Origin of the sequence: Micrococcus sp. 116, from assembly GCF_902506395.1 — a bacterium.
In the GTDB taxonomy this organism is placed as follows: Bacteria; Actinomycetota; Actinomycetes; order Actinomycetales; family Micrococcaceae; genus Micrococcus; species Micrococcus luteus.
Genome location: NZ_LR732370.1, coordinates 1,594,730 through 1,650,740, shown reverse-complemented (window position 1 = coordinate 1,650,740; position 56,011 = coordinate 1,594,730). Strand labels below are relative to the sequence as shown.

General features: G+C 74.6%; 50 protein-coding genes and 2 pseudogenes (1 of these 52 only partly in view). 31 read left to right on the top strand and 21 right to left on the bottom strand.

The window, feature by feature from the left end; translation table 11 throughout:
- Positions 1-94: the 5' portion of an NAD(P)-binding domain-containing protein gene (locus CITRIK5_RS07680; RefSeq protein WP_041103996.1), read on the bottom strand. Its footprint begins 1,112 nt before the window's first position; 94 of the gene's 1,206 nt are visible here — the first part of the coding sequence; it begins with the start codon at positions 92-94; the stop codon falls past the left edge of the window.
- 36 nt (positions 95-130) lie between these two features.
- On the opposite strand from CITRIK5_RS07680, the gene CITRIK5_RS07675 reads away from it, so the two are divergent.
- The 6 genes from CITRIK5_RS07675 to CITRIK5_RS07650 all read left to right on the top strand — a co-directional run bounded on the left by CITRIK5_RS07675 (position 131) and on the right by CITRIK5_RS07650 (position 4,838).
- Complete coding sequence (locus CITRIK5_RS07675; protein WP_041103998.1) at positions 131-940, top strand: CoA pyrophosphatase; 810 nt, start codon at positions 131-133, stop codon at positions 938-940.
- Positions 941-1,132: 192 nt separating this feature from the next.
- Positions 1,133-2,422, top strand: a complete 1,290-nt coding sequence (locus tag CITRIK5_RS07670; RefSeq protein WP_060974227.1) for a CpaF family protein — start codon at positions 1,133-1,135, stop codon at positions 2,420-2,422.
- Positions 2,419-3,546, top strand: coding sequence for a type II secretion system F family protein (locus CITRIK5_RS07665; protein ID WP_230956258.1), 1,128 nt, complete (start codon positions 2,419-2,421; stop codon positions 3,544-3,546). Before CITRIK5_RS07670 ends, CITRIK5_RS07665 begins: the two co-directional genes overlap by 4 nt.
- Before the next feature lie 176 nt (positions 3,547-3,722).
- A complete protein-coding gene (locus CITRIK5_RS07660) occupies positions 3,723-3,956 on the top strand; it encodes a DUF4244 domain-containing protein (RefSeq protein ID WP_049161531.1) in 234 nt (77 codons plus the stop codon).
- The gene (locus CITRIK5_RS07655; RefSeq protein ID WP_060973650.1) at positions 3,949-4,401 is read left to right on the top strand and encodes a TadE family type IV pilus minor pilin; all 453 of its coding nucleotides are present in this window, start codon (positions 3,949-3,951) and stop codon (positions 4,399-4,401) included. The genes CITRIK5_RS07660 and CITRIK5_RS07655 overlap by 8 nt, the downstream gene beginning before the upstream one ends.
- On the top strand, positions 4,398-4,838 hold the full coding sequence (locus CITRIK5_RS07650) for an Rv3654c family TadE-like protein (protein WP_060973649.1): 441 nt from the start codon (positions 4,398-4,400) through the stop codon (positions 4,836-4,838). Before CITRIK5_RS07655 ends, CITRIK5_RS07650 begins: the two co-directional genes overlap by 4 nt.
- On the opposite strand, the gene CITRIK5_RS07645 is transcribed toward CITRIK5_RS07650, so the two are convergent.
- Complete coding sequence (locus CITRIK5_RS07645; RefSeq protein WP_060973648.1) at positions 4,757-7,354, bottom strand: DEAD/DEAH box helicase; 2,598 nt, start codon at positions 7,352-7,354, stop codon at positions 4,757-4,759. The genes CITRIK5_RS07650 and CITRIK5_RS07645 overlap by 82 nt on opposite strands.
- On the bottom strand, positions 7,351-8,124 hold the full coding sequence (locus CITRIK5_RS07640) for a GNAT family N-acetyltransferase (RefSeq protein WP_060973651.1): 774 nt from the start codon (positions 8,122-8,124) through the stop codon (positions 7,351-7,353). Before CITRIK5_RS07640 ends, CITRIK5_RS07645 begins: the two co-directional genes overlap by 4 nt.
- Before the next feature lie 93 nt (positions 8,125-8,217).
- Between CITRIK5_RS07640 and CITRIK5_RS07635 the strand changes: the two are divergent.
- Together CITRIK5_RS07635 and CITRIK5_RS07625 are read left to right on the top strand one after the other, a co-directional pair.
- A pseudogene (locus CITRIK5_RS07635) lies at positions 8,218-9,266 on the top strand (rhodanese-related sulfurtransferase); the annotation flags it as partial.
- A 2-nt stretch (positions 9,267-9,268) separates the two neighbouring features.
- Positions 9,269-10,945: a methyltransferase gene (locus CITRIK5_RS07625; RefSeq protein WP_060973652.1), complete on the top strand. Its 1,677-nt coding sequence runs from the start codon at positions 9,269-9,271 to the stop codon at positions 10,943-10,945.
- A gap of 21 nt (positions 10,946-10,966) precedes the next feature.
- Here the strand turns inward: CITRIK5_RS07625 and CITRIK5_RS07620 are convergent, their stop codons facing one another.
- Complete coding sequence (locus CITRIK5_RS07620; protein ID WP_230594486.1) at positions 10,967-11,614, bottom strand: hypothetical protein; 648 nt, start codon at positions 11,612-11,614, stop codon at positions 10,967-10,969.
- 401 nt (positions 11,615-12,015) lie between these two features.
- On the opposite strand from CITRIK5_RS07620, the gene topA reads away from it, so the two are divergent.
- From topA to proC, 4 genes are read left to right on the top strand one after another with little or no spacing between them, the layout of a single operon-like run.
- Positions 12,016-14,850 (top strand): type I DNA topoisomerase, encoded by a 2,835-nt coding sequence (gene topA / locus CITRIK5_RS07615; protein WP_123244262.1) that lies wholly within the window; start codon positions 12,016-12,018, stop codon positions 14,848-14,850.
- Positions 14,851-14,855: 5 nt separating this feature from the next.
- Complete coding sequence (locus tag CITRIK5_RS07610) at positions 14,856-15,878, top strand: exopolyphosphatase (protein WP_036341216.1); 1,023 nt, start codon at positions 14,856-14,858, stop codon at positions 15,876-15,878.
- A 2-nt stretch (positions 15,879-15,880) separates the two neighbouring features.
- Positions 15,881-16,768, top strand: a complete 888-nt coding sequence (locus tag CITRIK5_RS07605) for a sugar phosphate isomerase/epimerase (protein WP_060974114.1) — start codon at positions 15,881-15,883, stop codon at positions 16,766-16,768.
- Positions 16,765-17,595, top strand: a complete 831-nt coding sequence (gene proC / locus CITRIK5_RS07600; RefSeq protein ID WP_060974113.1) for a pyrroline-5-carboxylate reductase — start codon at positions 16,765-16,767, stop codon at positions 17,593-17,595. The genes CITRIK5_RS07605 and proC overlap by 4 nt, the downstream gene beginning before the upstream one ends.
- Before the next feature lie 15 nt (positions 17,596-17,610).
- On the opposite strand, the gene CITRIK5_RS07595 is transcribed toward proC, so the two are convergent.
- Together CITRIK5_RS07595 and CITRIK5_RS07590 are read right to left on the bottom strand one after the other, a co-directional pair.
- The gene (locus tag CITRIK5_RS07595; RefSeq protein WP_002856329.1) at positions 17,611-18,288 is read right to left on the bottom strand and encodes a TrkA family potassium uptake protein; all 678 of its coding nucleotides are present in this window, start codon (positions 18,286-18,288) and stop codon (positions 17,611-17,613) included.
- A complete protein-coding gene (locus tag CITRIK5_RS07590) occupies positions 18,281-19,756 on the bottom strand; it encodes a TrkH family potassium uptake protein (RefSeq protein ID WP_002856331.1) in 1,476 nt (491 codons plus the stop codon). Before CITRIK5_RS07590 ends, CITRIK5_RS07595 begins: the two co-directional genes overlap by 8 nt.
- 136 nt (positions 19,757-19,892) lie before the next feature.
- Between CITRIK5_RS07590 and CITRIK5_RS07585 the strand changes: the two genes are divergently transcribed.
- The 3 genes from CITRIK5_RS07585 to CITRIK5_RS07575 all read left to right on the top strand — a co-directional run bounded on the left by CITRIK5_RS07585 (position 19,893) and on the right by CITRIK5_RS07575 (position 21,772).
- Complete coding sequence (locus tag CITRIK5_RS07585) at positions 19,893-21,146, top strand: acetoin utilization protein AcuC (RefSeq protein WP_002856333.1); 1,254 nt, start codon at positions 19,893-19,895, stop codon at positions 21,144-21,146.
- A gap of 163 nt (positions 21,147-21,309) precedes the next feature.
- On the top strand, positions 21,310-21,408 hold the full coding sequence (locus CITRIK5_RS07580; RefSeq protein WP_005504750.1) for a 30S ribosomal protein bS22: 99 nt from the start codon (positions 21,310-21,312) through the stop codon (positions 21,406-21,408).
- 94 nt (positions 21,409-21,502) lie between these two features.
- Entirely contained in the window at positions 21,503-21,772 is a 270-nt protein-coding gene (locus CITRIK5_RS07575) for a glutaredoxin family protein (RefSeq protein WP_002856337.1), read from the top strand.
- 6 nt (positions 21,773-21,778) lie between these two features.
- Here the strand turns inward: CITRIK5_RS07575 and CITRIK5_RS07570 are convergent, their stop codons facing one another.
- Positions 21,779-22,519, bottom strand: coding sequence for a hypothetical protein (locus tag CITRIK5_RS07570; protein WP_002856339.1), 741 nt, complete (start codon positions 22,517-22,519; stop codon positions 21,779-21,781).
- A gap of 125 nt (positions 22,520-22,644) precedes the next feature.
- Between CITRIK5_RS07570 and CITRIK5_RS07565 the strand changes: the two genes are divergently transcribed.
- The 5 genes and pseudogenes from CITRIK5_RS07565 (at position 22,645) to ccsB (ending at position 27,646) form a co-directional block, all read left to right on the top strand.
- A complete protein-coding gene (locus CITRIK5_RS07565) occupies positions 22,645-23,319 on the top strand; it encodes a histidine phosphatase family protein (RefSeq protein WP_002856340.1) in 675 nt (224 codons plus the stop codon).
- Between the two features lie 153 nt (positions 23,320-23,472).
- Positions 23,473-24,084 carry a TlpA disulfide reductase family protein gene (locus CITRIK5_RS07560; RefSeq protein WP_060973677.1) on the top strand — a complete coding sequence of 204 codons (612 nt, stop codon included), beginning with the start codon at positions 23,473-23,475 and terminating at the stop codon, positions 24,082-24,084.
- 16 nt (positions 24,085-24,100) lie between these two features.
- Positions 24,101-24,856 carry a cytochrome c biogenesis CcdA family protein gene (locus tag CITRIK5_RS07555; RefSeq protein WP_036334702.1) on the top strand — a complete coding sequence of 252 codons (756 nt, stop codon included), beginning with the start codon at positions 24,101-24,103 and terminating at the stop codon, positions 24,854-24,856.
- Positions 24,853-26,547: pseudogene (locus CITRIK5_RS07550) on the top strand (cytochrome c biogenesis protein ResB); the annotation flags it as partial. The gene CITRIK5_RS07555 and the pseudogene CITRIK5_RS07550, both read left to right, overlap by 4 nt.
- Positions 26,546-27,646 carry a c-type cytochrome biogenesis protein CcsB gene (gene ccsB, locus CITRIK5_RS07545; protein ID WP_060973988.1) on the top strand — a complete coding sequence of 367 codons (1,101 nt, stop codon included), beginning with the start codon at positions 26,546-26,548 and terminating at the stop codon, positions 27,644-27,646. The pseudogene CITRIK5_RS07550 and the gene ccsB, both read left to right, overlap by 2 nt.
- A gap of 15 nt (positions 27,647-27,661) precedes the next feature.
- Here the strand turns inward: ccsB and CITRIK5_RS07540 are convergent, their stop codons facing one another.
- Positions 27,662-28,066: a PLDc N-terminal domain-containing protein gene (locus tag CITRIK5_RS07540; RefSeq protein WP_020627263.1), complete on the bottom strand. Its 405-nt coding sequence runs from the start codon at positions 28,064-28,066 to the stop codon at positions 27,662-27,664.
- A 65-nt stretch (positions 28,067-28,131) separates the two neighbouring features.
- Here CITRIK5_RS07540 and CITRIK5_RS07535 point away from each other — a divergent pair, with 65 nt between their 5' ends.
- Positions 28,132-28,407 (top strand): DUF4229 domain-containing protein, encoded by a 276-nt coding sequence (locus CITRIK5_RS07535; protein WP_010080315.1) that lies wholly within the window; start codon positions 28,132-28,134, stop codon positions 28,405-28,407.
- Between the two features lie 60 nt (positions 28,408-28,467).
- Here the strand turns inward: CITRIK5_RS07535 and CITRIK5_RS07530 are convergent, their stop codons facing one another.
- The 8 genes from CITRIK5_RS07530 to CITRIK5_RS07495 form a co-directional block, all read right to left on the bottom strand.
- Positions 28,468-29,340, bottom strand: a complete 873-nt coding sequence (locus CITRIK5_RS07530; RefSeq protein ID WP_020627262.1) for a 1,4-dihydroxy-2-naphthoate polyprenyltransferase — start codon at positions 29,338-29,340, stop codon at positions 28,468-28,470.
- Positions 29,341-29,467: 127 nt separating this feature from the next.
- Positions 29,468-30,649, bottom strand: a complete 1,182-nt coding sequence (locus CITRIK5_RS07525; protein WP_020627261.1) for an AMP-binding protein — start codon at positions 30,647-30,649, stop codon at positions 29,468-29,470.
- Positions 30,650-30,715: 66 nt separating this feature from the next.
- Positions 30,716-32,281, bottom strand: a complete 1,566-nt coding sequence (locus CITRIK5_RS07520; RefSeq protein ID WP_060973683.1) for an aspartate:alanine exchanger family transporter — start codon at positions 32,279-32,281, stop codon at positions 30,716-30,718.
- A 31-nt stretch (positions 32,282-32,312) separates the two neighbouring features.
- The gene (locus CITRIK5_RS07515; protein WP_049159047.1) at positions 32,313-33,290 is read right to left on the bottom strand and encodes a 1,4-dihydroxy-2-naphthoyl-CoA synthase; all 978 of its coding nucleotides are present in this window, start codon (positions 33,288-33,290) and stop codon (positions 32,313-32,315) included.
- Between the two features lie 409 nt (positions 33,291-33,699).
- On the bottom strand, positions 33,700-33,855 hold the full coding sequence (locus CITRIK5_RS07510) for a hypothetical protein (protein WP_159833435.1): 156 nt from the start codon (positions 33,853-33,855) through the stop codon (positions 33,700-33,702).
- Positions 33,842-34,321, bottom strand: coding sequence for a hypothetical protein (locus CITRIK5_RS07505; RefSeq protein ID WP_159833433.1), 480 nt, complete (start codon positions 34,319-34,321; stop codon positions 33,842-33,844). The genes CITRIK5_RS07510 and CITRIK5_RS07505 overlap by 14 nt, the downstream gene beginning before the upstream one ends.
- 255 nt (positions 34,322-34,576) lie before the next feature.
- Positions 34,577-36,823: a S9 family peptidase gene (locus CITRIK5_RS07500; RefSeq protein WP_159833431.1), complete on the bottom strand. Its 2,247-nt coding sequence runs from the start codon at positions 36,821-36,823 to the stop codon at positions 34,577-34,579.
- A 102-nt stretch (positions 36,824-36,925) separates the two neighbouring features.
- The gene (locus CITRIK5_RS07495; RefSeq protein ID WP_041104070.1) at positions 36,926-38,416 is read right to left on the bottom strand and encodes an NCS2 family permease; all 1,491 of its coding nucleotides are present in this window, start codon (positions 38,414-38,416) and stop codon (positions 36,926-36,928) included.
- 65 nt (positions 38,417-38,481) lie between these two features.
- On the opposite strand from CITRIK5_RS07495, the gene CITRIK5_RS07490 reads away from it, so the two are divergent.
- A complete protein-coding gene (locus CITRIK5_RS07490; RefSeq protein ID WP_044658902.1) occupies positions 38,482-39,780 on the top strand; it encodes an MFS transporter in 1,299 nt (432 codons plus the stop codon).
- Positions 39,781-39,801: 21 nt separating this feature from the next.
- Here CITRIK5_RS07490 and CITRIK5_RS07485 read toward each other — a convergent pair whose 3' ends face one another.
- Positions 39,802-40,275, bottom strand: a complete 474-nt coding sequence (locus CITRIK5_RS07485; protein ID WP_060974097.1) for an Lrp/AsnC family transcriptional regulator — start codon at positions 40,273-40,275, stop codon at positions 39,802-39,804.
- Between the two features lie 189 nt (positions 40,276-40,464).
- Between CITRIK5_RS07485 and CITRIK5_RS07480 the strand changes: the two genes are divergently transcribed.
- From CITRIK5_RS07480 to CITRIK5_RS07470, 3 genes are read left to right on the top strand one after another with little or no spacing between them, the layout of a single operon-like run.
- Positions 40,465-41,667, top strand: coding sequence for a thiamine pyrophosphate-dependent enzyme (locus tag CITRIK5_RS07480; RefSeq protein ID WP_144861952.1), 1,203 nt, complete (start codon positions 40,465-40,467; stop codon positions 41,665-41,667).
- A gap of 2 nt (positions 41,668-41,669) precedes the next feature.
- A complete protein-coding gene (locus tag CITRIK5_RS07475; protein ID WP_036316710.1) occupies positions 41,670-42,719 on the top strand; it encodes an alpha-ketoacid dehydrogenase subunit beta in 1,050 nt (349 codons plus the stop codon).
- A complete protein-coding gene (locus CITRIK5_RS07470) occupies positions 42,716-44,206 on the top strand; it encodes a dihydrolipoamide acetyltransferase family protein (protein ID WP_036316711.1) in 1,491 nt (496 codons plus the stop codon). The genes CITRIK5_RS07475 and CITRIK5_RS07470 overlap by 4 nt, the downstream gene beginning before the upstream one ends.
- 126 nt (positions 44,207-44,332) lie before the next feature.
- Here CITRIK5_RS07470 and CITRIK5_RS07465 read toward each other — a convergent pair whose 3' ends face one another.
- Positions 44,333-45,124 (bottom strand): phosphatase PAP2 family protein, encoded by a 792-nt coding sequence (locus CITRIK5_RS07465; RefSeq protein ID WP_236557163.1) that lies wholly within the window; start codon positions 45,122-45,124, stop codon positions 44,333-44,335.
- Positions 45,125-45,263: 139 nt separating this feature from the next.
- Between CITRIK5_RS07465 and CITRIK5_RS07460 the strand changes: the two genes are divergently transcribed.
- The 6 genes from CITRIK5_RS07460 (at position 45,264) to CITRIK5_RS07435 (ending at position 54,010) form a co-directional block, all read left to right on the top strand.
- Entirely contained in the window at positions 45,264-45,950 is a 687-nt protein-coding gene (locus CITRIK5_RS07460; protein WP_098094529.1) for a hypothetical protein, read from the top strand.
- A 79-nt stretch (positions 45,951-46,029) separates the two neighbouring features.
- Positions 46,030-47,103, top strand: a complete 1,074-nt coding sequence (locus CITRIK5_RS07455) for an o-succinylbenzoate synthase (protein WP_159833429.1) — start codon at positions 46,030-46,032, stop codon at positions 47,101-47,103.
- Between the two features lie 227 nt (positions 47,104-47,330).
- A complete protein-coding gene (locus CITRIK5_RS07450; RefSeq protein ID WP_186313156.1) occupies positions 47,331-49,487 on the top strand; it encodes a PhoX family phosphatase in 2,157 nt (718 codons plus the stop codon).
- A gap of 116 nt (positions 49,488-49,603) precedes the next feature.
- The gene (gene menD / locus CITRIK5_RS07445) at positions 49,604-51,715 is read left to right on the top strand and encodes a 2-succinyl-5-enolpyruvyl-6-hydroxy-3-cyclohexene-1-carboxylic-acid synthase (protein ID WP_236557162.1); all 2,112 of its coding nucleotides are present in this window, start codon (positions 49,604-49,606) and stop codon (positions 51,713-51,715) included.
- Positions 51,597-52,949 carry a geranylgeranyl reductase family protein gene (locus CITRIK5_RS07440; RefSeq protein ID WP_236557161.1) on the top strand — a complete coding sequence of 451 codons (1,353 nt, stop codon included), beginning with the start codon at positions 51,597-51,599 and terminating at the stop codon, positions 52,947-52,949. Before menD ends, CITRIK5_RS07440 begins: the two co-directional genes overlap by 119 nt.
- The gene (locus tag CITRIK5_RS07435) at positions 52,946-54,010 is read left to right on the top strand and encodes a polyprenyl synthetase family protein (RefSeq protein ID WP_144824435.1); all 1,065 of its coding nucleotides are present in this window, start codon (positions 52,946-52,948) and stop codon (positions 54,008-54,010) included. Before CITRIK5_RS07440 ends, CITRIK5_RS07435 begins: the two co-directional genes overlap by 4 nt.
- 51 nt (positions 54,011-54,061) lie before the next feature.
- Here the strand turns inward: CITRIK5_RS07435 and CITRIK5_RS07430 are convergent, their stop codons facing one another.
- The 3 genes from CITRIK5_RS07430 to rarD all read right to left on the bottom strand — a co-directional run.
- Positions 54,062-54,559 carry an HIT family protein gene (locus tag CITRIK5_RS07430; RefSeq protein WP_159833425.1) on the bottom strand — a complete coding sequence of 166 codons (498 nt, stop codon included), beginning with the start codon at positions 54,557-54,559 and terminating at the stop codon, positions 54,062-54,064.
- On the bottom strand, positions 54,556-55,050 hold the full coding sequence (locus tag CITRIK5_RS07425; RefSeq protein WP_041104945.1) for a hypothetical protein: 495 nt from the start codon (positions 55,048-55,050) through the stop codon (positions 54,556-54,558). Before CITRIK5_RS07425 ends, CITRIK5_RS07430 begins: the two co-directional genes overlap by 4 nt.
- 9 nt (positions 55,051-55,059) lie before the next feature.
- Positions 55,060-56,011: EamA family transporter RarD (gene rarD, locus CITRIK5_RS07420; RefSeq protein ID WP_236557160.1), on the bottom strand; the 952-nt coding region annotated here is incomplete at its 5' end.

Below are 56,011 nucleotides of genomic sequence, written 5' to 3'. Positions count from 1 at the left end.
CCGCCAGTCCGGCCTGTCCGGCGCCGATCACCGCGACGTCCACCGGATCCGGGGACGCGGCGTCCGCCGGGGGCGAGGTCAGGGGAGCCGTCATGCCCCGAGGCTACGACCGGCGGCTAGCGTGGGGGCCATGCCTGAGACCCCCGCGAGCCCCCGCCCGACCTCCCGCGACGCCGCCGGGACGTCCGAGGCGTCGCTGACGGGTGCGCGGGACCAGCTGGCGGACCTCGTGGCCCGGTGGGGCACGGCCCCTGCGGACGCGCCCGGTCACCACGACCCGGCCTCGCTCACCACCATCCCGCCCGAGGCCGTGCCGATGTGGGGCTTCGAGTGGCCCCGGTCCGGCGATCCGCGCCCCTCCGCCGTGCTGATCCTGTTCGGCGCCCTCGACGACGTCCCCGCCCGTCACGACGCCGAGCGCGTGCACCCGCACGTGGACGTGCTGCTGACCCAGCGCGCCGCCACCCTGCGCCAGCACGCCGGGCAGATCGCGTTCCCCGGCGGTCGCGTCGACCCCGAGGACGCCGACGTCGTGGCCACGGCCCTGCGCGAGGCGCAGGAGGAGACCGGCTTGGACCCGGCCGGCGTGGAGGTCCTGGGCGTGCTGCCGGCGGTGCCGGTGGTGGTCTCCGGGCACGTGGTGCACCCGGTGCTCGGGTGGTGGCGGGACCCCAGTCGCGTGGCGGTGGTCGACCAGGCCGAGGCCGCGGCCGTGTTCCGGATGCCGGTCGCGGACCTGGTGGACCCCGCGAACCGGTGCCGCGTGGCCCGGCCCGGCGGCCGCCGCGGCGAGACGCCGGGCTTCCTCGTGGGCGAGCGCCTGGTGTGGGGGTTCACGGCGGCGCTGCTGGACCGTGTGCTGGCGCTGCTGGGCTGGGACGTGCCGTGGGACGACTCCCGCGTGCGCGACGCGCGGACCCACGAGATCCTGCGCGGTTGACGGCTGCGCGGCGCCGTCCGCTCCTGAACAGGCGCCGGGGGGTGGGCACGTGTCCCCAGCCGGACGACCGGGGCAGGCGGGCGCGCGGGCGAGGCGGTGGACTGGACGGGCCGGCGGCCGCGGACCGCGGCGGCCGCCCCCCATCCCGCAGGAGGTCCGCCATGCGCCCGTTCGTCCGGCTCGGCCGGGTCAGTGCGGGGCCGACGGTCCCGCCTCGCCCCGCCCGAGGTCGGCCGACGGTTCCCGTGGCCCCGCACTGACCCGGCCGAGCCGGAACGCACGCAGGTCGCCGCGCCGCCGCTGGCCACACCCGCAGCGGGCCCCGGCGGGCTGGACGCCGCCGTCGTGCGCCGGCGCGTGGCCGAGGCCCGTGCGTCGGCCGCCGACGGGGCGGAGCCGCCGCTGGCCCCGCTGATCGCCGAGGCCCTCGATGCGCCGATCGACGACCCGCGCGTGGCGGCGCTGGTCGATGAGCTCGACGGCTTCGGCCCGCTCGCACCCTGGGTGCGCACCCCGGGCGTGACCGACGTGCTCGTGGACGGCGCGGGCGCGGTGTGGACCGACGGGGACGAAGGCCTCGTCCGCCGCCCCGGTCGGCTCGACCCCGAGACCGCCCGGGAGCTCGCGGTGCGGCTGCTGCACCGGGCCGGCCGCCGCCTCGACGCGGCGGTGCCGCTGGCCGACGCCCGCGTGGGCGGCGTGCGCGTCCACGCGGTCCTGCCCCCGGTCAGTGGCGGCGGCACCCTGCTGAGCCTGCGGATCCCGGCCGCGACGACGCCGTCGCTGGCCGCGCTGGCCGACGGCTGGCCGGACGGCGCCCTCTGGGCCGACGCCCTCGAGGCGCTCGTGCGCGACCGTGCCACCGTCCTGGTCAGCGGCGCGACCGGGGCAGGCAAGACCACGCTGCTCTCCGCAGCCCTCGGCCGGGTGCCGGGGGACGAACGGATCGTCGTCGTGGAGGACACGGCCGAGGCCGCGCCCGATCACCCGCACGTGGTCGCACTGCAGTGCCGCGCCGCCAACGCGGAGGGCGCCGGCGAGGTCGGACTGGCCGAGCTCGTCCGCCACGCGCTGCGGATGCGGCCGGACCGGCTCGTGGTCGGCGAGTGCCGCGGCGCCGAGGTGGCCGACGTCCTCACCGCCCTGAACACGGGACACCAGGGCGCGTGGGGCACCCTGCACGCCAACGCCGCCGCCGAGGTGCCCGCCCGGCTGACGGCCATGGCCTCCCTGGCCGGCTGGCGGCCCGAGACGGTGGCCGCGCAGGCCCGCGCCGGCGTGGACGCCGTGCTGCACGTCGCCCGGGACGGCCACGGGCGGCACCCCGTCGAGCTCGCCGTCCCGGACCCGCGCGCCGACGGGTTCGCCCTGCTGCCCGCCCTCACGTGGCGGCCCGGGACGGAGGCGACGGGCGGGCGGACCGTCGAGGGACCCGGCGTGCCCGCGCTCGCGGCGCGGCTGGCGGGGCGGGGCGGCCGGTGAGCCCGACGACGGCCACCGGGCCGGCGCGGCGGTCCCGCGCCGGGCGTGCCGTGGCGCTGCTGCCCTGGCGGGCCGGGCGGGCGAGGCCGGAGGAGGAGACGGAGGTGCTCGTCGGCGTGCTGCGCCGCTGGGCCGCCCTCGTCGCGGCCGGTCTGACCGAGGAGCAGGCCTGGCGGGAGACCGCGTGCACCCTGCCCGCCTGCGGGTCGGGCCCGGGCGAGGCGGGTGCCGCATGCTGCGCCCATCACCACGCCCGACGCCGGGCCGAGGCGCTGGCCTGGGATGTGCCGGCGTCGCCTGCGCCGACCGGGGAGGCGGCGCGCCGCGGTGGGACCCCGCCCTGGCGGACCCCCGCACGGGACCCGGGCTGGGCGTTGGTCGATGCGGCGCTCGCGGCCGGGGCCCGGGCGGGTGCCGCTCCCGCAGCCGTGGCCCGGCGGCTGGCCCACAGCCTCGAGGCGGACGTGGACGCGGCCCGGGCCCGCCGCTCGGCCGCGGCGGGGCCGGGCGCGACGTCCCGACTGCTGCAGTGGCTGCCCCTGGGCGGCCTCGGCCTCGCGTGGCTGCTCGGCACCTCCCCGTGGGACCTGGTCCGCTCGCCCTTCGGTGCCGTGGTCGCCGCGGTGGGGCTGCTGTTCTGGCTGGCCGGGCGGTCCTGGACGCGCCTGCTGCTGCGTGCGGCCGCGCGCGAGCCGGCGGCGGTGGGCGCCGCCGTCGTGCTGGACGTGCTGGCGGCGCTGCTCAGCGCCGGCCGATCCCTGCCCGCCGCGCTGGACGACCTCGGCCGGACCCTGCCGGGCGCCCGCGGCCTGCGGGCCACGGCGGCGCTGCTGCTCTGGGGCCGGGACTGGGACGAGGCGTGGGTGGGCCTCGACACGGACCCGGTGTGGGCCGAGACCGCCGCCCGACTGCGTCCGCTGCACCGGTCCGGGATGGCCGGCGCCCGCACGCTGGCCGAGACCGCCGCCGCCGTCCGTCAGCAGACCCGGCGGACCGATGAACGGGCGGCCGAGGAGCTGGCCGTGCGCCTGGTGATGCCGCTGGGGCTGTGCCTGCTGCCCGCCTTCGTGTGCTGGGGCGTTGTGCCCGTCGTCATGGCCCTGCTCGGGGCGGGACCGGGCTGAGGCGGCGGCGACACCGGGGCGTCCGGTCCTGCACAGGGCCCCGTTCGCCCCGCCCCATCCCCGGATCCGCACCGCCCCCGGCGCGCGGGGCCCGCACCGGGCCAGCCTGGGACCAGCGGCCCGGCCGGGCCGTCACCACCGCCCCGCACCGCGGGGCCCGCTCCAGGAGGACCACCATGACCCACCGCTCCCACTCCGCCCAGCCCGCCGTCACTCGCCCGAGCGAGCGCGACCGCCTCGCCCGCGTCGTCGACGCCGCGAGCGAGGAGACCGGCGCGATCACGGCCGAGTACGGCATCCTCACGCTCGCCGCCGTGGGCTTCGCGGGCGTGCTGGCCGTCGTGCTCACCAGCCCGGACGTGCAGTCGCTGCTCGTGGACCTCGTCTCCGGGGCGCTCCAGCGTGACTGAGCACCCGATCTCCGCCCCGCCGTCCGGGCGCCGCACGGGCGCCCGGACGGCGGGGTGGCCCCGGGCGCTCCGGGGCGGCGAGACCGGGGCCGTCACGGCCGAGTACGCGGTGCTGCTGCCCGTGATCGCGTTCGTGCTCGTGTCCGTCCTGCTGGCCGGCGCCGCCGCGGTGCAGCAGGTGCGGGGTCAGGACGCCGCGGCGTCGGCCGCCCGCATCCTCGCCCGGGGCGACGACGAGGCGGCGGCCCGGGACGCGGTGGCGCGCATGGCCGGCGACGACGCCTCGCTCTCGCACACCGTCGAGGGCGGGTGGGTGACCGTCGAGGTCGTCCAGCCCGGCCCCGGGCCGCTCGCCTGGGCCGAGGTGCTCACCCTCACCGCCCACGCCGCCGCCCCCGACCAGCGGCCCGGAACGCCCGCCGCCTCACCGGAGGACCGGTCATGACCCGCGGGAGGGCGCCCGCGCGGGGCGAACGCGGCTCGGGCACCGTGTCCGTCCTGGGCACGGCCGCCCTGGGGGCGGGTCTGCTGCTGGCGGTCGCGGCGCTCGGGCAGGCCTCGGTCACCGGCTCCCGGGCGGCCGGGGCCGCCGACCTGGCGGCGCTCGCCGCCTCCGACGCCCGGCGCGGGCTCTCCGACCACGAGCCGTGCGTGCTGGCCGGGCGGACCGCCGAACGCAACGGGGCCGTCGTCGTGGCGTGCGAGGTGCGCGAGGACGGGACCGTGCGCGTCGCGGTCGAGCTCGCCCGCGCCCCGCTGCCGGCGGCCACGGCCGACGCCGTCGCGGGTCCGCCGCGGTCTCAGGCCCCGGGCGCCGCGTCCGCGGCCCCGCCGGGGGCGCCGCCCGAGCCGTCGGCCGAGGCGTCCGCCGGGACGAGGTGATCGGCGTGGTCCATCAGGAACCGCAGGACGGTCAGCGCGCCGGCCTTGTCCAGGGGGCTGTTGCGGTTGCCGCACTTGGGGGACTGCACGCAGGACGGGCAGCCCTCCGCGCACTCGCAGGCCGCGATGGCCCCCGCCGTCGCCTCGACCCAGCGTCGCGCCTGCTCGAAGCCGCGTTCGGCGAAGCCCGCCCCGCCGGGCCGGCCGTCGTAGACGAACACGGCGGGGGAGCCCGTGTCCGGGTGCAGGACCATCGAGACGCCGCCGATGTCCCAGCGGTCGTTCGAGGCGACGAGCGGCATCATGCCGATCATCGCGTGTTCCGCCGCGTGGAGGGCGCCGGGCAGGCGATCCGTGGTCAGACCCGCGGCGATGAGCTCGTCCGAGGCCGCCTGGAACCACACCGCCGAGGTGAACAGGTCCCGCGCCGGCAGGTCGAGGGGCTCCTCGCCGAGCACCTCCCCGGAGGCCAGGGCCTTGCGCTGGAAGGACACCACCTGGGTGCGGACCTGCACCTCCCCGAGGCACCAGCGCAGGGTGCTCTCGCGCGCGTCCAGGCGACGGTGCACCGCGACGATCTCGATCTCCGTGACGTCCCGGGCCTGCGTGGTGAAGTCCGGCCAGGCCCGCGTGACCACCACGGCGTGCGCGTCCTCGTCCAGCTCCGCCACGAGGTACGTGCGGTCCTGGTGCACGTACACCGCGCCGGGATGCGCCTGGTAGTGGGTCTGGGGCGAGTCCATCGTGCCCAGCAGGGCACCGGACTCGGCGTCGATGATGTCCATGGGCCCGCCGCCGTCGTCCCGCAGGGAGACCATGCCGGCGGCGTGCTCGGGGTGCGTCCAGAACCAGCCGGCCGGCCGACGGCGCAGCAGCCCCTGCTCGACCAGCACGTCCAGCAGGGCGCGCACCCGCCCCGGTTCCCCGAACCAGCCGAACGCCTCGGGCGTGATCGGCAGTTCCGCGGCGGCCGCGCACAGCTGCGGGCCGAGCAGGTGCGGGTTCTCCGGGTCCACCACGGTGTCCTCCACGCCCAGGTCGAACACGGCCTCCGGGTGGTCCACCACGAACGTGTCCAGGGGGTCGTCCGAGGCCACGAAGAACGCGAGCGCATCCTGGCCACCGCGCCCGGCGCGGCCGATCTGCTGGAAGAACGACGCGCGGGTGCCCGGCCAGCCGGCCACCACCACCGCGTCCAGCCCCGCGACGTCGATGCCCATCTCCAGCGCCGGCGTCGAGGCCATGCCCAGCAGCCGACCCGAGCGCAGGTCCGCCTCCAGCTCCCGCCGCTCCTCGGGCAGGTAGCCCGAGCGGTAGGCCGCGATCCGCGTGCCGAGCCCCGGCTCGACCTCCTCGAGCTGCCGCTTGGCCGCGCTGGCGATGGCCTCGGCCCCGCGCCGCGAGCGGATGAACGCCAGCGTGCGCACCTGCTGCAGGGCCAGGTCCGTGACCAGGTCGGCGGCGGCGGCCATCGCCGAGCGGCGGACGGGCGCGCCGTTCTCGCCCCGACGGTCCGTCAGCTCCGGCTCCCAGAACGCCACCGTGACCGCCCCGTGCGGGGACGCGTCCTCGGTGACGGCCGTGGCCGGCGCCCCGATCAGTCGGGCGAAGTGCCCGGCCGGATCCGCCGACGTCGCGGACGCTCCGATGAACACGGTCTCCGGACGGTCCCCGCGGTAGTGGGCGGCGATGCGCCGCAGCCGGCGCAGCAGGATGCCCACCTGCGAGCCGAAGACGCCCCGGTACGTGTGCGACTCGTCCACCACCACGAACGCCAGGTTCCGGAAGAACGCGGCCCACCGCTCGTGGTGCGGCAGGATCCCCACGTGGAGCATGTCCGGGTTGGTCATGAGAACGGTGGCGTGCTCGCGAGCCCAGATCCGGTCCTGCGGTGCGGTGTCGCCGTCGTAGGGGGCCGCGCGCAGCCCCGGGGCGCCGTCCCGCTCGAGGGCGCGCCAAGAGGTCAGCTGGTCCGCCGCGAGGGCCTTGGTGGGGGCGAGGTAGAGCGCGGTGGCCCGGGGGTCGGCGGCCAGCCGGGTGCCGACCGCCAGCTGGTAGCCCAGCGACTTGCCCGACGCCGTGCCCGTGGCGAGCACGGTGTGCGTCCCCGCGCCGGCCAGGGCCGCGGCGCGCACCTGGTGCAGCCACGGCCGCTCGACGCCGCGTGCCGCGAACGCCCTGACCAGGCCCTCCGGCGCGTCCGCGGGCCAGTCCGTGTGCCGGGCCTGCCGGGCGGGCAGCTCGGTGACGTGGCGAATCTGCTCGGGCAGCCCGGTCCGGCCCAGCGCCGCACGGAGTCCGGCCCCCGCCGGCGTGTCCGGGCGCAGGTCGCCGGGTGCCGTGACGGACAGCCCGGCCACGACGTCGGCCACCACCTCACCGACGGGCTGCGGCTCCGGTCCGGAGCAGTCCGGGGCGGCGTCGTCCACGCCCGGCGCGGCGTCCGCCGTGCCGGGCGGCCCCCAGCCGCCCGCGGGATCCGCCCAGGGATCGTGCTCCGGGAGGTGGCCGGTCACGCCCCCATGGTGCCGGTGTGCTCGGCGGTGGGGTTGTCCTCGGCCAGGCCGCGACCCCAGATGGACACGGGGCCGAGGTCGGTCCAGGCCAGGTGGCGGTACAGCTTCTGCCCGTCCGGCGAGGCGACGAGCAGGCCGCGGCTGATCTCACCCTCGCTCATGACCTCGGAGGTGAGGTAGCGCATCACGAGGGAGCCGAGGCCGCGGCGACGGTGGTTCGGGGACGTCCAGATCCGGTCGTAGACGGCGGTGCCGTCCTCCTCGGTGACCCAGCCGAGGGCGGCGAGCTCTTCCTCGCCCTCCGGCGCGGTCGAGGCGCCGACGGCCAGGATGCGCAGGCGACGGCTGCCCTCCATCGGCTGGTCCACGCGGGCCTCATAGCCCTCGGGCAGCAGCGGGGGCTCCACGTCCTGCAGCTCGGGGTCCATGTCCATGGTCATGAAGCGCTCCGGCTCGGCCTGGGCCTTCAGACCCATGGCCTTCGGGTCCTCGCCGGCGTCGCCGAACACGGTGAGCAGAATCTGCTCCTGGTCCCGCACCGCCTCGCGCAGGTCCTCGAGCTCCGCGCGGGAGGGGTTCACCACCACGTACTCCCACGTGGCCGGCACGTCCACCGTGGCGCGACCGGAGCCGCCGGGGATCATGCGGGCGGGGCGAGGGGTGCGCAGGGCCGCGCGTCGCCCCGCTTCCTGGCTGATGCGGTAGCCGCGCGATCGCGACCAGGCCGCGAACCAGGTGTCGACCAGTGCCGGATCCAGATGCTCAGTCATGTCTGAAGGGTAAGGCGTGAGGCCGGTGCGGGCCAGGTCCCGCCCGTCCCGCACGGCCGTCACGTCCGGGGTCGCGCACTAGCCTGGACCTCGATGAGCACCGCCCCCCTCTCCCGCATCGCGCTGTACTACCGGTTCACCCCGCTCGCCGACCCCGAGGCGGTGCGGTTGTGGCAGCGCACGCTCGCCGCGTCCCTCGGCCTGACCGGCCGGATCATCGTGTCGTCGCAGGGGATCAACGGGACCGTCGGCGGACCGGTCGACGCGGTCAAGCGCTACGTGCGCGGCACGCGGGAGCATCCGGCGTTCCGGGACCTCGAGGTGAAGTGGTCGGACGGCTCGGCGGCGGACTTCCCCCGCCTCTCCGTCAAGCTCAAGCCCGAGCTCGTCGCGTTCGGGGCCCCCGAGCGCGTCTCCGTGGACGCGGACGGCGTCGTCGGCACGGGGGAGCGGCTCACCCCCGCCCAGGTGGACGCACTCGTCGCCGAGCGCGCCGGCACCGCGAACCCCGTGCGCTTCCTCGACGGCCGCAACACGGTGGAAGCGGCCATCGGCCGATTCGACGGGGCCGTGGTCCCGGACGCGCACACCACCCGCGACCTGCTCGCCGCCGTCGACTCCGGGGCCCTGGACCACCTCAAGGACGCGCCGCTGATCACCTACTGCACGGGCGGCGTGCGCTGCGAGGTCCTCTCCGCCCTGCTCAAGGACCGCGGCTTCGCCGAGGTCTACCAGCTCGACGGCGGCATCGTCCGCTACGGCGAGGCCCGCGGCGACGCCGGACTGTGGCGGGGCGAGCTGGCCGTGTTCGACCGACGCCTGTCCACCCGCTTCACCGCCGACGCCGAGACCATCGGCCGGTGCGTCACGTGCCAGGCCCCGACCTCGGCGCTGCGCAACTGCGCCGACCCGGCCTGCACCACGCTCGAGGTCCGCTGCGCGGCCTTGAGGTGGTCCAGGGCCCCGGAGTCGACGGCGGCGAGCAGGTCGCGGGTGGTGTGCGCGTCCGGGACCACGGCCCCGTCGAATCGGCCGATGGCCGCTTCCACCGTGTTGCGGCCGTCGAGGAAGCGCACGGGGTTCGCGGTGCCGGCGCGCTCGGCGACGAGTGCGTCCACCTGGGCGGGGGTGAGCCGCTCCCCNCATGAGTCCCGTCCCGACACCTCCGTCGCCCCCCGCCCCGCGGCTGACACCGGCCACGGCCGTGGCCCTCGCCGCGGACCTGGCGGCCCTGCCGTTCACCACCGCCGCCGTCGAGGGGCTGCTCGGACCCGTGGCCACGCTCGCCCTGGACCGCGAGCACGCCGAGGCCGCCCGCCGCGTCGTCGCCGGTCACCTGGCGGGCCCCGACCGGCACGACGACGCAGCCGGCCCCGGCGACCGGCACGGCACGCGGGCCCTCGCCGCCGCCGTCGGGGCCTGGCTGCTCGGCGAGCCCGTCCCCGCCGCCGACCTCGACGCCGCCCTGCCCAGCCTCGGCCTGGCCGGGGCCGTGGCGGCCGGGCTCGTCGTCGAGGGGCCGGACGGACGCGTGCGCGGCGCGGTGGACCTCTCGCCGTATGAGGCGGACGAGCCGGGCCGGATGTGGATCGCCTCGGACCTGACGGCCCTGCAGCGGCGCGGCCCGCTGCCTCCCGAGCACGTGCTCGGCGTCGGTCGGGCCTCCCTCACGCTCGCCGGCGCCACGCAGCGCCGTCCCGTGGCCCGCGCCCTCGACGTGGGGGTGGGCTGCGGGATCCAGACCCTGCACCTGCTCGCCCACGCCGACCACGTCACCGCCACGGACCTGTCCGAGCGCGCCCTGGCCTTCACCCGGTTCAACCTGCTGCTCAACGCGGACGTGCTCGGCCTCGACCGGGAGCGGCTCGAGGACCGGGTCCGGCTGGCGGCCGGCGATCTGCTGGCGCCGGTGGCGGGGGAGCGGTTCGACCTCGTGGTCTCGAACCCGCCGTTCGTGATCACCCCGCGCACGGACCCGGACGCGCCCGTGCTGACCTACCGCGACGGCGGCCGCGAGGGCGACCGGATCGTCGCGGAGCTGATCGCGGCCCTGCCGGACGTGCTCGCCGAGGGCGGCACCGCGCAGCTGCTCGCCAACTGGGAGATCCCGGCGGGAGACACCGCCGACGCCGACACCGCACCCTGGGACGCGCGCCCGCGCTCGTGGCTGGCGTCGGGGATGCAGGCCTGGTTCATCCAGCGCGACCGGCAGGACCCCGCGGGCTACGCGGAGACGTGGCTGCAGGACTCCTCGCTCGAGCTCGACCCGCCCGCCTATGAGGCCGCCTACCGTGGGTACCTGGACGACTTCGCCGCGCGCGGGGTCGCGGGCGTGGGCTTCGGCCACGTGTGGCTGCGTCGGCCCGCCGCGGACGGCTCCCAGGGCCGGGGGTGGGTGGTCGCCGAGGAGCTGACCCAGGCCGTGGACGAGGCCCTCGGCGCCGCGTGGGCCGCCGCCGTCGCCCGCCGGGACCGGCTGGCCGCGGGCGCCGGGACGGGGGTCGACGTCGGGGACCCGGCCCTGGCCGCGCTGCGCGGCCTGCACCTGCGGGTGGCATCCGACGTGACCGAGGAGCGCCACCAGCGGTTCGGGGCGGAGCACCCCGAGGTGATCCTGGCCCGTCAGGGCTCCGGGTTCCGGCGTGTGGCGCGCCTGGACACCGCGACGGCGGGCGTCCTCTCGGCCAGCGACGGCGAGCTGTCCGTGGGGCAGCTGGTGGGCGCGGTCGCCGCGCTGCTGGAGCTGGACGAAGCGGGCCGGGCCGGCCTGCTGGCCGCGCTGCGGGAGCTGCACGAGGACGGTTTCCTCGTGGAGGGCTGAGCGGACGGCCCGGCCCACATCTCAGATCAAGCCGAGCCGCGCAGCGTGGCGCAGATGGCGCACGAACATCTCGTCGTCGGGATCCCCGCGGCGCATCACCGGCACGGCCTCGCCGAAGTCCGGGTCCGGCTCGGGGAAGCCCACGAGTCCCTCGAGGTGCTCGTCCACCATCTGCCCGAGCACGCCCTCCACCGTGAAGCCGGTCACCGCCCCGTCCTCGACCTCGAGGATCGCGGTGACGCGCTGACCCAGTGCGTGCTGGGTGAGGACCAGCCCGTAGGGGTGGTCCTCCTGGGGGACCTGACTCTCCAGCCCTGTCCAGTAGGCGACGTCGGCACGCTCGGCGCCCTCGTCCCACTCGGCTGCCGCGTCCGCGTCCTCCCGCTCCGACTCGAGGTGCAGGAGATACGCATCGAGGGAGCCGAAGGCGTGCCGGGCGAAGTGCAGCAGGGTGACGGTGTCCGTGACCGTCCACAGGAGCTTCTCCGTGTGGTTGCGCAGCTCCTCGTCGTGCTGCAGATGGCCGCCCGAGAGGATCTCGCGTGCCAGAGGTCTCGCGCGGTAGCACTTCTCCAGCAGGGAGCCCACGTCCGTCGCCGTGGGGTTCGGCCGAGCCGCGGACTCCCAGCGGCGGACGAGGTCCGCCGTCGACCCCGGGGCCGTCAACACCTCTCCTGCCCGGCCACGCCGTCGAACGCGTGGACGCCTTCGGGCTTGCGGTTGTCGCCGTGGTGGTGGCAGTACGTGCCCGAGCCCGACGTGTCCTTCTCCGGACCCACAGGCCTGAGGCCGGAGCCTGCGGACCGGGCGACGTGGACAGCACCCTGGACCGTGTGGGACGTGGCGCGGGACCGACGAGGATGCATGGCCTGAGCATAGGCTGAGTGTCCGGAGGCGGGCAGGAGGACCCGAGCCCGTGTCCGGCGGACGGGGCCCGCCCAGGGGCCTGTCAGGCTCCGGGCGTTATCGTGGTCAGCGCGCCCTACGATGTGGGGACGTCCGCCCCCGGCGGACACGGGTCGGCTCGCGTCGGCCCCGGACCCGCAGCCATCCCGTCCCAGGAGGACCCGTTGTCCACTACCCCCGCTTCCGTGACCGCTTCCGTGCCCGAGGGCAAGAAGCTGGTCATCGTGGAGTCCCCGGCCAAGAGCAAGTCCATCGCGAAGTACCTCAACGCGGTGGGCTCCGGCTGGGTGGTGGACTCCTCCGTGGGGCACATCCGCGACCTCCCCAAGCCCTCGGACCTGCCGGCGGACATGAAGAAGGGCCCGTTCGGCAAGTTCGCCGTGGACACGGAGCACGGCTTCACCCCGTACTACGTGGTGCACCCGGACAAGAAGAAGAAGGTCACGGAGCTCAAGCGCGAGCTCAAGGACGCCGAGGCCCTCTACCTCGCCACGGATGCGGACCGCGAGGGCGAGGCCATCGCCTGGCACCTGCTGGACACCCTCAAGCCCACGGTGCCGGTGTACCGGATGACCTTCGGCGAGATCACCGAGGAGGGCGTGCGCCGAGGCCTGGAGAACATCCGTGAGCTGGACACGGCCCTCGTGGACGCCCAGGAGACGCGCCGCATCCTCGACCGGCTCTTCGGCTACGAGCTCTCCCCGGTGCTGTGGCGCAAGGTCTCCCGCGGCCTCTCCGCGGGCCGTGTGCAGTCCGTGGCCACCCGCCTCGTCGTCGAGCGCGAGCGCGAGCGCATGGCCTTCGTCTCCGCGCAGTACTGGGGCGTGGAGGGCACCTTCACCGTCGCCGAGGGCGCGCAGGCCGCGGACGCCGTGGGCAGCTCGTTCACGGCCCGCCTCAGCACGGTGGACGGCGAGCGCGTGGCCACGGGCCGCGACTTCGACGACACCGGGCGGCTCAAGGCCTCCGCCGGCAAGAAGGTGACCCACCTGGACGAGGCCGGCGCCCGCTCGCTGGCCGAGGGTCTGCGCGGAGCGGACTTCACGGTCGACTCGGTGGAGGACAAGCCGTACACCCGCCGCCCGGCCGCCCCCTTCACCACCTCCACGCTGCAGCAGGAGGCCGCCCGCAAGCTCCGCATGAGCTCCCGCGTCTCCATGCAGGTGGCCCAGCGCCTGTACGAGAACGGCTACATCACGTACATGCGCACGGACTCGGTGAACCTCTCGCAGGAGGCCGTGCAGGCCGCCCGGCGCCAGGCCACCGAGCTCTACGGGGCGGACGCCGTGCCGGCCCAGCCGCGCGTCTACGCCAAGCGCAACGAGACCGCGCAGGAGGCCCACGAGGCCATCCGGCCCGCGGGGGACTCCTTCCGGACCCCGGCCCAGGTCAAGGCCGAGCTGCGCCCGGACGAGTTCCGCCTGTACGAGCTGATCTGGAAGCGCACCGTGGCCTCGCAGATGGCCGACGCCAAGGGCTACACCGCCACGCTGCGGCTCTCGGCCACCGCGCAGGACGGCCGCCTCGCGCAGTTCAGCGCCTCGGGCACGGTCATCACGTTCAAGGGCTTCCTCGACGCGTACGAGGAGGGTCGGGACGCCGAGGTCGACGGCGAGAACGCGGAGGCCAAGGACCGCCGACTGCCGCAGGTGGCCCAGGGCGAGCGCCTCACCGGTGACCCGATCGAGGCCACCGGGCACGAGACCTCCCCGCCGGCCCGCTACACCGAGGCGTCGATCGTCGCCGAGCTGGAGCGCCGCGAGATCGGGCGTCCCTCCACGTACGCCCCGACGATCTCCACGATCATGGACCGCGGCTACGTGTCCAAGCGCGGCACCGCGCTCGTCCCGTCGTGGACCGCGTTCGCGGTGATCGGCCTGCTCGAGGACTACTTCGCGAAGTACGTGGACTACGACTTCACGGCCCGCATGGAGGACGACCTCGACCGGATCGCCGCGGGCGAACTCGGCCGCGAGGCCTGGCTGCAGACCTTCTACTTCGGGGCCCCCGCCGCGGAGACGGAGAAGGGCGTCGAGGGCCTCAAGCACGTGGTGGACAACCTCGGCGAGATCGACGCGCGGGCCGTGAACTCGCTGCCGATCACCGAGGACATCACCCTGCGGGTGGGCCAGTACGGTCCGTACCTGGAGCGGTCGCTGCCGGCCGACGCGGAGGCGGGCGCCACCCCGCCGCGCGCCAACGTCCCCGAGGACCTGGCCCCGGACGAGCTCACCCCGGCCAAGGCCGAGGAGCTGTTCGCCACCGCCCAGCCCTCCGAGCGCGAGCTCGGCACGGACCCGGAGACGGGCCGGACCATCGTCGCCAAGGACGGGCGCTACGGGCCCTACGTCACCGAGGTCATCCCCGAGATGACCGAGGAGGAGCTGCAGGCCTGGCTCGACGCCCAGCCCACCGAGTACTACAAGAACGGCAAGCCCAAGCCGAAGAAGAAGCCGGCCAAGGAGAAGCCCCGCACCGGCTCCCTCTTCACGAGCATGTCCGTGGACACCGTGACCCTCGAGCAGGCGCTGCAGCTGATGTCCCTGCCGCGCGTCGTGGGCGCGGACGCCGAGGGCGAGGTCATCACCGCCCAGAACGGCCGCTTCGGGCCCTACCTGAAGAAGGGCTCGGACTCGCGCTCGCTCGAGTCCGAGGACCAGATCTTCAGCATCACGCAGGAGCAGGCCCTCGAGATCTACGCCCAGCCGAAGCAGCGTGGCCGCGGGGCCGCCAAGCCGCCGCTGGCCGAGTTCGGCGAGGACCCGGTCTCCGGCAAGAAGGTCACTGTGAAGGAGGGCCGCTTCGGCCCGTACATCACGGACGGCGTCACCAACATCACCGTCCCGCGCGGCCGCCAGCCCGAGGAGCTCACGGCGGAGGAGGCCTACCAGCTGCTCGCGGACAAGCGCGCCAAGGGCCCGGCCACCCGCGGCGGTGCCAAGAAGCCGGCGGCGCGCAAGGTCCCGGCCAAGAAGACCACCGCGCGGAAGAAGGCCTGAGCGCCATGCGCCTCGGCGTCCTGGACATCGGGTCCAACACCGTCCACCTGCTGCTCGTGGACGCCCACCCGGGGGCCCGCCCCGTCGCCTACGCGGAGCACAAGCGCTCCCTTCCGCTGATCCGCTACCAGGACGCCGACGGGGCGATCACGGAGGAGGGACAGCGGGAGCTCGTGGACTTCGTCCGTGAGGCCGCCGCGTTCGCGGAGGAGCATCGGGCGGAGGACATGATCTCGTTCTGCACCTCGGCGATCCGCGAGTCCGCGAACGGCGCCGCCGTGCTGGCCCGCGTGCAGGCCGAGACCGGTGTGCACCTCTCCGAGCTCACGGGGGACCAGGAGTCGGCCATGACGTACTTCGCCGTGCGCCGCTGGCAGGGCTGGGGCGCCGGCTCCATCCTGAACTTCGACATCGGCGGCGGCTCCTTCGAGATCGCCTACGGCCAGGACGAGCTGCCCTCGCACGCCCTGTCCCTGCCGCTGGGCGCCGGCCGCCTCACCCGCGACTGGGTGCTCGAGGACCCGCCCAGCCCCAAGGCGGTGAAGAAGCTCCGCAAGCACGTGGAGAAGCGACTCGAGGAGGCGTATACGGCCTTCCCGCGCATCGAGTCGCCCGTGGTGGTCACCGCCACCTCGAAGACGTTCCGCTCCCTCGCCCGGATCACCGGGGCGGCGCCGTCGGCGGCGGGCCCCTTCGTGAAGCGGCACCTGCGCGCGGACGACCTGCACCTGTGGGTGAACCGCCTCGCGGCGATGACCGTCGCGGAGCGGGCGGAGCTGCCCGGCGTCTCGGACGTGCGCGCGCACCAGGTGTTCGCGGGGGCGATCGTCGCGCTGACGGCCATGCGCACGTTCGGCATCGCCCAGCTCGAGATCTGCCCGTGGGCGCTGCGCGAGGGCCTGATCCTCAACCGCCTCGACGCGCTCATGCTCGAGGGCCACCTCACCCGGGACGGCCGGCCCGGCGTCGGCCACGTGAACCTCAACCCGGACACCCTCCTGCCGGGACTGAGCCTGGGGGTGCGCTGAGCATGGCGGACGCCACCGCGCACCTGGCCCCCGCGGCGCGCTTCGGCGCGGACATCCCCGTGACCCTGTCCTCCTCGTCCGTGTTCCCCCTGGGCACCCAGGACGTGTTCGCCACCGCCGAGGACCTCGGCTACGACGGCGTGGAGGTCATGGTCACGCACAACGCGTGGAGCCAGGACGCGCGGCGGCTGACGCGGCTGTCCGAGCGTCACGGGATGCCCATCGACTCCATCCACGCCCCCACCCTGCTGTTCACGCAGCAGGTCTGGGGCTCCGCGTGGTCCAAGATCCGCCGCTCCGTGGAGCTGGCGCAGGCCGTGGGTGCGGCCACCGTGGTCGCCCACCCGCCGTTCCGCTGGCAGGGCACGTACGCGGTGCGCTTCGCCGAGGGCATCCATGAGCTCATGGCGGAGACCGGCGTGGTGATCGCGGTGGAGAACATGTACCCGTGGCGGGCCTACGGCCGCGAGGCCAAGATGTACCTGCCGCACTGGAACCCGCTGCCCGAGCCGTACGAGCACATCTGCTGGGACTTCTCCCACGCGGCCATCGCGCGGGCGGACTCCCTGGCGGCCGTCCGCGAGCTCGGCCCGCGGCTGCGGCACGTCCACCTCACCGACGGCAACGACTCCGGCAAGGACGACCACCTGCTCCCCGGCGAGGGCACGCAGCGCGTGGCCGAGACCCTGCGCCACCTGGCGGCCGAGGGCCTGGCCGGTGCGGTGTGCGTGGAGGTGGGCACCCGCGGCGTGGAGTACGCGGGCCAGCGCGAGGAGAAGCTGGCCGCCTCGCTCGCCTTCGCGCGCGAGCACCTGGCCGCCGGCGGGACCGACCACCACGACGACGACGGCGTTCCGCGCCCGACCACGAAGGAGACGGACCGACCATGAAGCTGACCATCCTGGGCCTGGGCACCATGACCGGCGCGATCCTCGCCGGAGCCCTCGACGCCGGCGCCGTGCGCGCCGAGGACGTCACCGCCACCACCCGCTCCGCCGCCTCCGCCGAGAAGGCCGCCGCGCAGCACGGCGTCACCGTGACCTCCCAGGAGCGGGACGAACGCGCCAACCATGCCGCGGTCGCTGAGGCGGACATCGTCCTGGTGGGCGTGAAGCCGAAGGACATGGTCGCCACCCTCACGGACCTGGCGCCGTCGCTGCGCCCCGAGACCGTGGTGGTGTCCGTGGCAGCCGGCGTCACCGCCGCGACCATGGCCGCCGTGCTGCCGGCGGGGCAGCCGATCGTGCGGACCATGCCGAACACGCCCCTGACGGTGGGCTCCGGCGTCGTGGGCGTGGCCCCCGGGCCGGGCGTCACCGAGGAGCAGACCACCGCCGTGCGCGCTCTCTTCGAGGGCTCCGGCCTGGTGGTGCCGGTGGCCGAGGAGCAGCTCTCCGCCGTGGTGGCCACCGCCGGCTCCGCCCCGGCCTACGTGTTCCTGCTGGCCGAGCTGATCGCCGCCCACGGTGCGGAGATGGGACTGGACGCCGCCTCCGCCGAGGCCATGGCCGCGGCCACCGTCAAGGGCGCCGGCATCATGCTCCAGCAGGAGGGGGCCAGGGCCGAGGCTCTGCGCAAGGCCGTGATGAGCCCGAACGGCACCACCGAGAAGGCCGTGGAGGCGTTCCTGGACGGCGGCATGGGCGACCTCGTGAACCGTGCCATGGACGCGGCCGCGCAGCGCGACAAGGAGATGGCCGAGGAGTTCGGGGCCTGACGGCTCCGGCGTGCCTCAGGGCCGGGCGGCGAACCGGTCGATGAGGTCGGTGTGGCCCGAGACGATGAGGGTGTCGCGCGGGCCCACCCGGGTGTCCGGCTGGGCGTAGGTGAAGTCCTCGCCCGGGGTCTTCACACCCACCACGGTCACGCCGTACTTGGAGCGCACGTGGGACTCGGCGAGCGTGAAGCCCACGCACTCGGCCGGCGGGTACATCTTCACGATCGCGAAGTCGTCGTCGAACTCGATGAAGTCGAGCATGCGCCCGTTCACGAGGTGGGCGGCGCGCACGCCGGCGTCGTGCTCCGGGAAGATCACATGGTTCGCCCCGATCCGCTTGAGGATCGTGCCGTGCGCCTCGCTGATCGCCTTCACCCAGATGTGCGGGATCTCCAGGTCCACGAGGTTCACGGTGATCAGCACCGATGCCTCGATGGAGGTGCCCACGCCGACCACCGCCGTCGAGAAGTCCTGCGCACCGAGCTGGCGCAGGGCCTCGGAGTCGGTGGCGTCCGCCTCCACCACGTGGGTCAGCGAGGGGGCGTAGCGCTGCACGAGGACGGGGTCCCGCTCGACGGCGAGCACCTCGCGCCCCTGTGCGACGAGCTCCTCGGCCGTGGCGGCGCCGAAGCGGCCCAGCCCCACGACGAGCACGGGGGCGTTGGGATCGGTGCGCTGCGGGGTGTCAGCCAATGACCGGCCTCTCGACGGGGTAGCGGTAGAGCACGCGCCGCTGGCGCAGGGCGAGGGCGGCGGCGAACGTGATCGTACCAACGCGGCCCGCGAACATCATGGCCGTCAGGACGTACTTGCCGGCCGGTGGGCTCTCCGCGGAGACGCCCACGGAGAGCCCGCACGTGCCGAACGCGGAGATCACCTCGAACAGGGGCCGCTGGAGGGACTCGTCGGTGATGTGCACCAGCGCCAGAGTGGCCACGAGCACGAGGGTGGCCCCGAGTGCGAGCACCGCGATGGCCACGCGCAGGGACTCGGGGGCGATCGTGCGGCCGTGCGCCGTCACCTCGCGGTCGCCGCGCGCCTCCGCCACGATCGCGAGGAACATGATCGCCAGCGTGGTCACCTTGATGCCGCCCGCGGTGGAGGCGGACCCACCGCCCACGAACATCAGCGCGTCCATGAGCAGCAGGGACTCGGGCTGGTGCGCGTTCGTGTCGTCGATCGCGAAGCCTCCGGAGCGGGTCATCACGGAGCCGAACAGGGAGTGCCCGACCCGCTGCCAGAAGCCCATGCCGGCCTGGGTCGCCGGGTTGCCCGCCTCGAAGAAGAAGAGGGCGACGGCGCCGAGCACCAGCAGGGCCAGCGTCACCTCGACCGTGAGCTTGGTGTGCAGGTTCCACTCCCGGAACCGCCACCCCTTCTCCAGCAGCACCATGACCACGGGGAAGCCGAGCGCGCCGAGGAACACGCCGACGCCGAGCACCGTGATGACCACCGGGTCGTGCATGATCTCCGGCAGGCCGTCCACGTGCAGGGTGAACCCCGCGTTGTTGAAGGCGCTGACCGAGTAGAAGACACCGTGCCACAGGCCGGTGAGCCACGAGCCGGAGATGGCCGCGAACCGCGGCACGAGGACGAGCGCCAGCGCGGCCTCGGCGGTCAGCACCGTCACGACGACGACGCGCAGCAGCTGGCCGACCTCGCCGAGACTGCCGGAGGTCATGCCCGCCTGCTGCGTCGCCAGCTTCGACCTCAGGCCCAGATGCCGGGAGACGGCCAACGTGAGCAGCGAGGCCATCGAGAGGATGCCCAGGCCGCCGATCTGGATGGCCACGAGGATGATCACCTGGCCCGCGGGGGACCAGTGCTCGGCCGTGTTGACGGTGGTCAGACCGGTCACGGAGAAGGCGGAGACCGCGGTGAACATGGCGTCGTGCAGGGGGGTGGCGTGGCCGTCCGCCGCGGCCCACGGCAGGGCGAGGAGCCCGGTGAACACCAGGGCCATGAGGGCGAAGGCGGAGAGGGCGGCGCGGGCCGGGGAGCCGCCCACCACCGAGCTGACGGCACGGCCCGAGCGCCGCAGCGCCGTGCGCAGGTCGGTCGAGGACTCCAGCGTGGAGGCCTGGCCGGGCCGGGGGAGTCCGCCGGGCCGGCGCACCCCGCCGTGGCGGCGGGCGTGCGGGGTCGGACGGGGACCTGCCACGGGGCACCTCCTGCACGGGGACGGGGAACGGACCGGCTCCCAGTATCGCGCGCCCCTGAGGCCCGCGCGTCACGTGGGTGAGACATCCGAGGCGCTCGTCGCCACCGTGCCGCCCGGAGCCCTAGGCTGGACCGTGATGAGCACCACGTCCACCCCTCCCGCTCCCACCCCCGCCGCTGTGGTGTGGGACTCCAGCCTGCTCCGCTACCGGTTCAGCGCGGAGCACCCGATGGCGCCCCTGCGGCTGGACCTCACGCACCGGCTCGTGGAGGCGTTCGGCCTGCTGGACGCGCCCCACGTGCGGATCGTGGAGCCGCCCGTGGCCACGGACGAGCAGCTCGCCCTCGTCCACGATCCCGAGTACGTCGCCGCCGTGCGCCGGGCCGCGGCGACGTCGTCGGACGAGGACGGCTGCTTCGGCCTGGGCACCGAGGACTGTCCCGTGTTCCCGGACCTGCACGAGTCCGCCGCCCGGATCGCGGGCGGCTCCCTCGTCGCCGCGGAGGCGATCTGGTCCGGCGAGGTGGACCGCGCCGTGAACTTCGCCGGCGGCATGCACCACGCCGCCCGGTCCTCGGCGTCCGGGTTCTGCATCTACAACGACTGCGCCGTGGCCATCCAGCGCCTGCTGGACCTCGGCGCGGAGCGCGTCGCCTACGTCGACGTGGACGCGCACCACGGCGACGGCACGCAGTCGATCTTCTACGACGACCCCCGCGTGCTCACCATCTCCCTGCACGAGACGGGCATCAGCCTGTTCCCGGGCACGGGCTTCGCCAACGAGATCGGCGGCTCGGCCGCTCAGGGCACAGCGGTGAACGTCGCGCTGCCCCCGCGCACCGGCGACGCCGGCTTCCTGCGCGCCGCCCACGCCGTGGTCCCCCCGCTGCTGCAGGCGTTCGCCCCGGACGTGCTGGTCAGCCAGCACGGCTGCGACGGTCACCGCACGGACCCGCTCGCCGACCTGCGGCTGAGCGTGGACGGCCAGCGCCAGCTCGCGTTCGACGTCGGCGACTGGGCCGACCGGTTCGCGCACGGCCGGTGGCTGGCCACCGGGGGCGGCGGCTACAACCCGCTGCGGGTGGTGCCGCGCGCGTGGGCCCACCTGACCGCCGCCGTCCTGCAGACCCCGATCCCGGTGAAGAGCGAGATCCCCGCCGCCTGGATCGAGCACGTCCGGACCCTCACCGCGGACGAGCTGACCGGGGACATGTCCGTGCACGAGGGGGACGACGCCGAGCGGATCCCCACCGTGATGGGCGAGGACGCGGATGTGTGGTGGCGCTCGTGGGAGGTGGGCTACGACCCGGCCGACCCGGTGGACCAGTCGATCATGGCCACGCGCCGCGAGGTGTTCCCGCTGCACGGGCTGGACCCCTGGTTCGACTGAGACGGCCCGCGTCCCGGTTCGACCGCGGCCCGTGCGGCCGGTATTGTGGCCGAGAACGTTTCCAGGCGTTCCACATCCGGTGGAATGCGGGTCGGCGTGTCCGGCGCCCCGGATGCCTGCGGTCCCACGACCGCCGACCCTCGCCCCGATTCAAGGAGTCCCCATGGGATCTGTGATCAAGAAGCGCCGCAAGCGCATGTCGAAGAAGAAGCACCGCAAGCTGCTTCGCAAGACCCGTCACCAGCGTCGCAACAAGAAGTGACGCCCGCGCCCTCCGGGCGCTGACGAGACGAAGCCGCCGTCCCCTTCCGGGGGCGGCGGCTTCGTCGTGGACGGCGATCCGTAGAGTGGGGGCCATGACCGCCGACCTGCCCGCCGCCACCGCCCGCGTCCAGCTGCTCGTGAAGCCCGGCTGCCACCTGTGCGCCGACGCCGAGGCCACGGTGGCGCAGGTGTGCGACGCGCGGGGCGAGGCCTGGGAGGCCGTCGACGGCGCCGCGCACCCGGCCCTGCTCGAGCGGTTCGCGGACGAGGTGCCCGTGCTGTTCGTCGACGGCGTCCAGCGCGACTTCTGGCGCGTGGACCCGGCCCGCCTGGGCCGGCTCCTGGACGCCCCGCGGGCCTGAGCGGGCTCAGCGGCGCGCGAAGCGCTGCCAGGCCTTCAGCCGCATGTACTCCGTGGCGTCCGGGCGGTAGGCGAGCACGATGCCGGCGACGCCGAGGCCCACCCACACCAGGTCCAGCGAGCTGAACGCCCCCATCACCGCGTTGGAGACCAGCACCAGCACGGACAAGGACGCCAGCACCGTTCCGACGATGCGCGCGGCGCGCGAGCCGCCGCGGATCGCGAACGCCACCCACAGGTAGACGAGGAACGCGAGCACGCCGAACACGGCCGCCGTCGTGGCGAGGGCCGGAAGCATCCCGTCCGTCATGGCGCGCATCTGCTCCGCCTGGTCGGCGGGCAGATTCATCTGCTCGACGGACCGGTCCAGCTCCTGCTGGATCGCGGCCTGGCCCTCCGGCTGGGTGATGGCGAAGGCCGCCAGCAGGGTCGTCGCCAGCAGCAGGAGGCCGCCCGAGACGATCAGCCAGAACGCGGCCGTCAGGGAACGCGGCCGCGGGGGCAGCTCGACCGGGCCGGGAGACTGCCAGCCGGCCGGGCCGTGGGGGGAGGGGGCCTGGGGCATCCCCGCCTGGCCCGGGGCTCCGTACGGAGCCGCCGGCGGTGCGCCGTAGGGGTTCTGGCCGTACGGGCTCGCGCCCGACGGGTCGGGGGAGCCCGGGGTCGGCCCCTGCGGGGCGGCGCCGTACGGGTCGGAGCCGTACGGGTTCTGGCTGCCGTGGGGATCGGTGGGCGAGGTGCCGGACATGGGGCCTCCTAGCGACGCCGACGCTCGCGGCGCCTCGGTGCGGACGGGGGTGGCGGCGCGGTCGCGCCGAGCTGTGCCCCACGCTACCGCCGGGGCCACCGGTCCGCCTCTGCCAGACTTGCCCCATGCAGACGCTCGCCACCGTCCACCTGGTCCGCCACGGAGAAGTCCACAACCCCGATCGTGTCCTCTACGGCCGCTTGCCGGAGTTCGGGCTCTCGGAGCTCGGCCACGAGATGGCCCGGGGCGTGGCCGCGTGGTTCGAGGAGCGCGCCGCGCAGACCGGCCGGGCGCCCGCCGTCGTCGCCGCCTCCCCGCTGACCCGCGCGCAGCAGACCGCCGCGCCCATCGCGGCCGCGTTCGACCTGCCGCTGGTCACCGAGCCGGACCTGATCGAGGCGGAGAACGCCTTCGAGGGCATGTCCCAGGTGGCGGCGTCGCTGAAGCGGAACCCGCGGCTGTGGCCCCGGCTGCGCAATCCCCTGCGCCCGTCCTGGGGCGAGCCGTACCGCGCGCAGGCCGCCCGGATGCTGGCCGTCGTCGACCGGCTCCGCGGCGAGACCGTGGCCGCCGACGGGCCCGGCGCCGAGTCCGTGCTCGTCTCGCACCAGCTGCCGATCTGGGTGACGCGCCTGGCCGTCGAGGGCCGTCCGCTGTGGCACGACCCGCGCCGGCGTGAGTGCTCGCTGACCTCCGTGACCTCGCTCGTGTACGAGGAAGGGCGCAGGGTGCCGCGCGTCGAGTACCGCGAGCCGAACCAGGCCCTGCTGAAGGACGCCTCCTCCCTGCCGGGCGCCTGAGGCCCCGACGGCGGCCGGCGTCGACGACGCCGTCCGTGGCCTCCCACGGGGTGGGGGTGTGACGTCCAGGGTTCAGTCAGAATGCGGGGCGGACAGTAGACTCCCCAGGTCCCCGGAATCCAGCCCCGCGCGTCCCCTGGAAGGCAGCCCGCCATGCAGACCCCCCGTCCGTCCCGTCGCACCGTGCTGACCGGCCTCTCGCTGCTCGGCCTCGCGCCCGTCCTCGCGGCGTGCTCGGGGGACGACTCGCTGACGCAGCAGGCCGGCAACGCGGACGGCAAGAACTACATCGCCGGCGACGGCTCCGTCCTGGAGATCGCCCCCGCCGAGCGCGGCGCCCCCGTGGAGTTCGCCGCCGAGCTCTTCGACGGCACCCCCGTGACCGGCGCGAGCCTGCGCGGCGCCCCGGCCCTGCTGAACTTCTGGTACGCCGCATGCGCCCCGTGCCGCGTGGAGGCCCCCCACCTCGTGGCCCTGCACGAGCAGTTCGCCCCGCAGGGGGTGCGGTTCCTCGGCGTGAACGTCCGGGACACCGTCACCACCGCGCAGGCCTTCGAGCGCACCTTCGAGATCCCCTACCCGTCCATCGAGGACGCCCGCGGGGACGTGCTCCTGAACATGACCGACTACGTGCCCCCGCAGGCCGTGCCCTCCACCCTCGTCCTGGACGTCGAGGGCCGCGTGGCCGCCCGCGTGCTCGGCGCCGTGGAGGAGTCCACCCTGCGCGCCCTGCTCACCACAGTGGTGGACGAGGCCGCGGCCTGACCCGGCCGCCGTGTCCATGCAGAGCAACCCCTTCGCCGAGATCGCCCTCGACGGCTCCCTGCTGCTGGCCGCGCCGATCGCCGTGCTGGCCGGCCTGATCTCCTTCCTCTCCCCGTGCGTGCTGCCGCTCGTGCCCGGCTACCTCGGGTACGTCACCGGCCTCGGCGGGGACGTGCTCACCAGCCGCCGCCGCGGGCGCCTCGTGCTCGGCTCCGTGCTGTTCGTGCTCGGGTTCGCCGTGGTGTTCGTGGGCATCACCGTGGTGTTCACCCAGGCCATGGTCTGGCTGCGGCGCGACGGCGCCTGGGTCACCCCCGTGCTCGGCGTGCTCGTGATGCTCATGGGCCTCGTGTTCCTCGGCGGCGGCGGCCGGCTTCAGCAGGAGCGCCGCGTCCACTTCAAGCCCGCCGCCGGCCTGGTCGGCGCGCCCCTGCTGGGCATGACCTTCGGCCTGGGCTGGGCGCCGTGCATCGGCCCCACCATGGCCGCCGTCCTGGCCATGTCCACGGCCAGCTCCGGCTCCGTGGGCCGCGGCGCCCTGCTCGCCTTCCTCTACTGCCTCGGCCTGGGCCTGCCGTTCGTGCTCATGGCCCTCGGCATGGAGCGCGGCATGCGGGCGGTCGGGTTCTTCACGCGGCACCGCGTGCTGATCATGCGCCTCGGCGGCGCCCTGCTGATCGCGCTGGGCCTGCTCATGGTCACCGGCGTCTGGACCGCCTGGACCACGCAGCTGCAGCTGTGGTTCGCCAACGAATGGGAGATGCCCCTGTGAGCTCCAAGGCCGCCCGGACGCGCTCCGAGCCCGTCACCCTGCCGCGCCTCGGCCTGGCGGGCACCCTGCGCTGGATCTGGACCCAGCTGACCAGCATGAGCACCGCGCTCATGCTGCTGCTCCTGCTCGCCGTCGCCGCCGTGCCCGGCTCCCTCGTGCCCCAGCGCCGTGCCGGCCCCGAGATCGTGGACCAGTGGATCGAGGACAACCCCGTGTGGGGCCCCGTCCTGGACGCCCTGCAGTTCTTCGACGTCTACAACTCCGTCTGGTTCTCGGCCATCTACCTGCTGCTGTTCGTCTCCCTCGTGGGCTGCGTGTGGCCGCGCGCCATCCAGCACGCCAAGGCCCTGCGCCAGCCCCCGGCCCGCACCCCCCGCAACCTGACGCGCCTGCCGGCCTCCGGCGTCGTCGTCCTCGAGGAGGGCGGCCCGAGCCCCGAGGAGGCCGTGGCCAGAGCCCAGGCGTGGCTGCGCAAGCGCCGCTACCGCGTGGAGCACCGCCCCGAGGCCGGCGGCGCGTCCGTGGGCGCCGAGCGCGGATACCTGCGCGAGATCGGCAACATCCTGTTCCACGTCTCGCTGATCGGCGTGCTCGTGTTCATGGCCTACGGCGGCATGACCAAGTACGGCGGGCAGAAGATCATCGTGGAGGGCGAGGGCTTCGCCAACAACCTCGTGGCCTACGACTCCTTCACCCCCGGCACCTACTTCAGCGCGGACGACCTCCAGCCGTTCTCCCTCACCCTCGACTCCTTCGACGCCGTGTTCGACCGCGAGTCCGAGACCCACTACGGCCAGCCGCTGGACTACACCGCCGTGATGGAGGTCCGCGAGGGCAGCGAGGCCGAGCTCCAGCGCCAGATCCTCAAGGTCAACCAGCCGCTGGACATCGACGGCGTGCGCGTCTACCTCGTGGGCAACGGCTACGCGCCCGTGGTGACCATCCGCGACGGCGCCGGGGACGTGGCCTTCCAGGGCCCCGTGGTCACCCGCGTGTTCGACCAGAACTACGGCTCGCAGGCCACCATCAAGGTCCCCGACGCGCGGCCGGACCAGCTGGGCTTCGTCGGCTTCTTCCTGCCCACGGCGGTGGAGGACGAGAAGGGCGCCGCCTTCTCGGCCGACCCCGAGCTGCTCAACCCGGAGCTGCAGCTGAACTCGTACTACGGGGACCTCGGCCTGGACACCGGCCGCCCGCAGAACGTGTACGTGCTGGACACCGCATCCCTCACCGAGCTCAACAGCCGCACCAACGAGAACGGCGGCATCGTGCTCAGCCCGGGCCAGACGTATGAGCTGCCCGAGGGCAAGGGCTCCATCAGCTTCGACGGCGTCCGCCGCTACGTCGGCCTGGACATCCACTACGACCCGGGCAAGTGGGGCGTCGGCGTGTTCGCCGGCACCGCCCTGCTCGGCCTGGCGATCAGTCTGTTCGTCCGCCGTCGCCGCGTGTGGGTGCGTGCCCGCACCGACGACGACGGCCGCACCCGCGTGGAGTACGCGCTGCTCGCCCGCGGCGAGGAGTTCGGTCTCCACGAGGAGCACGTGGCCCTGCGCGCCGCCATGGAGAAGTGGTGGCCCATCGTCGCCGCCACCGAGACGGCCGACGACGCCGCGGCCGGTGCCGCCCCCCAGTCCACCCCCACCTGGCTCTTATACACCTCGCCGACGCCCGATCAGGAGACTGACAGTGTTCAACCCCACGGCCCCCGTGAACGAGCAGCTGGCGCTGTACAGCGACCTCTTCATGCTCATCGCCGCGCTCGTGTACGCGGCGGCGTTCATCCTGTTCACCATCGACATGGCCACCGCCTCGGCCACCATCCGCCGCCTCGAGGCCGACCTCGCGGCCCAGCGCGGGCAGGTGCGCACCGCTCCGGCCCGCGAGACCGTGGGGGTCGCCGTCGGCGGGTCCACGGCGGTCGGCGCGAGCGCCTCCGACGCGGCCCGTCCGACCGGCGCCGCCGAGCGCGGCGTCGACGCGGACGGCGCCCTCGTGGACGAGGACATGGACTACACGGGCGGCGGCCGCCGCCCGGTCGCCAACGTGGCGGTGGCCGTGCTGGCCGTCGGCTGGGCGCTGCACGCGTTCGCCGTCGTCGCCCGCGGCCTCGCCGCCTCCCGCGTGCCGTGGGGCAACCTGTACGAGTTCATGACCACGGGCGCGCTCGTGATCACGACCGTCTACCTGCTGTTCCTCCTGCGCAAGGATCTGCGCTTCGTGGGCACGTTCGTCACCGGCATCGTCGTGGCGATGATGTGCGCGGCCACCATGGGCTTCCCGACGCCGGTGGGCCACCTCCAGCCGCCGCTGCAGACGCCGTGGCTCGTCATCCACGTATCCATCGCCGTGCTTGCCAGCTCGCTGTTCGCGCTGACCGCCGCGATGTCCGTGCTGCAGCTGCTGCAGGACCGCGCGGAGAAGCGCGCTGCGGCGGGCGAGCGCTCGTGGGCGTTCCTGCGCCTCGTGCCGGCCGCGCAGGGGCTCGAGAACTGGTCCTACCGCCTCAACGCGATCGCCTTCGTGATGTGGACGTTCACCGTGATCGCCGGCGCCATCTGGGCCGAGGCCGCGTGGGGCCGCTACTGGAACTGGGACACCAAGGAGGTCTGGTCCTTCGTGATCTGGGTGGTCTACGCGGCGTACCTGCACGCCCGGGCCACCCGCGGCTGGACCGGTGCCCGCGCGGCCTGGCTGAGCATCGTGGGCTTCCTGTGCATCGTGTTCAACTACACGATCGTCAACACGTACTTCCCGGGCCTGCACTCGTACGCGGGTCTGCCCGGCTGAGTCCGGCGGGGCCCCTCAGGCGCGCGGCCCGTCGCCCTCCGGGTCGGCGTCGTCGTCGCCCTGCTCCCGACGACGGCGCAGCTCCTCCTCGCGGGCGCGCAGCTCGGCCTCGCGGCGGTCCAGGTCCTGCTCACGGGCGTCCTGGCGGCGCTGCACGCGCAGGCTGCGCAGGAACGCCTCGTCGTCGTCCGGGGCTCCGGAGGGCCGGGGTGCGGCCCGTCCGCCCGCGCCGGCCGGGCGGGCGCGCCCGAGCAGCAGCCACAGCAGCGGCCCCACGAGCGGCACGAGCACGATGACCGCCACCCACGCCGTCTTCGGCAGGCTGCGCACCTCGCGGGCGGGGGTCAGCAGCGCCTCGAACAGCGCGTAGAGGGTCAGTCCGGCGAGGATGATCGCGGCGGGGATGATGAAGCGGCCCATCCCGCCAGTCTAGGCGCGGGCTGTGGGGTCGGCGGACGGGCCGTCCGTCCTCGTAGGATGGACCGGTGCGCATCTTCTTCTACGGTCTGGTCCGCGTGGTCGTCTTCGTCGCCCTGTGGGCGCTGTTCTACTACGTGATGGACCTCGGGATGATCTTCGGGGTGATCGCGGCCACGATCCTGACGTTCGCGGTCAGCTACCTCTTCCTCGGTCGCCTGCGCACGGGGGCCACCGAGGACCTGTCCGCCGCGTGGGAGGGCCGCCCGGGCCGCCGGGGCCGCACCGAGACCGCCGATGCGGACGCCGAGGACGCCTACACCGAGGGCCGGTTCCGCGAGTGAGCCCCGCGGGGCGACGGGGCGGATGCCGCCGCCGCCGACGCCGCCGTCATCCCGTGCGGCTCAGAGCAGCGCGCCGAGGGTGAACGTGATCGCGTAGACGATCCCGATCACGCCGGTCGCGCGCAGCACCGGGATCAGCGCCCGGCGGTCGTCGGCGCGCAGCACCGTGCGGATCGGCCGGATCGCGAGCAGGCCGCCGATCGGCACGAGCAGCAGCCCCGGGTGCGCCGCCACCCAGAACAGCGGCAGCAGCAGGGCGACGGCCAGCATGACGCCGTAGGACGCCCGCGCCGGCCCGTCGCCCAGGCGGGCGGCCAGCGTCATCTTCCCGACCTCGCGGTCCGTGGGGATGTCCCGGATGTTGTTGACCATGAGCAGGGCCGTGGAGATCAGCCCGCAGCCGATCGCGCCGGCCCAGGCCAGGCCGCTCACGGTGTCGGCCTGGGTGTACGTGGTGCCGAGGACGGCCACGAGCCCGAAGAACACGAACACGAACACCTCACCGAGGCCGAGGTACCCGTACGGCCGCTTCCCGCCGGTGTAGAACCACGCGGCCAGCACGCAGGCGACGCCGACCAGCAGGAACCACCAGTGCCCCGAGAGCAGGATGAGCCCCAGGCCGGCCAGCCCGGCGAGGCCGAAGAACGCGAAGGCCGCCTGCTTCACCTGGGCCGCGGGCACGAGCCCGGAGACGGTGAGCCGGAAGGGGCCGACGCGGTCGTCGTCGGTGCCGCGGATCCCGTCCGAGTAGTCGTTGGCGTAGTTCACGCCGATCTGCAGGGCGAGCGACACCACGAGGGCCAGCAGCGCCGCGCCGAGGTGGAAGGAGCCGAGCTCCGCGGCGGCGGCCGAACCGACGATCACGGGGGCGATCGCCATGGGCAGCGTGCGTAGGCGCGCGGCGGCGACCCACTGGGAGAGCGTGGCGGCCATGGGCGGGGGTTCCTCCTGGGGAGCGGGGTGGGGATCGGCGCGCGGCGGGCCGGGTCGACGGCGGAGCGCGGCCGGGGCCCGACGTCGGCCGGGCCCGGGTCATTCTCCCACGCGGGCGGGGTGACGCTCAGCCGGCGGTGAACCGGGCGGCCAGGGCCTGCCGGTCGGTCTTGCCGGTGGAGAGCAACGGCAGGGCGTCGAGGGCGAGCCACGTCTTGGGCACCGCGGCCGCACCCAGCGCCTCGCGCACGTGGGCGCGCAGGACGGCCTCGTCGGGGGCCGCGGCCGGGTGGGCGGGCACGACGGCGGCGCACAGCCGGGCGCCCCACTCGGGATCCGGCACGCCGGCCACGTGGGCCGCCGCGACGCCCGGGTGCGCCTCGAGCACCGCGGTCACCGCCGCCGCGGACACCTTCACCCCGCCCGTGATGACGACGTCGTCCAGGCGGCCGGTCACGGCCAGCCGCACGCCGCCGTCGTCGGTGGGGGAGAGCATGCCCGTGTCCTCGGTCAGGAAGGCGCGGGCGCCGTCCGCGGCGGGGACGAAGTGGGCGGCGGTGCGGGCGGGGTCGTCGAGGTAGCCGGCCGCCACCATGGGCCCGGCCAGGCGCACGTGCGGCGGGGCGTCGGGGTCGTCCGGGGCCACCGCGACGGCGACGCCGGGCAGCGGCACGCCGTCGTAGACGCAGCCGCCGCACGTCTCGGCCATGCCGTAGGTGGCGGTGAGACGCACCCCCGCCGCCTCGGCCGCGGCCCGCAGCGCGGGATCGAGCCGGGCGCCGCCCACGAGCACGCGGTCGAAGGAGCGCAGGGCCGCCCGTCCGGCCGGGTCGGCGTCGGCCGCGAGGAGGCGGGCGAGCTGGGTGGGGACGAGCGAGACGAGTCGGGGGCCGGCGTCGTCGGGCAGGGCGGCCGCCCCGGTGGCGAACGCCGCGGGGGTGAAGGGGCCCGGTGGCAGGGCCACGGGTGCGGTCCCGGCCGCGATCGAGCGGGAGAGCACGGCGAGCCCGGCCACGTAGTGCACGCCGAGGGCCAGCAGCCACGCCCCCTCGCCGCCGAGCCGCCGGGCCGTGGCCGCGGCCGAGGCGCGCAGGGCCGTGCCGGTCAGGACGATCTGCTTCGGCGTGCCCGTGGACCCGGAGGTGCGCACCACGGCGACGGCGTCCGGGTCCCCGCAGCGGCGCGGGTCGCGGGCCTCGGGCCGGGGGCGCGCGGCGCCGTCGGCGGTCAGCTCGACGGGGGCGCCGCCGTCGAAGGCCGCGGCGAGGGCGTCCGTGGCGCGGGCGAGGGCGTCGGCGGTGGCGGGCATGGCCCCGAGTGTAGGAGGCCCGGCGGTCGGACGGACCCGCCCGGTGGGCCTGATCCGCCCGGCCGGTCAGAGCAGGAACGGCACGGTGGCGATCTTGACCACCATGATCAGCGCGAACAGCTGGGCGTACCCCTCGGTCACGCGGGCGTCGGTGGACCGGGAGAGCGCGTAGTCCAGGATCGCCGGCTGGCCCGTGATGCCCGCCAGCGCCCCGAACGTGCGATCCACGGACTGCCCCAGCAGCCGTGCCGCGGCGATGAGCAGGGCGGCGGTCAGCGCGGTGAGCACGGCGGACATCAGGATGGCCAGCCCGCCGACCCGGGTGAACACCGTCTCGATGAACGCCGGGCCGGCGGCCAGGCCCACCACGCCCAGGAAGAGCATGAGGCCGAACTGCCGCAGCGTCAGCGCGATCTCCGTGGACGGCTCCCACACCGTGGGTCCCGTTCGGCCGATCGCACCGAGGGCGAGGCCGACGAGGATGCACCCGGCCGCCGGGCCGAGGGAGAAGGAGGCCCCGCCCGGAAGCGGGATCGTCACCATGCCCAGCAGGTAGCCCAGCGCCATGCCCGTGCCCAGGGAGATCCAGTCCAGGTTCGAGAGCCCCCGGGTCGAGTTGCCGAAGAAGTCGCGCACCGCCTCCATCCGCGGCGCGGTGGTCACGATGAGCACCCGGTCGCCGACCTTGAGCTCGGTCTGCGGGGTGGCCAGCGACTCGACGTCGTCGCGCCGCAGCCGGGCGACGTCGGTGCCGAAGCGCTCGCGCAGGGACAGCGTGCCCAGGCGGCGATCGGCCAGGGGGCGGGCCGTGACGATGACCATGGAGGTCTGCAGCGGGTTCATCACCTGCGCCGGGTCGGCGTCGGTGCGGCGGCCGAAGGCCTGCACGGCCGCGTCGATGTTCTTCTCCGTGCCGTCCAGGACGACCTCGTCCCCGGGTTCGATCCGGTCGGCGGAGCCGGCGATCCGGGCCACGCCGCCGTGGCGCAGCGCCACCACGCGCACCAGCCCGTCGGAGATCCCGGGGATCTCCCGCACGGCGAGGGCGGAGGTGGCGGCCGCGGCGGTGAAGCGCAGCTTGCCGTCGGTCACCGGCGCCGGATCGCGCGGGGAGCTGTTCCACGGGCGGGCGGCGAGCAGGGTGATCGCGATGATGGTGCCGACCACGCCCACCAGGTAGGACAGCCCGTAGCCCACGGCCGGGGCCTGCCCGCCGGTGAGCTGGTTCGCCAGCGCCATCGCCGGCGTCGCGGTGAGCGAGCCCGTCCACACGCCGATCGCCGTCGGCAGGTCCATGTGCAGCAGCGCGGCCAGGGGGTGCACCGTGAAGGCGGTGAGGATCACCACGACGACGGCGGCCAGCATCAGGGGCAGGTTGCGGCGCAGGTCCCGGAAGAACACCTTGCCGGCGCCGAGCCCGATCAGGTAGGCGAACAGGGCCAGGCCGAAGCTCTGGAACAGGGCCAGCCGGTCGCCGACGTCGGGCAGCACCGCCCCGACGAGCAGGCCCACGAACAGTGCTCCCGAAGCGCCGAGGCGGATCTTGCCCAGGGGGATGGTGCCGACGGCGGCGCCCAGGGCGACCGTGGCCATGAGGACGAGGATGGGCTGGTCGTTGAGCAGTGCGAGCATGGGCGGGTCTCCGTCCTGCCGTGGTGGTCGGTCAGAAGTGGTACGGGAAGGCGGACCAGTCCGGGTCGCGCTTCTGCAGGAACGCGTCCCGGCCCTCCACGGCCTCGTCCGTCATGTAGGCCATGCGCGTGGCCTCGCCGGCGAAGACCTGCTGGCCGGCCATGCCGTCGTCGGGAAGGTTGAACGCGAACTTGAGCATGCGCAGGGCCTGCGGGGACTGACGGTTGATGTCCGCGGCGTACTCGAGGGCGACCTCCTCGAGGCGCTCGTGGTCCACGGCCTCGTTCACCGCGCCCATGGCCACCATCTCCTCGGCCGAGTACTCGCGCGCCGTGAAGAAGATCTCGCGGGCGCGCTTCTGGCCCACCTGCCGGGCGAGCAGGGCCGAGCCGTAGCCGGCGTCGAAGGAGCCCACGGTGGCGTCCGTCTGCTTGAACTTCCCGTGCTCGCGGGAGGCGAGGGTGAGGTCCGCGACCACGTGCAGCGAGTGGCCGCCGCCGGCCGCCCAGCCGTTCACGACGGCGATGATCGCCTTGGGGGAGGTGCGCATCAGGCGCTGGACCTCGAGGATGTGGAGGCGTCCGGCGCGGGCCGGGTCGATGGTCTCGGCCGTCTCCCCCTCGGCGTAGCGGTAGCCGTCGCGGCCGCGAATGCGCTGGTCCCCGCCGGAGCAGAACGCGTGGCCGCCGTCCTTGGGGGAGGGGCCGTTGCCGGTGAGCAGCACCGTGCCCACGTCCGGGGTCATGCGGGCGTGGTCGAGGGCGCGGTAGAGCTCGTCCACGGTGCCGGGCCGGAACGCGTTGCGGACCTCGGGGCGGTCGAAGGCGATGCGCACCGTGGGCAGGTCGCGCACCCAGCGGCCGTCGGCGTCGCGCTCCACCTGGCGGTGGTAGGTCAGGTCCTCGAAGTCGAAGCCCTCGACCACGCGCCAGCGCGTGGGGTCGAAGATGTCGGAGACCTTGTCCGGAAGCCGGTCGCGGTCCGGGTGCTCGGGGCTGTGCGGGGTCATGGCATCGAGTCTAGGTGTCCCCCCGGACCCCCACCGCTCGAGGTGATGTGTGTCACCGTGGGGGACGGGGGCCGGCGACGGTGCCCGGACGCGGGCGGGCGCCGCCGTGGGCTCCTCGCTCAAAACGTCTGGGCGAACTCAGGAGAGAAACGCAGCATGCTTTTCCAGATTATTCCATCAAATCCTGTCGCATCCACCACTTCAACCTGCCCTTTAAAGCACCCGTTTCCCGAATGAAAGTGTTCTGGGAAATTCCCAGTTCCCAAATAGAATCGGGGCTCGAGGGGAAATTGACTAAGCGCCCGGGTGCGCGAAGCCGGCCAAGTGCTCGTGTGGCAACAGGCAATCGGCCAGCTTGTGTACCAGAGGCGCGAGGGCGGCTGGGGTCTCCTCCCTGAATCGGACGACCTCAGCAGGCAAAAAAGGTCAGGCCGGTGAGGAAGATCTGCTGGGCCGTCGTTCCATCGGTGGACGCGAAGTACAGAGTGAAGGAGTTGATCGGGCCGGCGTAGGTGACCACGGACCGGTTCGCCTCGGTGTCGGACCTGACCTCACCGGCTGACACGGCCCTCACGGGCGATCCGGTCGTCCCGTTGCCCTGCAGGGGGGGGGCCGTTGGTCACGCTGGTGGGTTCGGGGTCGAGCACGATGGCGTCACGGTACCCCTTGTCCAGCCAGTCGACGTCGGCAATCGTGAACTGGAGGTTGGTCACGGGGCGGCTGAACGTGATCGTGAGTCTCTGCCCGCCAGAGCCGGACTGCTGGAGCAGCAGACCGTCCGCCCTCAGGTCTCCGAGTCCGTTGTAGCCCTGGTTGATGCCGCCGGCCGAGGTGAGGTTGTTGGGCGTCAGAGACTTGCCGCTGTCGGCGACGGTGTTCAGGGACAGGGTGATGGGAGTGCGGCCTGCGGCTGACCACGTGTAGGTGGACGGGGGCGTCCCATAAACGTTGGCCTGGGTGAACCTGCCCGTGAACGCGGCCGGGTTCGCGCATGAGACGGCGAAAGCCGGGGCTGCGGCGGCGGCTGCCACGGCCGGAACAGTCCAGGCCAGTCCGTGGGCCACGGTACGGCGGGACAGGGAAGGGGGCGAGGCGGGTGACTGAGGGTCCGTGAAGGACATGGGTTTCTCCGATGGTAGGGGAGCCGCCCGGCGGGCAGGTTGCCCAGCGTCAGCGCAGCGTTCGATTCACGGTGCTTCAAAGCATAGGGGTATCGCTGGCATCCTCGATAATCGGTGAGGGTTGCAGCTCCCCGGAGAGAGGGGCCGGATCGCCGGGCGGGCCGGTCAGTCCACCCGCTCCGTGGCCCCCAGTGCCGTCAGCAGGAACGCGTACTCCCACGCGGTGTCCTCCCAGCCCTGGTACCGGCCGGACGCGCCGCCGTGGCCGCCGTCCATCTCGGTGCGCAGCAGGATCGGGGCGCCGCCCTCGGCCAGGGGCGTGGTCTGGTCGCTCGTCACCGTCCGCCGCAGCTGGGCCACCCACTTCGCCGGCTCGACGTAGTGCACGCGGGTGTCGTTCAGTGAGGTCACCGCGGCGATGGCCGGGTAGTCCACCGCCCGCACGTTCTCATACGGGGTGTAGGCACGAATGGCCTCGTACACGGCCGCGTCCTCGATCGGGTTGCCCCACTCCTCCCACTCGAGCGCGGACAGCGGCAGCTCCGGGTCGAGGATGGTGGTGAGCGCGTCCACGAACGGCACCACCGCCAGGCACGCCCGGTACAGCTCCGGCGCGAGGTTCAGCACCGCGCCCATGAGCAGGCCGCCGGCCGAGCCGCCCATGCAGGCCACGCGCGCCGGGTCCGCCCAGCCGAGGTCCACGAGGTGCCGGGTGGCGTCCACGAAGTCCGTGAAGGAGTGCCGCTTGGCCAGCTTCTTGCCGTCCTCGTACCAGCGCCGGCCCAGTTCGCCGCCGCCGCGCACGTGCGCGACCGCGAACACCACGCCCCGGTCCAGCAGGGACAGCCGGGCCACACCCAGCACGGGGTCCATGGACATCTCGTAGGAGCCGTAGCCGTACACCACGCACGGGGCCGTCCCGTCCGGCTTCACGTCGCGGCGCCGGATCACGGTGACGGGGATCCGCACGTCCTCCCCGGTCACCGACGACGGCTCGGACGCCGGCGCCCACACGCGCTCGGCCACGTAGTCGGCCGGGTCGTAGCCGGGCACCTCCGTCTCGCGGCGCAGGTGCACCTCGCCCGTCGCCGCCGAGACGTCCAGCACGCGCGCGGGCGTGATCCAGGACGTGTAGGCCAGCCGCAGGAACGGGGACTCGGCCGCCGTCGCGGACAGATGGCACGCGTAGAGCTCCTCGTCGAACGCGGGCTCGCGCCAGTGCGCGGCCTGCCCGGCCAGCACGGCGTCCAGCTCGGTGACGACGACGCGCGGGGTCGTCTCCCGGCGCACGGCCAGGGCGGCGTGGGTCAGGGTGACCATGACACCGTCGACCTTCACGTCCTCGCGGTGCGGCACGACGGTGCGCCAGGCGCCGCGGTCGGCGACGTCCGCCTCGGCGACCACCGAGAGCATCCCGTTGGGCGCGGCGACGGGGGCGCCGTCGTCGTCCAGGGCGCGGTCGTGGACCACGAGCAGCCGGCGGACGCCGTCGGCGTCGGTGACGGGCTCGACGTCGGCGAGCATCCGCCACGCGCGGGGGATCAGCACGCGCGGGGCCGGCAGGGGCGCGGCGGGGTCCTCCGGCAGGTCGACCACGAGGGTCTCGGAGACCTCCGAGTTGCCGACGCCGATCAGCAGCTGGGTGCGGTCGGCGACGCCCTCGAAGCCGGTCCACATGCCCGGGTCGGCCTCCTCGTGCAGGAGCACGTCCTCGGCCGGGTCGGTGCCGAGCACGTGGGCCTTGACCTGGTACGGCCGCCACGAGTCGTCCCACACGGTGTAGAACACGCGGGTGCCCGAGCGGTCGAAGCGGACGCCGTGGGCCACGTTCTCGACCGCGTCCGGCAGGTCCTCGCCCGTGGCGATCTCGCGCACGCGCAGGGTGAAGCGCTCGTCGCCGGTGTGGTCCACGGCGTAGGCCACCCGGGTGGCGTCCGGGCTGATGTGCAGGCCGCCGAGCGCGAAGAACGGGTGGCCCTCGGCCTCGGCGTTGCCGTCCAGGATCACCTGCTCGCCCGGCAGGGCGGCGTCCGGGGTGATGACGGGCGGGGTCCAGTCGGCCTCGAGGTCGCCGGTGTCGCGTGCGGGCACGCGGCAGTGGATCGGGTACTCGGCGCCCTCGCGGGTGCGCACGAAGTACCACCACCCGTCCCGGCGGGCGGGCACGGAGCGGTCCGTCTCCACCGTGCGGGCCTTGATCTCGCCGACGATCGCCTCGCGCAGCGGCGCCTGGTCCGCGGTCACGGCCTCGGTGTACGCGTTCTCGGCGGCCAGGTGCTCGAGCACGCGGGGCTCCGCCTTGCCGCGCAGCCACTCGAAGTCGTCCTGGAACGTGTGGCCGTGGTGGCGGCGGGTCACGGGCTCGGCGGAGACGGACGGCGGGACGGGGGCGTGCGACGTGGTCTGGGGCATGCGGCCCATCCCATCACGTCGCGCGGGGCGGGGCCGACACCCCGCGCCGCACACGACGACGGCGGCGCACCGGTCCGGTGCGCCGCCGTCGGGGGTGGCGGGTCAGTTCAGGCCGAGCGATGCCCGGACCACGCCGAGCCCGAAGTACGCGACGAACGCGAGCGCCACGAACCACAGCAGCGGGTGCACCTCGCGGCCGCGGCCCTGGCCCGTGCGGATCACCGCGTAGGCCACCACGCCGGCGCCGATGCCGTTGACGATCGAGTAGGTGAACGGCATGAGGATGAACGTGAGGAACGCGGGGAAGGCCGCGCCCGGGTCGGACCAGTCGATCTGCACCACGTGCTGGCACATCATGAACCCGACCACCACGAGCGCGGGGGCCACGGCCTCGAACGGCACGAGGTGGATGAGCGGGGAGAGGAACACGGCTGCCAGGAAGAAGAGGCCGGTGAACACGGAGGCCAGGCCGGTCCGGGCGCCCTCGCCGATGCCGGTGCCGGACTCCACGAAGATCTGGTGTGCCGAGCCGGAGGCGCCGCCGCCCACGGCGACCGCGAGCGCGTCCGCGGCGAGCACCCGGTTCAGGTCGGGGATGGAGCCGTCCGGGTTCACGGTGCCGGCCTCGCGGGCCAGGCCCACGGAGACGCCCATCGCGTCGAAGAACACGGAGAGCAGGATCGCGAACACGAGCAGGGAGGCCATCAGCCCGCCCACGGAGGTGAAGGCGCCGAACAGGTCCACGCTGCCGAGCAGGTGCAGGTCCGGGGCGGTCCACTCGGGCAGGGAGGGGGCGATCAGGGACCAGCCGGTGGGCACGGCGTTCCCGTCGGCGTCCACGGAGGGGCCGATGTGGAACACGGCCTCCAGCACGTTGGCGAGGATCGTCGCCGCGACGATGCCGATCAGGATGGCGCCGCGCACCTTGCGGATCACGAGGACCGCGGTCAGCAGCAGCCCGACGACGAAGACCAGCACGGGCCAGCCCTCGAGCTCGCCGCCCGTGCCCAGGCCCACCGGGACCGTGGTGTCGGCGGCGTCCGGCAGCCGCCGCACGAACCCGGCGTTGACGAGGCCGATCAGTGCGATGAACAGGCCGATGCCCACCACGATGCCGGACTTCAGCGCCTCCGGGACCGCGTCGAACACGGCACGGCGGAAGCCGGTCACCACGAGCAGCAGCATCACGAGACCGGCGAGGGTGACGAGGCCCATCAGCTGGGGCCAGGTGAGCCCCGGCGTCGTGGCGATGGTGATGGAGACGAACGCGGAGACGCCCAGGCCCGCGGCCACCGCGAACGGGTGCCGCGCCCACACGCCCATGACGATGGTCATGACGCCCGCCACGAGCGCGGTGACGGCGGCCACGGCGGGGATGCCCAGGGTGTTCCCGGCCGAGTCGGGCCCGGACAGGATCAGCGGGTTCAGCACCACGATGTAGCTCATCGCCAGGAACGTGGCGAGGCCGCCGCGGAACTCCTGGCCCACCGACGAGCCGCGCTCGGTGATGCGGAAGTACCGGTCCAGGGCGCCGCGGGCAGCGGCGGGGGACGGGGCGGGCGAGGGCGGTGGAGAGGCGGTGCGGGAGGCCATGGCACCAGCGTAGTGACCCGGTCCCACGACGATCGCGCGCGTGCCGTCCCGCTACGCTCGCGGGCATGCGTCCCCGCTCCGCCTCCGCCGCCCGCACCCGGGAGGCGCTGCGCGACGCCGTGCAGATCTACGCCCCCTCCACCGTCTACGCCGTCGGCCTGGGCGCCATGACGCCCGCGCTCGCGGTGGCGGCGCTGGCCCTCGGCCTGGACGCGGCGCGGGCGGCTGCCGTCGTGCTGCTGGTGGGGCTCGGCTCGCTCGTGGCCAACGGGCCGGCCTCGGCGCTCGCGGCCCGGGCGGGGGAGCGGGTCACCATGGTCGTCTCCGCCGGGCTCGGCACGGTCGGCGCGGGTCTGGCCTGGGCGACGACGGCCGGGGTGTCCTCCGGGCCGTCGGCGGCGGGGGTGGCCGAACCGGGGCGGTTGGCGCTGTTCCTGGCCGCGGTGCTCGCCGTGGGCATGGCCGGGGCCGGGTTCAACCTGGCCCGCCAGGCGTACCTGGCGGTGGCGGTGCCGGCCACGCACCGGGCCCGCGCGATGTCCACGCTCGGCGGGACCGTGCGGATCGGGACGTTCCTGGGCCCGTTCCTGGGTGCCGCCGCGCAGGCCCCGCTCGGGCTGGACGGCGCGTTCGCCGCGGCCGCCGCGGCCATGGCCGTCGGCGCCCTGCTGTGCCTGCGGATCCGGGATCTGCCGGTGCCGGCGTCCGATCCGGCGGCGGGGGAGGAGCCCGGCCCGGCCGGTCGACCCCGGCTGCGGGACGTGGCGCGCGCCCGGCGCGGGGCGTTGCTCACGGCCGGCTTCGGTGTCGTGGCCGTCTCCGCCGCCCGCGCGGCGCGCAACGCCGTCATCCCGCTGTGGGCCACGCACCTGGGCCTGGACGCGGCGACGGCGTCGCTCGTCTTCGGCCTGGCCGGCGCGGCGGACCTGCTGCTCTTCTACCCCTCGGGCCGGCTCATGGACCGCTTCGGCCGGCGCGCCGTGGCGGTGCCGTGCCTGACCCTGCTGGGGGCGGGGTTCCTGGCGATCAGCCTCACCCGGGAGCCGACGGCGTTCGCGGCGGCGGCGGTGCTGCTGGGCATCGGCAACGGCTTCGGCGCGGGGATCGTGATGACCCTCGGGGCGGACCACTCGCCGCCGAACGCGCGCGCCCCGTTCCTCGGTCTGTGGCGCTCGATGTCCGACGCGGGGATGCTCGCCGGGCCGCTGCTGCTCTCCGGGGCGACCGCCGCGGCCGGGCTGGCCGTCGGCGTCGGCTCCCTCGCGGTCGTCTGCGGTGTCGGAGCGGTCGTGTTCGCCGCGGTGCTGCCGCGCGGGCCGGGGGCTGTGGCGGACCCGCCGCCCGTCGTCGTGCGCTCGCGCTGACCGGGGCGCCGGACCGTCGGCTCAGTCGGCGGTCTCGTCCGGGGGGATGGTCTGCCCGGAGGCCTGGTCGTCGAAGACCATGTACGTCTGCGTGTCGACGACGCTCGGCAGGGTCTGCAGTTCGTCGAAGATCACACGGCGCAGGTCGGCGGGGTCCCGCGCGCGGACCAGCAGGATCACGTCCATGTTCCCGCCCACGAGGGAGACGTGGGAGACCTCGGGGATGGCCAGAAGCGTGGCGCGCAGCTCTCGCCAGTCGTGCTGACGCAGCTTCATGGTCACGTGGGCGGAGGCCCCGAAGCCGACCTTGACGGGGTCGACCCGCACGGTGAAGCCTGTGATCACGCCCGCGTCCTGCAGGCGGTTCAGACGCGAGTAGCAGTGCGCGCGGGAGATGTGCACGCGCTCGGCCAGGGCCGCGACGGACATCCGCCCGTCCTGCGTCAGTTCGCGGACGATCGCGCGGTCCACGCGGTCCAGCGGCTCGGCGGCCATGGCTCCTCCTGGGGCGGGGCGGACGGGGTCGGCCACGCGGCGGCGGACCGTCTACGTGGCACGAGTCACAATAGCAGTTCGTCCGATGGAGTGCCTGGTTTGCACCCGATTGTCTCGTGATCACGGGCGAGCGCGCGACACATTGATCCTCTTGGGCACACTGAAGGCCACAGATCGAGAGGACCCGCCATGAGTGACCCCACCCCCGCCGTGCCCGGGGCCGTCCGGACCGACGAGGCCGAGACCCGCCCGAACGCCGGCGCCGCCTTCGGCATCTCCCTCGAGGAGTACCTGCTCCCCGCCGCCCGCCGCATCCAGCTGATCGGCGAGGACGGCACTCTGCTGGCCCCGGAGGAGCAGGGCACCGAGCCCGGCCACGAGTATCCCCTGCCCTCCGACGAGGAGCTGCTGGCCGCCTACCGCCACCTCGTCATCGGCCGCCGCGTCAACGACCAGGCCTACGCCCTGGTGCGCCAGGGTCGCATGGCCGTCTATCCGTCCTCGCATGGCCAGGAGGCCTCCGAGGTCGCCGCCGCCGTCTGCCTGGGCGAGGACGACTGGCTGTTCCCGACCTACCGCGACACCGTGGCCGTGATCGCCCGCGGCGTCCCGCCGCTCGAGGTGATGGTGGCCTACCAGGGCACCTGGCATCAGGGCTACGACCCCCAGAAGCACCACGTCTCCATCCAGTCCACGCCCCTGACCACCCAGATGCTGCACGCCGTCGGGATGGCCAAGGCCGCCCGCCTGCGCGGCGAGGAGGTCGTGTGCCTGGCCATGGTCGGCGACGGCGGCACCTCCGAGGGCGACTTCCACGAGGCGCTGAACTTCGCGGCCGTGTTCAAGCTGCCGGTGATCTTCTTCGTGCAGAACAACAAGTTCGCCATCTCCGTGCCGTTCGCCAAGCAGTCGGCCGCCCCGTCCCTGGCCCACAAGGCCGTGGGCTACGGCCTGGCCGGCGAGCGCGTGGACGGCAACGACCTCGGCGCCCTGCTGGCCGTGCTGGGCCGCGCCGTGGAGCTGTGCCGGCAGGGCCAGGGCCCCTTCCTCGTGGAGGCGGACACCTACCGCATGCAGGCGCACACCAACACGGACGACCCCTCGCGCTACCGCGACGAGGCCGAGGTGAAGGAGTGGGAGGCGCGCGACCCGCTGCGCCGCATGACCGCCTACCTCGAGTCCACCGGTGCCCTCACCGAGGAGGTCTCGGCCCAGATCGCCCGCGACGCCGAGGACGTCGCGCAGCAGCTGCGTGACGCCATGAACGCCGAGACGGAGCTCGATCCGCTCGAGCTGTTCGACCACGTCTACTCCGTGCAGACCCCGCAGCTCGCCGCCCAGCGCGCGCAGCTGGCCGAGGAGCTGTCCCGTTCCGAGAACCAGGAGGCCTGAGCATGGCGACCCTGACCTTCGCCGCCGCGCTCAACGCGGCGCTGGCCGACGAGATGGCCGCCGACGACATGGTGGTGGTGTTCGGCGAGGACGTCGGCACCCTCGGCGGCGTCTTCCGCATCACGGACGGGCTGACCGCGCGCTTCGGCGAGGAGCGCTGCTTCGACACCCCGCTGGCCGAGTCCGGCATCGCGGGCATGGCCGTGGGCATGGCCCTCGGCGGCGCCCGCCCCGTGATCGAGATGCAGTTCGACGCGTTCGCGTACCCGGCCTTCGAGCAGATCGCCTCGCACGTGGCCAAGATGCGCAACCGCACCAAGGGCGCCACGCCCATGCCGATCACCATCCGCATCCCCTACGGCGGCGGCATCGGCGGCGTGGAGCACCACTGCGACTCCTCCGAGTCCTACTACGCGCACACCCCGGGCCTGAAGGTGTACACCCCGGCCTCGGTGAAGGACGCGTACATGATGCTGCGCTCGGCCATCCGCCTGGACGACCCGGTGGTCTTCATGGAGCCCAAGAAGATGTACTGGACCAAGGCCGAGCTCGACCTCGATCAGCTGCGCGCCGAGTTCGAGGAGGGCTGGGCCCGCGTCGAGGACAAGAAGGAGCACGGCGAGGCCTGGGCGCGCGCCGCCGTCGTCCGCGAGGGCACGGACGTCACCCTCGTCTCCTACGGCCCCTCCGTCCCCACCTGCCTCGCCGCCGCCCACGCGGCCGCGGAGGAGGGGCTCTCGGTGGAGGTCGTGGACCTGCGCACCGTGAACCCGCTGGACGAGGACACGATGGCCGCCTCGGTCGCCAAGACCGGCCGCGCCGTCGTCGTCGCCGAGCCGCAGGGCTTCGCGTCCGTGGCCTCCGAGCTGGTGGCCCGGATCCAGCAGCGCTGCTTCCACTCGCTGGCGGCGCCCGTGGGCCGCGTGACCGGCTTCGACATCCCGTTCCCCGCGCCGAAGCTCGAGGAGCACCACCTGCCGAACATCGACCGCATCCTGGACGCGATCGACGACCTGAACTGGGACCTGGACGCCGAGGAGGCCCGCGCATGAGCAACACCTTCCTGCTGCCCGACCTGGGCGAAGGCCTGACCGAGGCCGACATCGTCCGCTGGCTCGTCGCCGAGGGCGACACCGTGGCCGTCGACCAGCCCATGGTCGAGGTCGAGACCGCCAAGGCCCTCGTCGAGGTGCCGAGCCCGTACGCCGGCACCGTGCTGACCCTGCACGGCGCCGAGGGCGAGACCATGGACGTCGGCAGCCCGCTGATCACCATCGGCGCGGCCGGCGAGTCCGGTGAGGGCTCCGCGCCCGCCGCCGGCACCGAGGCCCTGGCCGTCCCGCCGGCCACCGGTGCGGCCGCTGCCGAGGCCGCCCGCCCCGGCGCGCTGAGCTACCGCGAGGAGGAGATGGCCGGCGTCCAGCCGAAGCCGGACAAGGCCCGCGGCGGCGACGGCGACGTCGCCGGCTCCGACGACGAGGCCTCCGGCGCCGTGCTCATCGGCTACGGCACCTCCGGCCACAGGGCCACCTCCCGCAGCCGTCCGTCCAAGCGCGGCCGCGGCGCCGCCCGCCCGACACCGGCCCCCACGGCCGGGGCCGGCGCCCCGCGCGTGACCTCCCCGATCGTCCGCAAGCTCGCCCGCGAGAAGGGCGTGGACGTGGCCGCGCTGACCGGCACGGGCCCGGACGGCCTGATCACCCGCGCCGACGTGCTCGCCGCGGCCGAGGGCTCCGCCCCGCAGGCCGCCCCGGCCCAGGCCCCGTTGGTCGCAGCCGTCCCGGCGGCCGAGGCCGCCGCGCAGCCGGGCGCCGTGGACGGGCGGACCGGCCTGGCCGTCGTCGCCCGCACCCCGATCTCGGGGGTGCGCAAGGTGATCGCGGACCAGCTCTCCCGCTCGCGCCGCGAGGTCCCGGAGGTCACGGCGTGGCTGGACGTGGACGTCACCGCCCTGCTCGAGCTGCGGGCCTCGCTCAAGGCGAAGGACTCGGAGAACGCGCCCTCGCTGCTCGGCCTGATTGCCCGCTTCACCCTGGCCGGCCTGCGCCGGTACCCGGTGATGAACGCGCGCATCGAGGCGGGGGCGGACGGCAAGGACGAGATTGTGGAGGTCGACGGCGTCCACCTCGGCCTGGCCGTGCAGACCGACCGCGGCCTCATGGTGCCGTCCGTCGAGCACGCGGAGAAGCTGTCCGCGGACGAGCTCACCGCCGCGGTCAACGACACCGTCAGCCGCGCCCGCGCGGGCCGGGCCGCCCCGGCCGAGCTCACCCGCGGCACGTTCACGCTGAACAACTACGGCCCGCTGGGCACGGACGGCGCCACGCCGATCATCAACGTGCCCGAGGTCGGGATGCTCGGCATCGGCCGGATCATCGACCGCCCGTGGGTCGTGGACGGGGAGATCGTGGTCCGCAAGGTCACCGAGATGACCGTGACCTTCGACCACCGCGTCACCGACGGCGCCACCGCGAGCGCGTTCCTCACGTTCGTGGCGGACTGCCTCCACGACCCGACGGCGGCCCTCGCCCGGATCTGATCCGGACGATCCCCGCCCGCCCCGACCCCGGACGAGCCCTGCGATGTGGCGGCCATACCTCGCGGAAGGCCGCCACATCGCAGGGCTCGTCGCGTGGTGGGGGTGCGGTGAGCGTGCGGGGAGGGGTCAGTCCGCGCGGCCGCGGCGAAAGGCCGTGCCGAGCGCGCCCCACAGCAGGACCGCGGGGGAGGCGCTGAGCAGGATCCCGGCCGGCTCGGCCGCCGGGTGGGGGCCTGCGCCGCTGGTCGCGGGGGTGTCGAGGGTGAGGGCCAGCAGCGTCAGCCCGGCCGCCAGGCCCGCGACGCCCAGGGACCAGAGCGTGGCCTCCACGCCGCGGGCGCCGCGCGGTACGGGCCGCGGTGCGCCGTCGTACCGGGCGAACGGCACGGCGAGCAGGCCCCAGGCGGCGGACACGAGCGCCGCGGCGGCCATGTCCGACGGCCGGTGCCAGGCCTCCGTGTAGGCGACGGCGCCGGTGCAGGAGCTCACCACGGCGCCGAGGACGGTGGTGAGAGGTCGCCACCGGGCGGGCACGAGCAGCAGCGCGGCCACCGCGGCGCCCGTCGCGAGCGTCATGTGGCCCGAGGGCAGTGAGTTGCCGCCGGACCACGGGACCCCGTCGGCGTGCTCGGGCCGCGGAAGCGCCGCCTTGAGCAGCTGCGTGGTGAGGTTGGACCCGGCCAGCACGAGGAGGGCGAGCAGCCCCCGCCGCCGCCACCGGGCCACGGCGAGCGCGCCGAGCGAGGCCAGCGCCATGCCGACCGCCAACGCGAGCGGCAGGATCCGCACCACCTGGGAGGTCACGTCCGGCACGGTGTCCGCGTAGCGCTCCTCGACGGCGCGGAACACCTGGTACTCGAGCACCTGGCCGGCGGAGGACCACACCAGGGCGGCGTAGACCAGCACGACGCCGGCCACGCACGCGGCCAGCGCCAGCCACCACGTCCACGAGGGGAGGCGGCGCGGGGCGCGGGGTCATGCAGGCTTCATCGGACGGTCACGCCCCCGTCGCCGTCCCGTCCTCCGCGCCCCGGAGCCGCCTGCCTAGCCTGGGGCCATGACCCGCGTGCCCCCCGCCCACGGACATCGCCCGGCCCTCCGCGACTCCACCGGCTCGGCGCCCGGCCCGGGCGTCGAACCGGGCGCCCGGCCCCGTCTCTCGGCCGAGGACCTGCTGGCCGCCCGGGACGCCCTGGCCCCGTTCGGCCGGCTGAGCCGGCAGGAGCCCATCGAGTGGGCCGCCGAGGAGCCCCTCGCCCCGGACCTGGCCGACTTCTACCGCTACGTGGGGCCGGAGTGGCTGGAGATCGACACCCTCGGCCTGCCCGTGATGTTCTTCCCGCTGGACCGCCTGTGGGACGAGCAGGCCGGCTACCGGTGGAACCACCGCACCGGTGCGCTGCTGGTGGACTGGAACGACGACTGGACCGTGGTGGCCAAGCAGGGCGCCGACCCGTTCATCCACGCGGCCTCCACCGGTCAGGTGCTCATGGCCCCGGGAGACGAGGGCTGGGAGGACCGCCTGGACGAGCCGCGACCGGTCTTCCGGGACCTCACCGAGATGACCCGCGCGCTCGCGGCCGTGGGCACGGCGTGGGCGCGCTTCGACGACCCGTTCACCGCCGACTGGCATCTCACCGAGGAGGTGACGGCCGCCGTCGTCGCCGGCCTGGAGGGGGTGCTCGGCGCCCACGACCGCGCCGTGGACCTGGCCCGCGCCCTCGGCTACCTCCGCGCCGTCTGAGCCTCGGCGCCGTCCCGGGCGCCCCACGCTGCCGGCGCCCGTCGGAACGGGAGCCGAGCGCCCTTCCTACACTGGCCGCATGAGCACCGCCCCCGCCCTGCCCCCGCTGCCCGGCGCGCCGGGCGGTCCCGCCCTGCCGAGCGTCGAGGAGCTGCTGGCCGACGCCGTCGCGGTCGCCCTGCCGATGCGCGTGAGGTTCCGCGGCACGGACCTGCGCCACGCCCTGCTGCTGCGCGGCCCGGCGGGCTGGGCCGAGTTCTCCCCGTTCCCGGAGTACGGTCCGCACGAGTGCGCCGCGTGGCTGGCCGCCGCGATCGAGGCCGGCTGGCAGGGCTGGCCCGCCCCGGTCCGCCAGACCGTCCCCGTCAACGCCACCGTGCCCGCGGTGGCCGCGGACGACGTCGAGGCCGTCCTGGCCCGCTACGGCGACGGCATCACCGCGGTCAAGGTCAAGGTGGCCGAGCACGGACCCGAGGGCGGTCTCGTCCCCGGCGGCCGCGAGGCCGACCTGGCCCGCGTGCGGCGGGTGCGCGCGCTGCTGCCCCACGCGCAGGTCCGCGTCGACGCCAACGCCGGCTGGACGCCCGCCGAGGCCGTCGACGTGCTCACCGCGCTGGCCGACGTCGGCCTCGAGTACGCGGAGCAGCCCGTGCCCGGCATCACCGCCCTCGCGGAGGTCCGCGCGGAGCTGCGCGCCCGGGGCGTCCCCACCCCGATCGCCGCGGACGAGGCGGTCCGCAAGGCCGAGGACCCGCTCGCCGTCGCGGCCGCCGGGGCCGCGGACCTGATCGTGGTGAAGGTCCAGCCGCTCGGGGGCGTGCGCCGCGCCGCGGCGATCGTGGCGGCCGCGGGGCTGCCCGCGGTGGTCTCCTCCGCGCTGGACACCTCCGTGGGCATCGCCGGCGGCGCCGCGCTCGCCGCCTGCCTGCCGTCCCTGCCGCACGCGTGCGGGCTCGGCACCGCGGCCCTCTTCGAGCACGACGTCGTCGCCCCGGCCTGGCGCCCGCGCGCGGGGGCCCTCCCGGCACCGGGGGAGCGGGCACCCGCCCCCGACCCGGAGCTGCTCGACCGCATCCGGGCGGACGGGACGCGGCAGGCGTGGTGGGCCGACCGCCTGCGCGCGGCCCACGCGGTGCTGGCCGCGCAGGGCTGACGAGCCCGCCCGGTCCCCGTCGACGCGGGGCATGTGAGCCGGATTACAGCATGTCGACGGGGCGAAATCCGGCGGCCGGGAAGAGTTCAACTCGCGGCCACCTGGGCGTGGCTCGCCGCTCGGAGCGAGGGGCCAAGGTGATGGCGGCCCCGGCCGGTCTCACCCCGGGGTCGTCTCCGGCCCGGCACCGGACCCCGGACCATCCCCACGACGCGAAGGACCCCGTCATGCTGAAGCGCCTCCTCCCCATGGCCGGCCACACCCGTGGCAACCGCTCCGCCGTCACGTGCGAGCTCAAGTGCGGCAACGCGTGCGCCCACCCGGTGCCCAACACCTCGGCGAACCCGACCTTCCAGCAGATCGCGGAGACCGCCATCTCGCGCCGCTCCGCCCTGGTCGGCGGCACCGGTCTCGCCGCCGCCGTCGTCATCGGCTCCCAGGTGGCCCAGGCCCCCGAGGCGCTCGCGGACAACGGCCGGCGCCCGACCGGCGGCGGCAAGCTCCCCTTCGAGCCCATCGCGCCGGTGAGCCGCACCGTGGACACCATGACCGTGCCGGAGGGCTACGACTGGGGCACCGTGATCCGCTGGGGCGACCCGCTGTTCGCCGACTCCCCGGAGTTCGACATCGAGCACCAGACCGGTGCGTCGCAGGCCGCCCAGTTCGGCTACAACAACGACTACCTGAACATCATCACCGACGGCGGCAACGACCGCTCCGGCTACCTCGTCTCCAACCACGAGTACACCAACGAGAACATCATGTTCTCCCCGGAGTACATCGCCTCGAACTTCGAGGACGTCGTCAACGTCGGCCTCCAGGCCCACGGCCTGTCCATCGTGGACCTCAAGCGCGCCAAGCGCGGCGCCCCGTGGGAGTACGTCCGCGGCGGCCGCCGCAACCGCCGCATCACCGGCACCACCGAGTTCGAGGTCCGCGGCCCGGCCGCCGGCCACGCGCTGCTCACGACCGTCGAGGACCCGACCGGCACCCGCGTGCTGGGCACCCTGAACAACTGCGCCGGCGGCACCACCCCGTGGGGCACCGTGCTCTCCGGCGAGGAGAACTTCAACCAGTACTTCAAGGGCCGCGGCACGGCCGAGGAGAAGCGCTACGGCATCTCCGCCGCCGCCACCAGCCGCGGCTGGGAGAAGGTCCACGACCGCTTCGACCTGACCAAGCCCGGCTACGAGAACGAGGCCAACCGCTTCGGCTGGGTCGTCGAGATCGACCCCGAGGACCCGACCTCCACGCCCGTGAAGCACACCCTCCTGGGCCGCTTCAAGCACGAGGCCGGCACCGCCGTGATCTCCCCGTCCGGCCACGCCGTGGTCTACTCCGGCGACGACGAGCGCCACGACTACCTGTACAAGTTCGTCTCCGCCGAGAAGGTCCGCGAGGGCGACAAGAAGCACAACATGCGCCTGATGGACAAGGGCACCCTCTACGTGGCCAAGTTCTCCGGCGACTCCCCGGCCGCCCAGATCGACGGCAGGGGCACCCTGCCCTCGGACGGCGCCTTCGACGGCTCCGGCGAGTGGATCGCCCTGGCCGACGAGAAGACGTCCTTCGTCCCGGGCATGTCCCTGGCCGAGGTCCTCGTCTACACCCGCCTCGCGGCAGACAAGATGGGCGCCACCAAGATGGACCGCCCGGAGGACGTCGAGACCAACCCGGTCACCGGCAAGGTCTACGCGGCCCTGACCAACAACACCAAGCGCACCGCCGTGGACGAGGCCAACCCGGTCATCGGCAACCGCGACGGCCACGTCATCGAGATCACCGAGCGGGGCGGGGATCACACCTCCACCACCTTCACCTGGGTCATCCTGCTGCTCGCCGGCGACCCGGCGGTCTCCTCCTCGGCCTACTTCGCCGGCTACCCGAAGGAGAAGGTCTCCCCGATCTCCTGCCCGGACAACCTGGCGTTCGACTCCGAGGGCAACCTCTGGATCTCCACCGACGGCCAGCCCGGCACCATCGGCTACGCCGACGCGCTGCACAAGGTCACCCTCGACGGCGCCGAGCGCGGCCGCGTCCAGCAGTTCCTCGCCGTCCCCCGCGACGCCGAGACCTGCGGCCCCGTGATCCACGACCGCGACAACTCCGTGTTCGTCAACGTCCAGCACCCGGGCGAGGACGGCACCTGGGGCGCGCACACCTCCTCCTTCCCGGACTTCCTGAGCCCGACCGGCCCGGTCCAGGTGGGCGACAAGGTCGCGGCCCCGCGTCCGTGCGTCGTCCAGGTGTTCAACGCCACCGGGAACAACGGCATCGGCAAGGGCGCCGGCAAGGAGAAGGGCAACAAGGGCAAGGGCAACGGCAACGGCAACGGCAAGGGCAACGGCAAGGGCAACGGCAACGGCAAGGGCCCGAAGGGCTGACCCCCGCCTCCGCGAGGACCCTCGACGAGGCCGTCACGGCCGGCGCCACCGCGTCACCGTGGCGGCCTCGCCGCGTCCGGGGCCCGTCCGCGCCCGGGCCTAGACTGGTGGCCACCATGACCTCCGTCGACTCCCTCTCCGTGGCGCGCGCCGTCGCCACCGCCCTGATCGACGCCGGCATGCGGGACGCGGTGGTCTGCCCCGGCTCCCGCTCCGCCCCGCTGGCCTACGCGCTCGCGGCCCTCGAGCGCGCCGGCGAGGTCCGCCTGCACGTGCGGGTGGACGAGCGCTCGGCCGGCTTCCTCGCCCACGGGCTCTCGCTGGCCTCGGGGCGCCCGGTGGGCGTGCTGACCACCTCGGGCACCGCCGTCGGGAACCTGCTGCCCGCCCTGATGGAGTCCATCCACGCCGGCACGCGCGTGATCGCGCTGACCGCGGATCGTCCGCCCGAGCTGCACGGCACCGGCGCAAACCAGACCACGGGCCAGAGGGATGTGTTCGGCACGCACGTCCGCCATGCCGCCTCCCTCGGCTGCGACGCCGCCGACGGCGTGGATGCCGAGCAGCATCTGCGCCACGTGCGGGCCACCGTGCGCCGGGCCCTGCTGGCGGCCGAGGGGGTCGTCGCGGAGGCCGGTTCCGACGACGGCGCGCCCGGTCCGGTGACGATGGCAGAGGCCCCGGCCGGGCCCGTCCACCTGAACCTGCACTTCCGCGACCCGCTCGTGCCGAGCCCTGAGGAGGCGGCCGCCATGGGCGCCGCCGCCGCGGCGCCGCACACCCCTGCTCCGGCCGTCGCCCCGACCGGCGCGAGCCCGGCCGCCGCCGCGTCGACCTACCGGGCGCCCGGGGCGGTGCTCTCGGGGCTGCCCGAGCTGAACGTCGCCCGCCTGGACCAGCGGCGCACCGTCGTGCTGGCCTGCCACGGCGCCGGCCCCGCGGCCGCGGCCTTCGCGCTGTCCCTGGGCCTGCCCCTGCTGGCCGAGCCGTCGTCGAACGCGCGGTTCTCCGCCAACGCCATCGCCGCCTATCCGCTCCTGCTGGGCGCGGCCGGCGGGCGCGACGCGGACGCACACCCCCTGGCCGCCCGCATCGAACGGGTCGTGCTGTTCGGCCGGCCCACGCTCACCCGGACGGTCAACGCCCTGCTGGCCCGCCCCGACGTCGCCACGGCCCTGCACGCCCCCGAGCCCGCACCGTGGTTCGAGCCGGGCCGGCGCCGGGAGACGCCCGTGGAGACCCTCGAGGAGCTCGCCGCCTTCGCCGGGCAGGGCGAGCCCGGCTGGCTCGCCGCGTGGCAGCACGCCTCGATGCGCGCCCAGGCCGCCGTGGAGGACGCGCTCGTCACCACCGACGCCGGCGACCGGCTCAGCCCGCAGACGGTGGCGCACGTGAGCGCCGCCATGGTCCGGGGTCCGCTCGTGCTGGGCTCGTCCTCGGTGATCCGGGACGTGGACCTGACCTGGCGGCCCCCCTCGGCGCCGGACGCGGAGGTGTACGCCAACCGCGGGCTCGCCGGGATCGACGGGACCGTCTCCACGGCCGCGGGCGTCGCACTGGCGCGCGGACGGCGGACCGTGGCCCTGCTCGGCGACCTCACCGCCCTGCACGAGGCGGGCGGCCTGCTCGTGGGCCCCACCGAGACCGAGCCGGACCTCGACCTCGTGGTCGTCAACGACGACGGCGGGGCGATCTTCGCGAGCCTCGAACACGGGGCCGTGGCCGAGGCGCCCGGCATGGCGGACCCCGTCGAACGGCTCTTCGGCACCCCGCACGGCGTGGACCTGGCCGCCCTGGCCGCCGCGTACGGCCTCCCGCACACGCGGGTCACCGACCGCGTCGACCTCGTCCGGGCCCTGTCCGACCCGGTGCGCGGCCGGCGTCTGCTCGAGGTCCGCTGCGACCGCGCCGACCGCCCGCGCGTCGCCGCCGCCCTGGCCGCGGCGGTGCGCGCCACGTTCCCGCCCGCGTGCCCCGTCCCGGACCCCGCGCCGGACGCCGGCCGCGCACCGGGTCGGACAGGGCGCCCACCGCCGAGCTCGCCGCCGAGGAGGCCCCCCAGTGACCGACACGCCGACGTCGCCCGCGCCCGCCTCGACCCCCGCCGTCGTGCGCCGTGCCGACGTGCTGATCTCCGGCTGCGGCCCCGCCGGCGCCACCGCCGCCGCCCACCTCGCCGCGGCGGGGCTGGACGTGGTGGTGCTCGAGAAGACCGCGCACCCGCGTGAGAAGGTCTGCGGCGACGGCCTGACCCCGCAGGCGGTCCGGGAGCTGCAGCTGCTCGGCGTGCCCCACCGGGGCGAGCCCGGCGACGACGGCGGCTGGCGCGTCATCCGCGGCCTGCGGCTGCGCGCGGGCGAGCGCAGCGTGGACGTGCCGTGGGCACCCACCCAGACGTGGCCGGACTACGCGCTCACGCGCACCCGACGCGATTTCGACGCCCTCCTGGCGGACCTGGCGCGCACCCGCGGCGCCGAGGTCCGCGAGCGGCACGCCGTCACCGGCGTCGTGCGGGACGAGGCCGGACGCGTGGTCGGGCTGGACGCGGAGCTGATCGCGCCGAACGGCCGCAAGACCGGCCAGACCGCCCGCTTCACCGCACCGATCGTGCTCGCGTGCGACGGCGTCTCCGCCCGCGCCGCCGTCTCCGCGGGCCTGCACCGCCGCGAGGACCGGCCCATGGGCGTGGCCGTGCGGGCCTACTACACCGCCGGCGCCGCCGTCGACGGGGCGATCCCCGCCCCGCCCGGCGACCGGGGGGAGTGGATGGAGTCCTGGCTGCGCCTGCCGGACGCCGAGGGCAACCCGCTGCCCGGCTACGGCTGGCTGTTCCCGCTCGCGGACGGCACCGTGAACGTGGGCCTGGGCATCCTGGACACCTCCCCGCAGTTCGGGAAGCTGGACTACCGCGGGCTGCTGAAGTCCTGGACCGGGGCGCTCACCGCGGACTGGGGGATCGCCGAGCAGACGCGCACCTCGCGGATCCTCGGCGCGGCCCTGCCGATGGCGTTCAACCGCACCCCGCAGCACGTGCCGGGCATGCTCCTGGTGGGCGACGCGGCCGGCATGGTGTCCCCGTTCAACGGCGAGGGCATCGGGTTCGCGATGGAGGCGGCCCGCCTCGCCGCGGACCTGGCGGTGCAGGCGCACGCGGCCGGGACCGACGGCGCCGCGGACGCGATCCTGTCCCGTTACCCGGTGATCACCCAGCACCTGTGGGGCCGCCACTTCGCCCTCGGCGCCCGGTTCGCCCGCCTGATCGGCGATCCGCGCGTGATGAAGGCGGCACTGGGCGCCGGGATGGCCGCACCCCCGCTGCTGCGGGCCGCGGTGAAGGTCATGGGCAACACGGTGGACGCGCGGGGCGGCGACGCCGTCGACCGGGCCGTCCGCGTGCTCGAGGCGCTCACCCCCGCGCTGACGACCGCGGGCGGCGCGCCGTTGGGTAGGCTGGCCCGGTGACCACCGCAGACCCCGGCTTCGCCCTGCCCTCCGGCTTCGAACCCCTCGCCGAGCACGGCCGTGTCCTGGAGGTCGTGCTGACCGCGCTCGAGCAGGTCGAGGAGCAGCTGGACACCGCCCTCGGCTTCGACGACCTGTTCTCCGACACCGCCGCCCACCACCTGATGGCCGCCGGCGGCAAGCGGGTCCGTCCGGTCCTGACGGTGCTCGCCTCCCTCCTGGGCGACCCCGCCCTGGCCTCCGGCGAGGTCGCCGACGTGGACGCGCCCGCCCGCCAGGCCGCCGTCGTGATGGAGCTGACGCACCTGGCCACGCTGTACCACGACGACGTGATGGACGAGGCCCCCGTGCGCCGCGGCGCCCCCGCCGCCCACCGGCTGTGGGGCAACTCGGCGGCGATCCTGGCCGGCGACCTGATCTTCGCCCGCGCCTCCCAGCTCATGGCCGAGCTCGGCCCGCGGCCCGTGCAGATCCAGGCGGACACCTTCGAACGCCTCGTGCAGGGCCAGCTGTGGGAGACCCGCGGCCCGGCCGAGGGCGCGGACCCGATCGAGCACTACTACGCGGTGCTCTCCGGCAAGACCGGCTCGCTGATCGCCGCGGCCGGCATGCTCGGCGCGCTGCTGGGCGGGGCCGACGAGGCCGCCGTCCAGGTGATGCGCGCGTACGGCGAGAAGGTGGGCCTGGCCTTCCAGCTCGCCGACGACCTGATCGACCTCACCGGCGACGCCGAGCGGATCGGCAAGGTCCCCGGCACGGACCTGCGCGAGCGCGTGCCCACCCTGACCACGCTGCTGCTGGCCCGCGCGGCGCAGGGCGAGGGGCCGGAGGCGGAGGACGCCCGCCGGGTGCGCGCGCTCGTGGACGGGCCGCTCGACACCGACGAGCAGCTGGCCGCCGCCGTCGCCGCGCTCACGGGCCACCCCGCCATCGACGAGGCGTGGGCGATCACCCGCGGCTGGGCGGAGCAGGCCAAGCAGGCGCTCGCCCCGTTGCCGGACTCCGCCGTGAAGACGGCGCTCGAGGCGTTCGCCGACTACGTGGTCGGGCGCTCGGCCTGACACCGTGGTCCGCGGCTCCGCGGCGTCGCCGCCTCGTTCCGGGGCGGCTGCTCAGTCCAGGCGGGTCGGGGCGGGGTCCAGCGCGGCCGCGAGCTCCCGGGCCTTGAGGGCGCGGACCTCCGGGGCCACCGGGTGGCGCAGCTGCCGGTAGAGCATGTCCCCCTCGAAGCGCGGGAACACGTGCAGGTGGTAGTGCCACACGTGCTGGTTGCCGGCGGGCTCGTTGTGCTGGCGCGTGGAGACCCCCTCCGGGGCCCACGCGCGCTTCATGGCCAGCGCCACCTGCTGGGCCATCAGGGCGATGCGCTGCAGCACGCGCGGGGGCAGGTCGTAGAGGTTCTCGTAGTGCTCGGCCGGGCAGACCATGGCGTGGCCCTCGTGGTCGCCGAACCCGTCCACGGCGATCAGCACGAGCAGGTCCTCGTCCTGGTAGACGGTGTCCCCGAGCTCGCAGCGGTTGCCCGGGTCGGAGACGTCGCCGGCCACGAGCCCGCAGAACGGGCAGACGTAGCCGTCCGGGGCGTGGGAGACCGGGGCGGGCGCGGTCACCGGTCCGGCCCCTCGTCGTCGTCCTCGGGGTCCTCGAAGGTCCACGCGAGCAGGTCCGTCAGGAACTCGCTGAAGGTGCCGCCCTCGTCCTGCCACTCGCCCTCGGGCGCGTCGGCACCGGCGGAGCGCCGCCACACCAGCGGGTCCGGCAACGCCAGGTTGTCCACCGGCAGGCCCCACACGACCGTCTCGTCCGCGTCCTCCAGGAACATGAGGAAGCCGTCCCGCACCTCGAGGTCCTCGGGGTCCCACACGTAGTGGTCCGTCTCCATGAGGTCGCCGCAGTTGCCCAGGGCGAGGTAGAACTCGCGGAGAGCGGCCGGGATCATGAGCCCGGCGCCGAGCTGCTCCGCCGCGGGGGACTGGGCCAGCCGGGCGTCGACGTCGGCGGGGGCGAGGCCGTCGTCCTCGGCCCAGGCGTCGCCCAACAGGTCCGGGACGAGCCGCTGGAAGGCCGGGAGGTACACGGGGGCGGGGGGCTTGGCGGGCATGCCGTCAGTCTAGGCGTGCGCGCCCCGTCTAACCCGGACCGGACGACGCTGCAGGCGGGAGGCGTTCAGCTGGTCCACGGTGAACACCGCCAGGGACAGCCAGATCAGCCCGAAGCCCGCCCAGCGGGCCGCGGGCATCTGCTCGCCGAGCACCGTGACCGCCACGAGGAACTGCAGGATGGGCGCCGTGTACTGCAGCATCCCGAGCGTGGTCAGCGTCAGGGAGCGGGCCGCCGCCGAGAACAGGATGAGCGGAACGGCGGTGAACACGCCGAGCCCGGCCATGAGCCAGAAGTGGCCGGGCCCCTCGGTGACCGTGGTGAGCAGCCCGGCCTGCGCCAGCAGCACGCTGCCCACCACGAACACGGGGATCAGCACCACGGTCTCGGCGGTCATCGCGGTCACTGCGTGCACGGGGGAGGGGAAGCGCTTCTTCACGAAGCCGTAGAGCCCGAACGAGGTGGCCAGCCCGAGCGCGATCCACGGCACCTGCCCCATCGCCGCGGACATCACGACGACGGCGGCCACCGCGATCCCGACGGCCACCCACTGGCCCCGCCGCAGCCGCTCCCCGAGGAAGAGCACGCCGAGCAGGACGTTCACCAGCGGGTTCATGAAGTAGCCCAGCGAGGCCTGGAGCACGTTGCCCGTGGTGACCGAGACCGCGTACAGCAGCCAGTTCACCGCGATGATCCCGGCGGCCAGACCCGTGGTGCCCCAGCGGCCGGGCGTGGCCAGCGCCGTCCCCAGCTCGCGCAGGCGGCGCATCACGGTCAGCAGCAGCAGGCAGAAGATCAGGGCGAAGCCGATGCGCACCACCACGATCTCCAGGGCCCCGGCGGGCGCGAGCATCGCCATGTAGAGCGGCAGCAGGCCCCACACGAAGTAGGCGGTGAAGCCGAGGGCCAGCCCGCGCGGGTCGTCGGCCGGGGCGGGGGAGACGGTGGGCAGGGCACCGGTG

Excerpts from the sequence above, each read along its gene's own strand:
- CITRIK5_RS07675 (WP_041103998.1), top strand. The coding sequence starts at position 131 with ATGCCTGAGACCCCCGCGAGCCCCCGCCCGACCTCCCGCGACGCCGCC.
- CITRIK5_RS07660 (WP_049161531.1), top strand. The coding sequence starts at position 3,723 with ATGACCCACCGCTCCCACTCCGCCCAGCCCGCCGTCACTCGCCCGAGC.
- CITRIK5_RS07650 (WP_060973649.1), top strand. The coding sequence starts at position 4,398 with ATGACCCGCGGGAGGGCGCCCGCGCGGGGCGAACGCGGCTCGGGCACC.
- CITRIK5_RS07640 (WP_060973651.1), bottom strand. The coding sequence starts at position 8,124 with ATGACTGAGCATCTGGATCCGGCACTGGTCGACACCTGGTTCGCGGCC.
- CITRIK5_RS07625 (WP_060973652.1), top strand. The coding sequence starts at position 9,269 with ATGAGTCCCGTCCCGACACCTCCGTCGCCCCCCGCCCCGCGGCTGACA.
- CITRIK5_RS07610 (WP_036341216.1), top strand. The coding sequence starts at position 14,856 with ATGCGCCTCGGCGTCCTGGACATCGGGTCCAACACCGTCCACCTGCTG.
- CITRIK5_RS07605 (WP_060974114.1), top strand. The coding sequence starts at position 15,881 with ATGGCGGACGCCACCGCGCACCTGGCCCCCGCGGCGCGCTTCGGCGCG.
- proC (WP_060974113.1), top strand. The coding sequence starts at position 16,765 with ATGAAGCTGACCATCCTGGGCCTGGGCACCATGACCGGCGCGATCCTC.
- CITRIK5_RS07585 (WP_002856333.1), top strand. The coding sequence starts at position 19,893 with ATGAGCACCACGTCCACCCCTCCCGCTCCCACCCCCGCCGCTGTGGTG.
- CITRIK5_RS07580 (WP_005504750.1), top strand. The coding sequence starts at position 21,310 with ATGGGATCTGTGATCAAGAAGCGCCGCAAGCGCATGTCGAAGAAGAAG.
- CITRIK5_RS07575 (WP_002856337.1), top strand. The coding sequence starts at position 21,503 with ATGACCGCCGACCTGCCCGCCGCCACCGCCCGCGTCCAGCTGCTCGTG.
- CITRIK5_RS07570 (WP_002856339.1), bottom strand. The coding sequence starts at position 22,519 with ATGTCCGGCACCTCGCCCACCGATCCCCACGGCAGCCAGAACCCGTAC.
- CITRIK5_RS07565 (WP_002856340.1), top strand. The coding sequence starts at position 22,645 with ATGCAGACGCTCGCCACCGTCCACCTGGTCCGCCACGGAGAAGTCCAC.
- CITRIK5_RS07560 (WP_060973677.1), top strand. The coding sequence starts at position 23,473 with ATGCAGACCCCCCGTCCGTCCCGTCGCACCGTGCTGACCGGCCTCTCG.
- CITRIK5_RS07555 (WP_036334702.1), top strand. The coding sequence starts at position 24,101 with ATGCAGAGCAACCCCTTCGCCGAGATCGCCCTCGACGGCTCCCTGCTG.
- CITRIK5_RS07540 (WP_020627263.1), bottom strand. The coding sequence starts at position 28,066 with ATGGGCCGCTTCATCATCCCCGCCGCGATCATCCTCGCCGGACTGACC.
- CITRIK5_RS07530 (WP_020627262.1), bottom strand. The coding sequence starts at position 29,340 with ATGGCCGCCACGCTCTCCCAGTGGGTCGCCGCCGCGCGCCTACGCACG.
- CITRIK5_RS07525 (WP_020627261.1), bottom strand. The coding sequence starts at position 30,649 with ATGCCCGCCACCGCCGACGCCCTCGCCCGCGCCACGGACGCCCTCGCC.
- CITRIK5_RS07520 (WP_060973683.1), bottom strand. The coding sequence starts at position 32,281 with ATGCTCGCACTGCTCAACGACCAGCCCATCCTCGTCCTCATGGCCACG.
- CITRIK5_RS07515 (WP_049159047.1), bottom strand. The coding sequence starts at position 33,290 with ATGACCCCGCACAGCCCCGAGCACCCGGACCGCGACCGGCTTCCGGAC.
- CITRIK5_RS07500 (WP_159833431.1), bottom strand. The coding sequence starts at position 36,823 with ATGCCCCAGACCACGTCGCACGCCCCCGTCCCGCCGTCCGTCTCCGCC.
- CITRIK5_RS07495 (WP_041104070.1), bottom strand. The coding sequence starts at position 38,416 with ATGGCCTCCCGCACCGCCTCTCCACCGCCCTCGCCCGCCCCGTCCCCC.
- CITRIK5_RS07490 (WP_044658902.1), top strand. The coding sequence starts at position 38,482 with ATGCGTCCCCGCTCCGCCTCCGCCGCCCGCACCCGGGAGGCGCTGCGC.
- CITRIK5_RS07485 (WP_060974097.1), bottom strand. The coding sequence starts at position 40,275 with ATGGCCGCCGAGCCGCTGGACCGCGTGGACCGCGCGATCGTCCGCGAA.
- CITRIK5_RS07480 (WP_144861952.1), top strand. The coding sequence starts at position 40,465 with ATGAGTGACCCCACCCCCGCCGTGCCCGGGGCCGTCCGGACCGACGAG.
- CITRIK5_RS07475 (WP_036316710.1), top strand. The coding sequence starts at position 41,670 with ATGGCGACCCTGACCTTCGCCGCCGCGCTCAACGCGGCGCTGGCCGAC.
- CITRIK5_RS07470 (WP_036316711.1), top strand. The coding sequence starts at position 42,716 with ATGAGCAACACCTTCCTGCTGCCCGACCTGGGCGAAGGCCTGACCGAG.
- CITRIK5_RS07460 (WP_098094529.1), top strand. The coding sequence starts at position 45,264 with ATGACCCGCGTGCCCCCCGCCCACGGACATCGCCCGGCCCTCCGCGAC.
- CITRIK5_RS07455 (WP_159833429.1), top strand. The coding sequence starts at position 46,030 with ATGAGCACCGCCCCCGCCCTGCCCCCGCTGCCCGGCGCGCCGGGCGGT.
- CITRIK5_RS07450 (WP_186313156.1), top strand. The coding sequence starts at position 47,331 with ATGCTGAAGCGCCTCCTCCCCATGGCCGGCCACACCCGTGGCAACCGC.
- menD (WP_236557162.1), top strand. The coding sequence starts at position 49,604 with ATGACCTCCGTCGACTCCCTCTCCGTGGCGCGCGCCGTCGCCACCGCC.
- CITRIK5_RS07425 (WP_041104945.1), bottom strand. The coding sequence starts at position 55,050 with ATGCCCGCCAAGCCCCCCGCCCCCGTGTACCTCCCGGCCTTCCAGCGG.